General features: G+C 39.5%; 61 protein-coding genes and 1 other annotated feature (1 of these 62 cut by a window edge). Of the genes, 17 read left to right on the forward strand and 44 right to left on the reverse strand.

What is annotated here, in order from left to right; translation table 11 throughout:
- Positions 1-89 precede the first annotated feature (89 nt).
- Positions 90-560: a YhcN/YlaJ family sporulation lipoprotein gene (locus tag KHB02_RS06470; RefSeq protein WP_241113753.1), complete on the reverse strand. Its 471-nt coding sequence runs from the start codon at positions 558-560 to the stop codon at positions 90-92.
- 312 nt (positions 561-872) lie between these two features.
- Positions 873-1229, reverse strand: a complete 357-nt coding sequence (locus tag KHB02_RS06475; protein ID WP_213140985.1) for a DUF1360 domain-containing protein — start codon at positions 1227-1229, stop codon at positions 873-875.
- A gap of 147 nt (positions 1230-1376) precedes the next feature.
- Between KHB02_RS06475 and KHB02_RS06480 the strand changes: the two genes are divergently transcribed.
- Positions 1377-1889, forward strand: a complete 513-nt coding sequence (locus tag KHB02_RS06480; protein WP_213140986.1) for a CotY/CotZ family spore coat protein — start codon at positions 1377-1379, stop codon at positions 1887-1889.
- Positions 1890-1937: 48 nt separating this feature from the next.
- On the opposite strand, the gene KHB02_RS06485 is transcribed toward KHB02_RS06480, so the two are convergent.
- The 3 genes from KHB02_RS06485 to KHB02_RS06495 all read right to left on the reverse strand — a co-directional run bounded on the left by KHB02_RS06485 (position 1938) and on the right by KHB02_RS06495 (position 5277).
- On the reverse strand, positions 1938-2429 hold the full coding sequence (locus KHB02_RS06485) for a CotO family spore coat protein (protein WP_213140987.1): 492 nt from the start codon (positions 2427-2429) through the stop codon (positions 1938-1940).
- A gap of 115 nt (positions 2430-2544) precedes the next feature.
- On the reverse strand, positions 2545-3315 hold the full coding sequence (gene fabI / locus KHB02_RS06490; RefSeq protein ID WP_213140988.1) for an enoyl-ACP reductase FabI: 771 nt from the start codon (positions 3313-3315) through the stop codon (positions 2545-2547).
- 90 nt (positions 3316-3405) lie between these two features.
- A complete protein-coding gene (locus KHB02_RS06495; protein ID WP_213141320.1) occupies positions 3406-5277 on the reverse strand; it encodes a monovalent cation:proton antiporter family protein in 1872 nt (623 codons plus the stop codon).
- 75 nt (positions 5278-5352) lie between these two features.
- Between KHB02_RS06495 and prpE the strand changes: the two genes are divergently transcribed.
- Positions 5353-6093 carry a bis(5'-nucleosyl)-tetraphosphatase PrpE gene (gene prpE / locus KHB02_RS06500; protein WP_213140989.1) on the forward strand — a complete coding sequence of 247 codons (741 nt, stop codon included), beginning with the start codon at positions 5353-5355 and terminating at the stop codon, positions 6091-6093.
- A 34-nt stretch (positions 6094-6127) separates the two neighbouring features.
- Here prpE and KHB02_RS06505 read toward each other — a convergent pair whose 3' ends face one another.
- Genes KHB02_RS06505 through KHB02_RS06520 form a run of 4 tightly spaced genes read right to left on the reverse strand, consistent with a single transcriptional unit; the run spans position 6128 to position 8901 of the window.
- Entirely contained in the window at positions 6128-7024 is an 897-nt protein-coding gene (locus KHB02_RS06505; protein ID WP_213140990.1) for an RluA family pseudouridine synthase, read from the reverse strand.
- A gap of 17 nt (positions 7025-7041) precedes the next feature.
- Positions 7042-7836, reverse strand: coding sequence for an NAD kinase (locus KHB02_RS06510; RefSeq protein ID WP_213116596.1), 795 nt, complete (start codon positions 7834-7836; stop codon positions 7042-7044).
- A 43-nt stretch (positions 7837-7879) separates the two neighbouring features.
- A complete protein-coding gene (gene yjbM, locus KHB02_RS06515; protein ID WP_213140991.1) occupies positions 7880-8518 on the reverse strand; it encodes a GTP diphosphokinase in 639 nt (212 codons plus the stop codon).
- Positions 8519-8541: 23 nt separating this feature from the next.
- A complete protein-coding gene (locus tag KHB02_RS06520) occupies positions 8542-8901 on the reverse strand; it encodes a UPF0738 family protein (RefSeq protein ID WP_213140992.1) in 360 nt (119 codons plus the stop codon).
- A gap of 120 nt (positions 8902-9021) precedes the next feature.
- Here KHB02_RS06520 and KHB02_RS06525 point away from each other — a divergent pair, with 120 nt between their 5' ends.
- From KHB02_RS06525 to KHB02_RS06535, 3 genes are all read left to right on the forward strand, one after another.
- The gene (locus KHB02_RS06525) at positions 9022-9600 is read left to right on the forward strand and encodes a CYTH domain-containing protein (protein ID WP_213140993.1); all 579 of its coding nucleotides are present in this window, start codon (positions 9022-9024) and stop codon (positions 9598-9600) included.
- A gap of 137 nt (positions 9601-9737) precedes the next feature.
- Positions 9738-10142, forward strand: a complete 405-nt coding sequence (locus tag KHB02_RS06530) for a globin domain-containing protein (protein WP_213141321.1) — start codon at positions 9738-9740, stop codon at positions 10140-10142.
- Entirely contained in the window at positions 10139-11005 is an 867-nt protein-coding gene (locus KHB02_RS06535; protein ID WP_213140994.1) for a ClpXP adapter SpxH family protein, read from the forward strand. Before KHB02_RS06530 ends, KHB02_RS06535 begins: the two co-directional genes overlap by 4 nt.
- 550 nt (positions 11006-11555) lie before the next feature.
- Here the strand turns inward: KHB02_RS06535 and pepF are convergent.
- The 5 genes from pepF to spxA all read right to left on the reverse strand — a co-directional run bounded on the left by pepF (position 11556) and on the right by spxA (position 17800).
- The gene (gene pepF, locus KHB02_RS06540) at positions 11556-13379 is read right to left on the reverse strand and encodes an oligoendopeptidase F (protein WP_213140995.1); all 1824 of its coding nucleotides are present in this window, start codon (positions 13377-13379) and stop codon (positions 11556-11558) included.
- Positions 13380-13505: 126 nt separating this feature from the next.
- Positions 13506-14687: a competence protein CoiA gene (locus KHB02_RS06545; RefSeq protein WP_213140996.1), complete on the reverse strand. Its 1182-nt coding sequence runs from the start codon at positions 14685-14687 to the stop codon at positions 13506-13508.
- Between the two features lie 105 nt (positions 14688-14792).
- Positions 14793-16304, reverse strand: coding sequence for a cardiolipin synthase (gene cls / locus KHB02_RS06550; protein WP_213141322.1), 1512 nt, complete (start codon positions 16302-16304; stop codon positions 14793-14795).
- A gap of 80 nt (positions 16305-16384) precedes the next feature.
- Positions 16385-17056: an adaptor protein MecA gene (mecA, locus tag KHB02_RS06555; protein WP_213140997.1), complete on the reverse strand. Its 672-nt coding sequence runs from the start codon at positions 17054-17056 to the stop codon at positions 16385-16387.
- Positions 17057-17404: 348 nt separating this feature from the next.
- Positions 17405-17800 carry a transcriptional regulator SpxA gene (gene spxA / locus KHB02_RS06560; protein WP_042455300.1) on the reverse strand — a complete coding sequence of 132 codons (396 nt, stop codon included), beginning with the start codon at positions 17798-17800 and terminating at the stop codon, positions 17405-17407.
- Positions 17801-18366: 566 nt separating this feature from the next.
- Between spxA and KHB02_RS06565 the strand changes: the two genes are divergently transcribed.
- A complete protein-coding gene (locus tag KHB02_RS06565; RefSeq protein WP_213140998.1) occupies positions 18367-18552 on the forward strand; it encodes a hypothetical protein in 186 nt (61 codons plus the stop codon).
- Positions 18553-18595: 43 nt separating this feature from the next.
- On the opposite strand, the gene KHB02_RS06570 is transcribed toward KHB02_RS06565, so the two are convergent.
- The 5 genes from KHB02_RS06570 to KHB02_RS06590 form a co-directional block, all read right to left on the reverse strand.
- Positions 18596-19537 (reverse strand): ABC transporter ATP-binding protein, encoded by a 942-nt coding sequence (locus KHB02_RS06570; protein WP_213140999.1) that lies wholly within the window; start codon positions 19535-19537, stop codon positions 18596-18598.
- Complete coding sequence (locus tag KHB02_RS06575) at positions 19538-20581, reverse strand: ABC transporter ATP-binding protein (protein WP_213141000.1); 1044 nt, start codon at positions 20579-20581, stop codon at positions 19538-19540. It lies immediately after the preceding gene.
- A gap of 15 nt (positions 20582-20596) precedes the next feature.
- Positions 20597-21619: an oligopeptide ABC transporter permease gene (gene opp3C / locus KHB02_RS06580; RefSeq protein ID WP_213141001.1), complete on the reverse strand. Its 1023-nt coding sequence runs from the start codon at positions 21617-21619 to the stop codon at positions 20597-20599.
- Complete coding sequence (gene opp3b / locus KHB02_RS06585) at positions 21616-22548, reverse strand: oligopeptide ABC transporter permease (protein WP_213141002.1); 933 nt, start codon at positions 22546-22548, stop codon at positions 21616-21618. The genes opp3C and opp3b overlap by 4 nt, the downstream gene beginning before the upstream one ends.
- A 110-nt stretch (positions 22549-22658) precedes the next feature.
- Positions 22659-24365, reverse strand: a complete 1707-nt coding sequence (locus tag KHB02_RS06590) for a peptide ABC transporter substrate-binding protein (RefSeq protein ID WP_213141003.1) — start codon at positions 24363-24365, stop codon at positions 22659-22661.
- Between the two features lie 624 nt (positions 24366-24989).
- Positions 24990-25208 (forward strand) — a binding site (T-box leader).
- A 48-nt stretch (positions 25209-25256) separates the two neighbouring features.
- Between KHB02_RS06590 and trpS the strand changes: the two genes are divergently transcribed.
- A complete protein-coding gene (gene trpS / locus KHB02_RS06595) occupies positions 25257-26246 on the forward strand; it encodes a tryptophan--tRNA ligase (protein WP_213141005.1) in 990 nt (329 codons plus the stop codon).
- Positions 26247-26301: 55 nt separating this feature from the next.
- On the opposite strand, the gene KHB02_RS06600 is transcribed toward trpS, so the two are convergent.
- The 9 genes from KHB02_RS06600 to KHB02_RS06640 form a co-directional block, all read right to left on the reverse strand.
- Positions 26302-27048, reverse strand: coding sequence for a YjbA family protein (locus KHB02_RS06600; RefSeq protein ID WP_213141006.1), 747 nt, complete (start codon positions 27046-27048; stop codon positions 26302-26304).
- Positions 27049-27201: 153 nt separating this feature from the next.
- On the reverse strand, positions 27202-28113 hold the full coding sequence (opp4C, locus tag KHB02_RS06605) for an oligopeptide ABC transporter permease (RefSeq protein WP_213141007.1): 912 nt from the start codon (positions 28111-28113) through the stop codon (positions 27202-27204).
- Between the two features lie 13 nt (positions 28114-28126).
- Entirely contained in the window at positions 28127-29092 is a 966-nt protein-coding gene (opp4B, locus tag KHB02_RS06610; RefSeq protein WP_213141008.1) for an oligopeptide ABC transporter permease, read from the reverse strand.
- Between the two features lie 184 nt (positions 29093-29276).
- Positions 29277-30992: an oligopeptide ABC transporter substrate-binding protein gene (gene opp4A / locus KHB02_RS06615; protein ID WP_213141009.1), complete on the reverse strand. Its 1716-nt coding sequence runs from the start codon at positions 30990-30992 to the stop codon at positions 29277-29279.
- 33 nt (positions 30993-31025) lie between these two features.
- Positions 31026-32036: an ABC transporter ATP-binding protein gene (locus KHB02_RS06620; RefSeq protein WP_213141010.1), complete on the reverse strand. Its 1011-nt coding sequence runs from the start codon at positions 32034-32036 to the stop codon at positions 31026-31028.
- The gene (locus KHB02_RS06625) at positions 32036-33058 is read right to left on the reverse strand and encodes an ABC transporter ATP-binding protein (protein WP_213141011.1); all 1023 of its coding nucleotides are present in this window, start codon (positions 33056-33058) and stop codon (positions 32036-32038) included. Before KHB02_RS06625 ends, KHB02_RS06620 begins: the two co-directional genes overlap by 1 nt.
- Before the next feature lie 149 nt (positions 33059-33207).
- Positions 33208-34002: a DUF2268 domain-containing putative Zn-dependent protease gene (locus tag KHB02_RS06630; protein WP_213141012.1), complete on the reverse strand. Its 795-nt coding sequence runs from the start codon at positions 34000-34002 to the stop codon at positions 33208-33210.
- Between the two features lie 134 nt (positions 34003-34136).
- A complete protein-coding gene (gene fabF, locus KHB02_RS06635; RefSeq protein ID WP_213141013.1) occupies positions 34137-35375 on the reverse strand; it encodes a beta-ketoacyl-ACP synthase II in 1239 nt (412 codons plus the stop codon).
- A 73-nt stretch (positions 35376-35448) separates the two neighbouring features.
- Positions 35449-36381 (reverse strand): beta-ketoacyl-ACP synthase III, encoded by a 933-nt coding sequence (locus KHB02_RS06640; protein WP_213141014.1) that lies wholly within the window; start codon positions 36379-36381, stop codon positions 35449-35451.
- A 191-nt stretch (positions 36382-36572) separates the two neighbouring features.
- Here KHB02_RS06640 and KHB02_RS06645 point away from each other — a divergent pair, with 191 nt between their 5' ends.
- The gene (locus tag KHB02_RS06645) at positions 36573-36899 is read left to right on the forward strand and encodes a hypothetical protein (protein ID WP_213141015.1); all 327 of its coding nucleotides are present in this window, start codon (positions 36573-36575) and stop codon (positions 36897-36899) included.
- 33 nt (positions 36900-36932) lie between these two features.
- Here the strand turns inward: KHB02_RS06645 and KHB02_RS06650 are convergent, their stop codons facing one another.
- The 3 genes from KHB02_RS06650 to KHB02_RS06660 form a co-directional block, all read right to left on the reverse strand.
- Complete coding sequence (locus tag KHB02_RS06650; RefSeq protein WP_213141016.1) at positions 36933-37877, reverse strand: BMP family ABC transporter substrate-binding protein; 945 nt, start codon at positions 37875-37877, stop codon at positions 36933-36935.
- Between the two features lie 141 nt (positions 37878-38018).
- Positions 38019-38876 (reverse strand): NAD(P)-dependent oxidoreductase, encoded by an 858-nt coding sequence (locus KHB02_RS06655; RefSeq protein ID WP_213141017.1) that lies wholly within the window; start codon positions 38874-38876, stop codon positions 38019-38021.
- 77 nt (positions 38877-38953) lie between these two features.
- Positions 38954-39655 (reverse strand): alpha/beta fold hydrolase, encoded by a 702-nt coding sequence (locus KHB02_RS06660; RefSeq protein ID WP_338088267.1) that lies wholly within the window; start codon positions 39653-39655, stop codon positions 38954-38956.
- A 181-nt stretch (positions 39656-39836) separates the two neighbouring features.
- Here KHB02_RS06660 and KHB02_RS06665 point away from each other — a divergent pair, with 181 nt between their 5' ends.
- On the forward strand, positions 39837-40019 hold the full coding sequence (locus KHB02_RS06665) for a YjzD family protein (protein WP_213141324.1): 183 nt from the start codon (positions 39837-39839) through the stop codon (positions 40017-40019).
- 56 nt (positions 40020-40075) lie between these two features.
- Here KHB02_RS06665 and clpB read toward each other — a convergent pair whose 3' ends face one another.
- Together clpB and KHB02_RS06675 are read right to left on the reverse strand one after the other, a co-directional pair.
- Positions 40076-42673 carry an ATP-dependent chaperone ClpB gene (clpB, locus tag KHB02_RS06670; RefSeq protein WP_213141018.1) on the reverse strand — a complete coding sequence of 866 codons (2598 nt, stop codon included), beginning with the start codon at positions 42671-42673 and terminating at the stop codon, positions 40076-40078.
- A gap of 123 nt (positions 42674-42796) precedes the next feature.
- Positions 42797-42976 carry a YjzC family protein gene (locus KHB02_RS06675; protein WP_213116628.1) on the reverse strand — a complete coding sequence of 60 codons (180 nt, stop codon included), beginning with the start codon at positions 42974-42976 and terminating at the stop codon, positions 42797-42799.
- A 258-nt stretch (positions 42977-43234) separates the two neighbouring features.
- Here KHB02_RS06675 and KHB02_RS06680 point away from each other — a divergent pair, with 258 nt between their 5' ends.
- Positions 43235-43927 carry a Crp/Fnr family transcriptional regulator gene (locus KHB02_RS06680; protein ID WP_213141019.1) on the forward strand — a complete coding sequence of 231 codons (693 nt, stop codon included), beginning with the start codon at positions 43235-43237 and terminating at the stop codon, positions 43925-43927.
- 17 nt (positions 43928-43944) lie between these two features.
- On the opposite strand, the gene mobB is transcribed toward KHB02_RS06680, so the two are convergent.
- Together mobB and KHB02_RS06690 are read right to left on the reverse strand one after the other, a co-directional pair.
- A complete protein-coding gene (mobB, locus tag KHB02_RS06685) occupies positions 43945-44499 on the reverse strand; it encodes a molybdopterin-guanine dinucleotide biosynthesis protein B (RefSeq protein ID WP_213141020.1) in 555 nt (184 codons plus the stop codon).
- Positions 44487-45752, reverse strand: a complete 1266-nt coding sequence (locus KHB02_RS06690; RefSeq protein WP_213141021.1) for a molybdopterin molybdotransferase MoeA — start codon at positions 45750-45752, stop codon at positions 44487-44489. Before KHB02_RS06690 ends, mobB begins: the two co-directional genes overlap by 13 nt.
- A gap of 224 nt (positions 45753-45976) precedes the next feature.
- Here KHB02_RS06690 and ric point away from each other — a divergent pair, with 224 nt between their 5' ends.
- Entirely contained in the window at positions 45977-46672 is a 696-nt protein-coding gene (ric, locus tag KHB02_RS06695; protein WP_213141325.1) for an iron-sulfur cluster repair di-iron protein, read from the forward strand.
- A 53-nt stretch (positions 46673-46725) separates the two neighbouring features.
- On the opposite strand, the gene moaA is transcribed toward ric, so the two are convergent.
- Positions 46726-47742 carry a GTP 3',8-cyclase MoaA gene (moaA, locus tag KHB02_RS06700; RefSeq protein ID WP_213141022.1) on the reverse strand — a complete coding sequence of 339 codons (1017 nt, stop codon included), beginning with the start codon at positions 47740-47742 and terminating at the stop codon, positions 46726-46728.
- Positions 47743-47966: 224 nt separating this feature from the next.
- Here moaA and KHB02_RS06705 point away from each other — a divergent pair, with 224 nt between their 5' ends.
- On the forward strand, positions 47967-48665 hold the full coding sequence (locus tag KHB02_RS06705) for a Crp/Fnr family transcriptional regulator (RefSeq protein WP_213141023.1): 699 nt from the start codon (positions 47967-47969) through the stop codon (positions 48663-48665).
- Positions 48666-48707: 42 nt separating this feature from the next.
- Here KHB02_RS06705 and KHB02_RS06710 read toward each other — a convergent pair whose 3' ends face one another.
- The 3 genes from KHB02_RS06710 to KHB02_RS06720 form a co-directional block, all read right to left on the reverse strand.
- Positions 48708-49832, reverse strand: coding sequence for a TIGR04053 family radical SAM/SPASM domain-containing protein (locus KHB02_RS06710; RefSeq protein WP_213141024.1), 1125 nt, complete (start codon positions 49830-49832; stop codon positions 48708-48710).
- 165 nt (positions 49833-49997) lie between these two features.
- Complete coding sequence (locus KHB02_RS06715) at positions 49998-50336, reverse strand: DsrE family protein (RefSeq protein ID WP_213141025.1); 339 nt, start codon at positions 50334-50336, stop codon at positions 49998-50000.
- A 15-nt stretch (positions 50337-50351) separates the two neighbouring features.
- Positions 50352-50660 (reverse strand): metal-sulfur cluster assembly factor, encoded by a 309-nt coding sequence (locus tag KHB02_RS06720; RefSeq protein WP_213141026.1) that lies wholly within the window; start codon positions 50658-50660, stop codon positions 50352-50354.
- Between the two features lie 167 nt (positions 50661-50827).
- Between KHB02_RS06720 and KHB02_RS06725 the strand changes: the two genes are divergently transcribed.
- The 3 genes from KHB02_RS06725 to KHB02_RS06735 all read left to right on the forward strand — a co-directional run bounded on the left by KHB02_RS06725 (position 50828) and on the right by KHB02_RS06735 (position 52094).
- Positions 50828-51640: a Cof-type HAD-IIB family hydrolase gene (locus tag KHB02_RS06725; RefSeq protein ID WP_213141027.1), complete on the forward strand. Its 813-nt coding sequence runs from the start codon at positions 50828-50830 to the stop codon at positions 51638-51640.
- 113 nt (positions 51641-51753) lie between these two features.
- Positions 51754-51906 (forward strand): hypothetical protein, encoded by a 153-nt coding sequence (locus tag KHB02_RS06730; protein WP_213116639.1) that lies wholly within the window; start codon positions 51754-51756, stop codon positions 51904-51906.
- A 2-nt stretch (positions 51907-51908) separates the two neighbouring features.
- Positions 51909-52094, forward strand: coding sequence for a DUF3813 domain-containing protein (locus KHB02_RS06735; protein WP_213141028.1), 186 nt, complete (start codon positions 51909-51911; stop codon positions 52092-52094).
- A 173-nt stretch (positions 52095-52267) separates the two neighbouring features.
- Here the strand turns inward: KHB02_RS06735 and KHB02_RS06740 are convergent, their stop codons facing one another.
- A complete protein-coding gene (locus tag KHB02_RS06740; protein WP_213141029.1) occupies positions 52268-52957 on the reverse strand; it encodes a BsuPI-related putative proteinase inhibitor in 690 nt (229 codons plus the stop codon).
- A gap of 93 nt (positions 52958-53050) precedes the next feature.
- On the reverse strand, positions 53051-53893 hold the full coding sequence (locus KHB02_RS06745) for a YitT family protein (RefSeq protein WP_213141030.1): 843 nt from the start codon (positions 53891-53893) through the stop codon (positions 53051-53053).
- 111 nt (positions 53894-54004) lie between these two features.
- Between KHB02_RS06745 and KHB02_RS06750 the strand changes: the two genes are divergently transcribed.
- The gene (locus KHB02_RS06750) at positions 54005-54865 is read left to right on the forward strand and encodes a DegV family protein (protein WP_213141326.1); all 861 of its coding nucleotides are present in this window, start codon (positions 54005-54007) and stop codon (positions 54863-54865) included.
- Positions 54866-54895: 30 nt separating this feature from the next.
- On the opposite strand, the gene KHB02_RS06755 is transcribed toward KHB02_RS06750, so the two are convergent.
- The gene (locus KHB02_RS06755) at positions 54896-55027 is read right to left on the reverse strand and encodes a DUF3941 domain-containing protein (protein WP_213141031.1); all 132 of its coding nucleotides are present in this window, start codon (positions 55025-55027) and stop codon (positions 54896-54898) included.
- Positions 55028-55099: 72 nt separating this feature from the next.
- Positions 55100-55963, reverse strand: coding sequence for a CvfB family protein (locus tag KHB02_RS06760; protein ID WP_213141032.1), 864 nt, complete (start codon positions 55961-55963; stop codon positions 55100-55102).
- A 113-nt stretch (positions 55964-56076) separates the two neighbouring features.
- Between KHB02_RS06760 and KHB02_RS06765 the strand changes: the two genes are divergently transcribed.
- On the forward strand, positions 56077-56568 hold the full coding sequence (locus tag KHB02_RS06765; RefSeq protein WP_213141033.1) for a YajQ family cyclic di-GMP-binding protein: 492 nt from the start codon (positions 56077-56079) through the stop codon (positions 56566-56568).
- 31 nt (positions 56569-56599) lie between these two features.
- Here the strand turns inward: KHB02_RS06765 and KHB02_RS06770 are convergent, their stop codons facing one another.
- A protein-coding gene (locus KHB02_RS06770) for an alpha-amylase family glycosyl hydrolase (protein WP_213141034.1) crosses the window boundary here: on the reverse strand, positions 56600-57262 show its 3' portion. It continues 711 nt past the right edge of the window; 663 of the gene's 1374 nt are visible here — the last part of the coding sequence; the start codon falls outside the window, past its right edge — the gene reads right to left on this strand; its stop codon occupies positions 56600-56602.

The following is a 57262-nucleotide window of genomic DNA, read 5'->3' on the forward strand; positions in this document are numbered from 1 at the left end:
TCTTTTCGTGCTTTTGTTGAAGCTGCTGGTATTTTTGCTGCTCGGGTGTCATATTTTTCTGTTTGCTTGCCATCATTGCATCCCCTTTCCTACTTGATATCCTCTGTCATTTTAACGATTTCATTAAAACGTTTTTCTGCATCTCGATGGTTAAACTTAGACGAGGTCCTCATCTTTTCATCAAGCCGTACGACTTCCAGAAATATTTTATAGTCACTTGAGACGGTAAATTTCGCTTTTGGATATTTTTTCTCAAGCATTTTGGTAACATTTTTTTCAATCTTTTTCATGTTAAAGCGATGCAAATGCTTTACCTTATAGGCAACAAGGATTGCTTTTTTCCCTTTGACGACAGCGACATCATACAATTCTGGAAAAGAACTTACATCTCGTTTAATTTTCTCTACCTGGTCATTTCCTTTATGCCCATCAGTGACAACTGGTGGTGGATTTGTAGTTTTCACAAGCGCGAGCTGGCTGTCTTTTGCTTTTTGATCCTGATTGCAGGAAACCAGTAAGATTACACTCATCAATATAATGAATCGATATGTATTTCGCATAACGGTTTTCATCCCTTTTTTATAAATATGACTGTCATTAGTTTTTTCGACATTGACTAAAAATATGACTAAGTTAATGCCGATTAGAGAAAAAATAAAACTGCCAGTAACCCAGCAGTTTTTCACTTCTACTTATATGTCTTCTTCCCACAGCCACAGCCTTGTTTTTTTATAGCATTTGATGGCTGGTAAACCTTCGTTGTTTCAGTTTGCTTCTTTTTCTTTGTCACGTTTTTCCCTCCAATCAAATACAATTCATTAGTTACTAATCATCATATGAAAAAGCGTAAGTCTTGTCTCAGGCAAAAATCCTTATTTCCCAATAAAATATTGAATAATTGTTTCGATGATGGCCGCCATACCAGCAACAGCCAGGATAAGTATAATTGGCTCCGCCCAAACAGGGAAAAGGAAGGATATTCCTACCAAAATGGCAGAAGACCATATTCCTGTACACCAATAACAACTTAGCAATTCACCCATAAATCGCCTTATTCCAAACTTTTTTGGAATATAATAAATTTCCACTTCACCTTCTGCATTTACTTCCTCTACCTCATCAAAAAAGGGATTGCGTAAAAATTCAGTAATTTTATCAAAAACAATTAACCTCGTAAACCGAAAGCTTGCCAATGCTAAAAGGAGCAGTTGCATAAGACTTATCTTCATGTTAAAAAACCCTTTCATTTTTGGACTAATGACTGTGTATGAAAATAGCCTAATTTTGGTAAATAAGGCAATTGTCCGTAACCCATAAGGCTCTCGTTAAATATGTTAGTAATGTAAGATATATTACGGATTAAGGAGGAAAAATAAATGGGTTGTGGGAGCTTTAGAAATAATCACGACAACGGCAATTGCGTATGTCAAGTAGTTCGCGCGATTAAAGATATTCAAGATAATGCTGTTGAAGCTGCTGAATGTCAATCCTGTACCAGCTGCTTTAACGAGCCGCTTGGTTCATTAGTCTCACCTGTTAAGGAACATGTTGATACGCGCGTATTCGTTTTAAAAACAGCTGATGGTACACCATTCCACGCATTCTTCAATGACGATTACAATGCATGTGTCTCCATCTATTTCCGCGTAGAAGATGTGTTCGATAACTGCTGTGCTACACTTCGCGTATTAGTTCCTGGCAAAAAAGACGGCGGAAACTTTGTTCCAGTCAATTTCGTAAAGGGCGATGATAAATGCTGTATTAACCTATCTAAACATTGCCAAGTGACTTGCTTCAAAGCGAGCAACGATTGTGTAACGGTTGACTTAAGCTGCTTCTGTGCCATTCAATGTATTGCAGACGTAAACCTTGGAATTTGCAACAGTTAAATAAATTAGCCAGTCGGTGAATCGGCTGGCCTTTTTTTTATTTATTCATTATCGCTTTATTCCGATCATGATGACATTGGTGATATCATCAACTGGGAATGTTCTTTGAGTTTTATTATGGTATTCAATGGTTATTTGATTGTCCTCATAACTAATCAGGTAGCCCAAATGTTTCTCATCATCGATATTAAAGACACATGGAACAGGCGGAAGCACTTTTGGAAAGTTAATTAAATATTCCAGTCTTTCCTTTACCGTCATTTCCTTAAATGGTTTTACTCGATTAAAGGAAGATCGGTTATTCTCCACAGGTATTGAAGATGCTGCTTCTTTTATTTCCGTTCCCATCCCATTTGAATCTTTCTCCATCTTCGCATGAGGGACATTCTTTTTATTTTCATCTGCCCTTATATTCTCTTCCATTGCCGGCTCAGCTTCAAGCTTACTTCTGTAGATTTCCTGCATATGATAGTTTGCGGGATTCCTTGAAAATGGCTGTTTAATAAAGAAAAGTGGTCCCTGATCTTTTGTATTTGACATATAAGCACCTCCCTTACGGCATCCTACACTTTTATATATATGTGAATGGACTATAGGCGTTAACTGTTTTTTTCCATATAAAAAAGCCCGCAGTTCATTTTGCGGGCTTTTTATATTACATAATATGATATCCTGAGTCTACGTGAATATTTTCCCCTGTAATTCCACGGGAAAGATGGCTGAATAGGAAAACGGCAGTATCGCCTACTTCCTCAGGCGTTGTTGTTCTCCGTAATGGTGCTTTTTCTTCAATTTCCTTTAAAATCAAGTTAAATTCACCGATTCCTTTTGCGGATAGTGTTCGGATTGGACCGGCCGAAATGGAATTTACGCGAATATTATCTTTACCTAGGTCCGCAGCTAAATAGCGAACGCTTGCATCAAGGGAAGCTTTTGCAACACCCATAACATTGTAATTTTTGATGGCTCTTTCTCCCCCAAGGTATGTGAGAGTAACGATGCTGCCGCCTTCTGTCATGAGGCCGCGTGCTTCCTTCGCTACTGCCGTTAAGGAATAGGAGCTGATATTATGTGCCAGCAGGAAGCCGTCTCTTGTTGTATTCATATATTCGCCTGATAATTCTTCCTTATTGGCAAATGCAATACAGTGTGCTATTCCATGAATAGTCCCAACCGCTTCTTTTATTTCAGCAAAACACGCAGCAATTGCTTCGTCACTAGTCACATCACATGGCAGCACTAAAGTTCCCTCTGCATTTAAGGACTCCGCTAATTCCCGTACACTGCTCTCCAGTCTTTCCCCGGCAAACGTAAATACTAACCGTGCCCCAGCGTCATGAAGTGAGCGGGCAATCCCCCAAGCGATACTCCGCTTATTAGCAACACCCATTACGACAAATGTTTTTCCAGTTAAAGATAAATTCATTTTTAAAAAATCCTCCTACATGATAACTGATATTAGTACTTGGTACTAATTCTACACTAATTCTGAATAAATGAAAAGTACTTGCCTTTTCTAATAATAGCTTTTGCCTGTTTCTGAAAATTCAAGCTCCCTTTTCAGGTCATCCACATATTCCTTTGAGCCTGTGACAATCAGTCGGTCATGCATTTGCAGCTCCGTGTCACCATGAGGCACGATGGAATCCTTCCCTCTGAAAATTCTGACAAAAATAACATCCCCGGTAAACGGAAATCTTCTTAATGACATACCATCAAATAATTCATTATTCATGACAATTTCATATAACCCAGTTTCCTGATTCGTCAAAAGATTTATGACTGCAGGAGACTCAATCATCGCCCGAAGCAGCGCTTTTGTAGACATAAAGGAGGAGAACACCTCTACCCCATGCTCACGAAGCCTCAGCTCCAATTCAGGACTTTCAATTCTGGCAATGACCCTTGGAACTCCTTTTTCTTTCGCAGCTATAGCAAGATCTGCATTCACTTCCTGGTTTCCTGTTAAGATTACTACTATTTCAGACTCGAACACTTTTGTATTTTCAATGGCCTCCTGCGAATAATCCTGGATTTCCTTTATTTCAAATACCGAGTCAGCAAATGTTTTTTCGGCCTTTTCAATTTTTTGATGATACAAAACCGGATTATAGAGTCCGGACTTTAATTCTAGGGAAACAGGCAAAGTAATCTGGTTAGCACCTAAAAAGGCAATGGACACTTTCCTGCCCTCCGCTGCTTCTCGAGGGAACAGCTTTTTAAAAACAATTGGCGTAAAAATTGAGGTAATCACAGCGACAAGAATTAGTGTTCCTTTCATTTGCTCTGATATAACCCCAATCCGTTCTCCGATTGTCGCTGCAGCAATAACAAGTGACAATGTGGAGGTAAGCAGAAATCCCGAGGCAATTACGGTTTTCATATCGTACCAAATTTTCAAAAGGTACACAGGAATTAGCTTCGAAAATAATAGCCCAATTAATAAAAGCGGTATTAATAACAAAAGTTTCTTTTCACTTAATAACGACCAGATGTCCAGTTCTACACCTACCATTACAAAGAAGATAGGAATTAAAAATCCGTAGCCAAAGGAATCAAGCTTATGAACAAGCTCTTGGTTTGGTGCCAACAAAGAAACAAGGACACCTGCCAAAAATGCTCCCAGAATATTTTCAGCACCGACTGTTTCGGATAATCCTACCAGCACAATAATCAGCATAAATACAGCCCTTGTGCCGATTTGGACCGTCCCTGTTGAGAGTGTTTCAATAAAGCTGCGATTTTTAAATCTTTTACCAATGAAATAAAGGATAATTCCTGCTCCAAACAAAATCAGCAGAAGCCATGTATCCCCCTCTCCCCCTTCATTCAGGGAAACAAAGAGGGCCAGCAGAATCATGGTAGCCAAATCAGCAATAACTGCTACCAGTAAGATAATCTGCCCAATCACCGTTTTCATTAAGTGAGCTTCTTTTAAGGTGGGCACGACTACTCCCAATGAAATCGTCGAAATAATCAATGTCATCAGGAAAGCATTATCGATAAATCCTGCCAGAACAAAGAGATACGATAAACCGAGTGAAAGAATGAAGACACCGGCAAAGATAATGGATGAGACCAGAAAGGAGTTTGGTTCTTTTTTCCCGTTTGGAAGGGTCTCACGTTTTTTCCCGCGTGAAAAAGCCGTGAAGTCAATTTCAAGACCGCTTAGGAACATAAGAAAAATAAAGCCAAGTGTAGACAGGGTGGACAGCCACATATCCTCATGAACGATATTGAATCCACTCTTACCAATAATGAGGCCCATGATAATTTCCGCAACAACCACAGGAATAAAATTTAATTTAAATCGATGCAATAGAATTGGAGTTAAAAATGCCATTGTCACAACAATTAATAATGAAATAATGGAGACGTGTTGTTCCATCATACTCCTCCCTTACGGATAGTAATAAATGCTCGCAATCCGACAAAAAATAAGAATCGGAAAGGGGCAACAATTATGAAAATAGATATTATCGGAGATATCCATGGATGTTTCACAGAATTCTCGGAGTTAACTGCAAAATTAGGTTACGATTGGAAAAGTGGGATTCCCCTCCATCCGGAAAACAGAATACTCGGGTTTGTCGGTGATTTAACCGACAGAGGTCCAAATTCTCTCAAAGTGATTGAAATCGTTTGGAAGCTGGTCATCGAGCAGGAAAAAGCTTTCTATACACCTGGAAACCATTGCAATAAGTTGTATCGCTTTTTCCTTGGCAACAAAGTCCAAATTTCCCACGGACTTGAAACAACCGTGGCGGAGTATGAAACATTATATAAAAAAGACCAAGATTCCATTCGAAAAAAATTTATGGACCTTTATGAAAATGCTCCATTGTACTTAGTATTAGACCAGAAAAAGTTAATAATCGCCCATGCAGGAATTAAACAAGAATTGATTGGAAAGAAAAATAATCAAGTAAAGACATTTGTTCTCTACGGAGATATTACAGGTGAAAAGCACCCGGACGGATCCCCTGTCAGAAGAGACTGGGCTAAACAGTATCACGGGGAAGCTTATATTGTTTATGGACATACACCTGTGAAGGAGCCAAGAATTATTAATAAAACGTATAATATTGACACAGGGGCTGTTTTTGGCGGCAAACTTACTGCCTTAAGATATCCAGAAATGGAACTGGTCTCTATTCCCTCTACAATGCCATATATCAAAGAAAAATTTAAACAATTTGAATAAAAATAAAAATAAAAATAAAAGAAGGCTGGCCTTTTTAGTCATGACCAGCCTCTATTAATTTCTTCATATCATCCGGCAAAGGTGCCGTAAAGGTCATTTCCTCCCGGGTAAGGGGATGAATGAAGTGGACTTCTTTACAATGTAACGCCTGCCTATCAATTAACGAGGTGTCTCCCCCATACAAGTCATCACCGAGAAGAGGATGACCCAAGTAAGACATATGGACCCTGATTTGATGGGTCCGTCCGGTTTCCAGGTTCAGCTCAACCTGGGTAAATTCCCTATGCCTTGATATGACTCGGTAATGGGTACAGGCATATTGTCCATCCTCACGGACCTCCCTTTCGATGATGCTTTCCGCTTTACGTCCGATTGGGGCGTTTACCGTGCCTCTGTCCGCCGACAACAAACCGCCTGCAAATGCTTCATAGGTTCGTTTCACTTGAGATTTCCGCTGCATTAAACTAAACAAATGATGAACATGACGATGTTTAGCCACTAAAACAATCCCTGAAGTATCCCGATCCAGCCGGGTTACAATGTGGGCTGTAGCAGTTAGTCCTGTTTTTTGATAATATCCTACAAGGGCATTTGCCAGGCTCCCGGCAGGATGCTCCCGTGACGGAATTGTGCTCATACCGGCAGGTTTAACGACAACCAGCAAAAATTCATCCTCAAACAGAATCGTCATTGGAAGCTTCTCTCCCGGAAAACTAGGGCTCTCGGAAGGGAATATCACTGTCAGTACATCCCCTTCAACGAGCTTATACCTTACATTTACATCTTCACTGTTGACAAGGATTCTCCCGCCCTTGAATTTAATATCCGTCAAAGCAGTCCGAGAGATTTCTTCCCTCTTTAAAAACTCTTTAATGAGCAATCCGGCACTATTATCATGAATACTCCACTGAAGTTGAAAATTTTTTGTCATTCCGTGTTTTCCTTCATTTAGTCCGAAATAAATGAATCATGTACTCTTTTCCAGAAAGGAAACGGGCGGAACCTAGCAAAGCGGATTTTTTCCTCTGGAACCCGGAATTGGATTGACTTTACATCCTTATGAAGCAGGGTTAAATGATCAATTGTAATCTGGAAATCCGTCCGATTTACGGGCTTTAACATACATGTGTGGTGTGCTGGCAGAATAAGCGGCGAACCCACTGTTCTGAAAACCCTGTTGTTAATGGATGCCATTTCCGCCACTTGAAGGGCTTGGATGGACGGGTGAATAATGGCTCCGCCTAGTGCTTTATTATAGGCTGTACTTCCGGAAGGGGTAGAGATACAAAGACCATCACCACGAAATCTTTCAAAATGCTGGCCGCGTATTTCTACATCCATGACCAGCGTACCCTCCACACCCTTTACGGTAGATTCATTCAACGCTAGGTACCTGGATTCCTTACCCGCATGGGAATAACGAATAATGACCTCCAAAAGCGGATATTCAACAACCTGAAACGGTGTCTTTGCAATGGCAATGACCAGCTTTTCGATTTCCTCAGGGGTCCAATCCGCATAAAAACCGAGGTGCCCTGTATGGATCCCAACAAATGCTGTTTTATCCAAACGGCTGCTGTAACGGTGGAAAGCATACAGGAGCGTCCCGTCTCCCCCTACAGAGATGACGATATCCGGCTGGTCTTCATCGTACTTTAACTCAAAATCCAGCAAATAGGTCCTCATTTTATGCATAAGAATATTTGATTTTTGATCCCCTTTAGATGTTATCGCAAATTTCATCTTTTTTACCCCTTGTATTGGAATAATCTATATAAACAGCGGCTCATTTCTTTTCTTCTTGGGCTGTTTCCTTCTTTCTCGTAAAAAAAGCCTGTGCTTCTTTAATTTCCCCCCGGATAAGTGACATTTCCTCATCTAAACGGAAAGCCGCCTCTGCCGCACGCTGGAGTCGCATTTTTATATCAGTAGGAAAGGCACCTTTATACTTATAGTTTAAGGAATGTTCAATTGTTGCCCAAAAATTCATGGCCAATGTCCGAATTTGTATTTCGGCTAGAATTTTCTTTTCCCCGTGGATAGTTTGCACCGGGTATTGAATGACAACGTGATAGGAACGGTATCCACTGATTTTTTCATGAGAAATATAATCCCTTTCCTCCACTATTTCAAAATCATTGCGGTTTCGGAGCAGCGAAACGACCCGATAAATATCCTCCACAAACTGGCACATAATCCGAAGGCCGGCAATATCCTGCATTTCTTCTTCAAGTTTATCTAACGGTATTCCTTTTTGGTTTGCTTTATCTAAAATACTGGCAATTGGCTTTACCCTACCGGTAACAAATTCAATCGGTGAATGTGTCGAATCGAGTTCAAATTGACCTCTCATTCCCTTTAATTTTATCTTGAGCTCATTAATTGCCTGCTTATAAGGGGTTAAAAATTGGTCCCAATGCTTCATGACTCCACCTCGACAAGAACAAATTATGGATGAAAAACTGTTTCTGCTTTTTCAACCATTTCTTTACCGTAATTGCTATTTCCTTTTATGTTGTTAATAATAAAATCAAACTCTTCATTAAAACGCTGAAGTTCTATTTTTTCATTTCCGTCGGAAATCCAAACCGGAAGTTCTGCAGCCATTTTCATGTCGGGCCAGATTGGTTCTGGGAGCACGATGTATGTATAGTCATCTGAATCTTCCATTAGATAAATAAAGGAATAATGTTCAGAATCCACAAGGATTTGTTCGGCCGGAACTAAACCAGTTATTGTTTCCGATACTTCTAAAACAAGTGCATTTTCCATTACATTTGCCGCTTGGACTATTAGTTTTTTCCTCATTTTTTACCTCCATCTTCCATACCCACTATTTTAACATAATTCCTCATTTCTCCCAAGGATTGCAGTTTCCACTGAAGATGAGATAATGTAAATAATTTTTATCGGAAAGGAAGACAAACGATGCCGCAAAATATTGAAATAGAATTTAAAAACATGCTGACAAAAGAAGAATATTTAAGATTATTAAACGATTTTCAAATTGATGAAATAAACATTTTTTCTCAGGAGAACCATTACTTCGATACGGAGGATTTTGCCTTAAAGGATAGGCGTTCAGCTTTAAGAATTCGGTTAAAAAAGAATAGCTGGGAAATGACGTTAAAGCAGCCTGCAGAAATCGGACTTCTTGAAACAAATCAAATACTTAGCGAAAGGGAAGCTCTAGAAGCAATTCAATTTGGGAGACTTCCTTTGGGCCAAATAAAGGTGATCATAGAAGAAATGGGTATCCCCTTTAGTAAATTGGTTTATTTCGGATCTTTGGCAACAAGACGCGCTGAAGCAGCGTTTAAGAAAGGCGTGCTCGTTTTCGACCATAGTATTTACCTAAATCAAGAAGATTTTGAACTAGAATATGAGGCTGAAAACTTTCATGAGGGGCAGGAAGTCTTTTTGCAGCTGTTAAAAAATTATCAAATTCCTGTTAGAAAAACCGAAAACAAAATTCGCCGCTTTTACAGGCGGAAATACAACTTATAAATTAGTTTCGTAAGAAAATCCATATTGGACACATTAATAATATCCTTTTTTCTGGAGCAATTCATTTGAGATAAAAATTAGGCATTGTTAAAATGAATGTAAACTTGATAATGACGAGAGGAGGAGTTGTCAACATGATGAATAATCAGCAAACACCATTTGAGGTTATTGGAGAAGAAACGCTCCATCGTCTTGTGGACACTTTTTATGGCCTTGTTGCACAACATCCTGACCTTGCTCCTATATTCCCAAATGATTTTTCTGAAATTGCCCGTAAACAAAAGCAATTTTTAACCCAATATTTAGGCGGTCCTCCACTTTATACTGAGGAACATGGACACCCGATGATGCGCGCCCGCCATCTGCCTTTTCCGGTTACGCCAATACGTGCCAAAGCCTGGCTTTCATGCATGACCAAAGCAATGGATAAAACCGGCTTAGAAGGACCGATAAGGGATGAATTTTATTCCAGGCTTTTTCTAACTGCCCAGCACATGATAAATACACCTGACGATCAAGAAAATTCCGGTGAGCCATCGTGAATAATTTTGATTACTCAAATTCTTTGCAGCCAATCAATAGCAGCGATAAAAAACCGATAGAAATTTATTTATTTATTGATCCGCTTTGTCCCGAATGCTGGTCTCTTGAGCCTATCATGAAAAAGCTTCAGATTGAGTATGGACGTTACTTTTCTATCAAGCATGTGTTAAGTGGAAAATTAACAGATTTAAATGTAAGCCGTAAAAAAAATGTTGAAAACCTTGCGCAGGTTTGGGAGAAAACAACGAGCAGGTCAGTAATATCTTGTGAAGGAAATCATGGGTTTGAAGACCCTGTAGATGCTCCCTATAATGTATCGATTGCGTTAAAAGCAGCAGAACTTCAAGGGAGACGTGCAGGAATCCGCTTCCTCCGCTCAATCCAAGAGGTATTATTTTTGGAAAAAAGGAATATTTCAGATTTAGGAGTATTAAGAGAGTGTGCGGATAAAGCAGGACTTGAAATTCAAGAATTTCTTCAAGACATGCATTCAGAAAGTGCTGCAAAAGCTTTTCAGTGCGACCTGCAAATTACTTCCGAAATGGAAGTTCGCGAAATTCCTACTCTTGTCTTCTTTAATGAGAACGTTGAAGAAGAAGGAATAAAAATAACAGGAACATATCCATATGAGGTTTATGTTCAAATTCTGGAGGAAATGCTCGCAGAAAAACCGATTAAATCTCCACTGCCTCCACTGGAAACATTTTTAAAGAATTTTAAGTTTGTCGCCTCAAAGGAAATTGCACTTGTATATAATATGACCATTTCACAAATTGAACGGGAAATGAAAAAATTGCTCCTTAAGCAGGTGGTGCAGCAAATCCCTGCAAAGTTCGGGACCTTTTGGAAGTATATTGAGTAGCTTATGATTGATTATGTATAACAGAAATGCCCTGCAGCCATCAACTGCAGGGCATTTCTCTTAATACGAACAAAGGGGATGGGAGAAATTTTTCACGGTCAAACAAAGGGGTATATGTTTGTTGTGATCAACTTCACGTATTAAATATAGCATGGGCTGAAAGGGGTGACAATAAGTTTGTGCTTTATTTCACATTATTGTCAAAATATCATAAATTCATAGAGTAGACCATAAATATTAAGGAAGATATTTACTAAAAAAGGATGGATTAAGAATTGAAAAAGTTCTCCATTACACTGATGATTCTTTTCTTTATTTTTGCATTTTTTTTACAAGTACTGGCACTCTTAAAAATTTTCCCGATTATAATTAGCATCCCCGTCTTGTTTCTTTCTATCTTAATCCCCAGCATCTCCATCAATGACAGAAAAAAATTTAAGGGATTCTAAATGAAAACTCGCCGATTGGCGAGTCCGATAGGACGGTTCATGAGGCGTAGTTGAATTTATGCGTTAGGAAAGGGCTGGTGACTATCACCAGCCCTTTAAACTTACTTTTTAAGCAATAATTGTTCTAATTCACCTAGTTTTTCTTCAAACACCTTGCAGGCATCCTTGATTGGCTCAGAGCTTGTCATATCCACTCCGGCTTTCTTTAATACTTCAATTGGATAATCGGAGCTTCCCGCACTGAGGAATTCAATATACCGTTTTACGGCTGGCTCGCCTTCCTCTAAAATCTGCTTGCTTAAGGCAGTTGCCGCGCTGAAGCCTGTCGCATATTGGTAAACATAATAGTTGTAATAGAAATGTGGAATGCGGGTCCATTCAAGGCCGATTTCCTCATCAATGACAATATCCTCTTCACCGAAGTACTTTTTATTTAATTCATAGTAAGTTTTTGTTAATGACTCTGCCGTTAATGCCTCATTATTCTGCGCCATCTGATGGATTAAATGCTCGAATTCAGCAAACATCGTCTGACGGAATACCGTGCCTCTAAAGCCTTCCAAATAATGATTCAACAGATAAATCCGCTTTTGTTCATCATCAATTGTTTTTAACAAATAGTCGTTCAGCAGCGCCTCATTGCAGGTAGAAGCAACCTCAGCGACAAAAATCGAATAGTCCCCATATGGGAACGGCTGATTCTTCCTTGTGTAGTAGCTGTGAACAGAGTGACCAAATTCATGAGCCAAGGTAAATAAGTTGTTTACGTTATCCTGCCAGTTCATCAGGATATATGGATGCGTTCCGTATGCCCCTGATGAGTAAGCCCCGCTGCGCTTGCCCTTATTCTCATGGACATCGACCCAGCGGTTTTCAAAGCCCTCTTTTAGAATCTGGGCATACTCATCACCTAACGGGGCTAGTCCTTTTATAACAAGATCTTTTGCTTCTTCATACTTAATTTCCATTTTCACATCTTTAACTAGTGGTGTGTACAAATCATACATATGAAGCTCCTGAACCCCTAATACTTGTTTGCGGAGCTTTACATAACGATGCAGCAGATGCAGATTCTCATTAACGGTATTCACTAAGTTATCATAGACCGTTTCAGGAATATTATTAGCAGCAAGGGCAGAGTGTCTAGCTGAGTCATAGTTCCGGACCCGCGCATTAAAATTATCCTTTTTCACATTCCCGCTTAAAGTACTTGCGAATGTATTTTTAAACTGTCCATAGGTTTGATATACACCTTTAAAAGCGTCATGCCTTACCCTCTGGTCTTCGCTTTCAAGGAACCGGATATAACGCCCATGTGTAATTTCAACCTCGTTGCCATTTTCATCCTTAATGGATGGGAACTCCAAATCGGCATTATTCAGCATACCAAATGTATTACTAGACGCATTCATTACTTCACTCGCCTCAGCAAGCAGAGCTTCCTCTTCCGCACTCAATACATGCGGCCGTTGCAAATTAATTTCTTCAAGAGCATGTTCATATAGCTTTAATTCCGTTTTTTCATTTAAAAAGCCAGTTACTTTACTTTCGTCAATTGCAAGAATTTCTGGAACAATAAAGGCAAATTGGCTCGCCGCTTGAGAATAAAGATTTTTCATTCGATCATCCAAGCCCTGATAAAAAGAGTTTGTCGTATCTTGGTCGTATCTCATATGTGAATATGTATAGAGCTTGCCGATTCTTTTAAAAAGCTGGTCCTGAAATTGAAGGGCTTTATAAAGCGTCTCTGCACTTTCTCCCAATTTTCCTTCGAACTGCTTAATTCCCGGAATTTGTGCCTTCACCTCTTGGAATTCTTTTTCCCATTCCTCATCGCTTGCAAAAATATCCTCCAGCTTCCACGTATCTTCAACTGGGATTTCACTTCTTGCCGGGAGTGACTTTACAGCCGTTTCATTTGTCATGATTGATCCTCCATTTCCATTCGATAATCCAATATCACTTTATTATATTCCATTTTTTCTTTATTTTTCCTCCTTTACGCTTATAAGCAGTAAAGCCTCTCCTATATTATGCCCTGTCATCTATTTTCATTTATTATTTTGATAAAATATTGACTTTGCCTCATCCTTTTCTCGGTTTGATTGAGGAATCTTGATTTTTCTGTTTATTTCGCATATCCAATCCCCTTTTCGAATTAAAACGCCCAATTCAATCAGCTTCCGGAAATATTCTATGACCGGTATCATCGGATTAATAGTTTCTAGTAAAGGTAAAGTTCGGATCGTAATATCTTTTTTGGAGATTCTTTTCTGCACCTGGTAATGTATATCCTGATACGAGATCAATGCTCCGGGATTTTTATCAGCTAGACAATCAAGGAATAAGTAGGTTTGCCATACAACTGGAGGGGTTTGAATGTAAACTGCATGAGGAACTGGCAGGCCTATTTCTGCTGGCAATAAAAAGAGATTTAAATTTCGCTGATAAATTTCATGAAGAAAAGGATTTTTCAGGGCACCTGCATGAAGAACCCAACTAATTTGATAATTTTCTGCGGCTTCCTTCCACTTTATTAGGTTAATCTTCCATTTATCGGGCTTAGGATTGAGCAAATCCTCAAGTCGCAAACTGTAAAGGGAATTGAATGATTGCTCCGCAAAAGCATTTTTAATGGAATACGGAGTAATAGAACTAATTAATTGGAAGGCTTTCTTTTCAGGAGAATAGCAGGGTATATACAACTGACCTCTGATGCTCGTTCGTAAAAATAAGTAATGAAAATTTGAAAAAGGAATGATGTGGCGGCTTTTTTGATGAATGTGATGGCTGGAGATGATCCATAGAGGTGTATAGTGATGTTCAAGGTAGTTTTTTGTTCTTTTCCAAAATATTTCTTCTGATAGTGTGGAGCACTGAAACTCTAGGGCAAATCTCTGACCATTATGTTCAAACATGATATCGGGACGCTGTTGCATTTTCCGATCATAAAATTCGAGGATACAAGGAATTTTTTGCATGCTTAGCCAATGATATAACTGAAGCTTTCCTTCAATATGATTGACGGACTCTGCTTCGTATAGTTCGCAGCAGGTGCTTCCTTTTTTATGGGCAAAATGGAATATTCGCTGCTCACCAAGCTTTAATGAAACATTTTCCCCACAGACAGGACATATGAACTCCTCGGTTTTTCTAAGGCTTAAAAGTGCTTCTTTCGAGTAACCATTTCCAAGCGAAATTTGTTTACCTGTTTTCGTCTGGGCTGTTAACAATCGGAATCCTCCCCCTTCTTTTCTTCTCCAATTCGACTAAATGTGCCAAAATCCCTTTACAAAAAAATAAAAACCCGCCGGTATCGACGAGTTTTAACAAAATTTTCACAATAACGGTGAGAGCAGTCTTGCAGTAGATTCTAGCAACCGATACCCCAAATGCCGCTGTTGGAATGTTTTTAAATCTAATTGTATTGCAAATTCCAAATCGTTTAGGTATTCTGCAACAAGCTTTTGGGTACTTTTCGTACGGAAAAGGAACGCATTTACCTCAAAATTCAAATGAAAGCTTCGCATATCCATGTTAGAGGTTCCTATTGAGGCCAATTCCCCATCAACAATGACAATTTTGCTGTGCATAAACCCTATTTCGTATTCAAACACCTTTACTCCTGCCTCTAAAAGCTCAGGAAAATAGGATCTTGAAGCATGAAAGACAATCCGCTTATCCGGGCGGTTTGGAACTAGAAGCCGTACATCAATTCCACTTAAGGCGGCTACTTTAATGGCGGAGAAAATATCCTCATCTGGTATAAAGTATGGAGAAGCAATCCAGACTGATTTTCTTGCCGAGCCAATCATGGAGAAAAATATATTCTTGATGACACTCCATTCGTTATCCGGACCTCCTGCGATTAACTGAACACCACCGTGGCTTTTGTGGTCAATTTGTGGAGATAAGTATTCTGCCGTCAGAAAACTATGATTCGTCATATAATACCAATCCTGGAGAAAAATCAGCTGCAGAGTCCGCACTGCTTCGCCCCGAAGCATCAAATGGGTATCCCGCCAGAATCCGATATCCTTATTTCGTCCCAGATATTCATCGCCAATATTTAATCCGCCGACAAACCCAATATTCCCGTCTATGACAATTATTTTTCGGTGGTTGCGGAAATTAAACTTATTATTTAAAAAAGGCAATTTTACCGGCCCAAATGGAACAGTTTCTATTCCGGCATTCTTTAAATCATTGATATAAGCTTTTGAAAGCTGCCAGGACCCAACGGCATCAAACATAAAACGAACCTTTACACCCTGATTCGCTTTTTCAATTAAAATATTCTTTATTTCTTGGCCAATCTGATCATGCCTAATAATATAATATTCTAGATGAATATGGTGCCTCGCCCTTTTTAGCTCTTTCATTATATGACAAAAGGTTTCCTCACCGTTTGTTAAAACCTTGGTTGCTGTATCAAAGGATATTGGACTATTCCCCAGTTTTTGAGCAAGCATAAATAATTTACCTTGATGCTCCCCCATTAACTGCAGCTTTTCTTCACTCCTTGGGTCATTTTCGCCCTCAACCGTTAAGAATGCCTGTTTATCAAGAAAATACTTTTTTCTAAACATCCGTTCCTTTCGATAATTCCTGCCAAATAGAAGATAAAAAATAAACCCCACCAGCGGAAAGCTTCCAAGAACAACCAGCCATGTTATGGTTTGTGTAGGATGTCGGTTTTCCAAAAATATTACAAACCCGATAAAAATGACGGAAAGCGAAATCATTACACTTAGGAACCCTAAAATGCCACTCTCCAACTGATTTTTGAAAGCAAAAAGAAGAATTGAAAGAACCAACAAAAATATGACAACCCGAACCGTATTCTTCAGTGTCCTCACCTGCTTTGAAACACCCATATTTAAAGTCAGATAAAATAATACCGATTTCAACTGTGAAATCGGTACTTTTTTCAGCTAAAATAGTTTCGAATAACTTCAAAAACATTCTCAGCAATTATTTCTTTACCGTACTCCTGAATTCGGTGAATCGTTAACTGTGTTTCATACCCATATTCCAGCAATACGCTTAAAACATCATCAATCTCATCTTCCCCGAAAACATCTTCAGGAAATTCAGTATATAAGTAATACTTACCTTCAAAGTGATATAGCGTTGTGACTAAGTTATCAAGACCCGGTCTTTTTGCCAAACTGATCACATCTTCAAAATCTTTAAAAGCAAGAATAAACTCCAAACTATCTTCTTCAAGAAGGACTTCTTCTTCATCTGAATAATTTGGATTAAAATGCTGATCTAAAAGTTCTTCAATCTTATCATCAACAGGCAAATCCTTAATTTTATCATTAGGAATAGGAAGTTCAAATTTCTGGCCATCTTTGGAAAGCTGCGCTTTGGTCACAAGTACCTCTAACCCTTTATCCAAGGCTTGAACCTGAATCCATAACGGACCTTCAACCACAAACTCTTCCTCTCCATGGACTTCATCCATCATTTCCCAAAAGAGTTCTTCACTTCGTTCACGATTGTACCATATCTCTTCCCGATCAAAGCCTCTTTCTTCTATATCACCATAGGAAATATAAAATTTAACCGTATTTTCGTTAATACGTTCAATCTCCATTTTAACCTCTCCCTTCCATTGTTCATATTGAAGGGACTAAATACCCCCAAGCAGATAACTCCCTTAGCATTCACTCTTAAAAAAAGTTTATTCAATGAAACTTTAAATAAAAAAGCAAATACTCTTGTACTTTCATTTTATGATAAAAGAACAAATAAGGGAAATAAAAAAGCGCAATTTCACAAAATCCATAAATCCGCCTAATATCCAATACGAACAGTAGTCCAATCAACATTCAGAGGGAAAATTTCCAATATAGATATTCCTTTAATAATAACAAAATTCAATAAAAATTTCAAACAATAAAAACGAAAAAAAGACCTTCATAAAAAAGGTCTTTACTCTTAATTAATTTACCATCCGCTGTGCTTCTCGCAATTGATATGTTCTGACCTTTCTAGGCAGAAATCTGCGGATTTCATCTTCATTATATCCAACTTGCAAACGTTTTTCATCAATGATGATTGGGCGGCGAAGCAACCCAGGGTTTTCTTTAATTAATTTGAATAAATCCTGAAGAGGCATTGTATCCAAATTCACATCTAACTTTTGAAAGGTTTTAGATCTCGTTGAAATAATTTCATCCGTTCCATCTTCAGTCATACGTAGAATTTCTTTGATTTCTTCCATAGATAAAGGTTCTGAGAAAATATTTCTTTCCTTATATGGAATCTCATGCTCTTCTAACCATGACTTTGCTTTCCGACATGATGTACAGCTCGGTGAGGTGTATAGTGTTACCATCTGTGTTTCACACTCCTCTAATTATTTGCAAATCTATCATATATCAATCCGGAATTAGGGAAATTAACACAATTCCAATGTATTAGCAGTTTATAAAATTAAAATTATTATAAATAAGGAATTTATATCACTCATTATACACTACAATATCGAAAAAAGGTATCCCTTTTTCAAAAATAATCCCTATCAGAATACCCCCTAAATTTAAGATTCCTTATTATATTAGACGAATGATTTCTGAAAAAGTTTCAAAAATTTTTTTACTTTTTTATTTTTTATTACGTTTCATTGTTAATCATACTAAAATGTTCGTATCTTTATTTATGCTTTATGAGGGTAATGCATTGTGAATTAAATCTAGTTTTTAATAACAAATAACCTGCTAGGTTTTTTTCTGAAAAATCCATTCTCAATTAAAATCACAAAATGAAAACGATATCAGTATTTAAATATAGCTTTTCATTAGTTTTTTATTTTTCTCTTTTCTTAAAGGCAAAGTTCACTTACAATAAGTGTAGTGAATAAAATAAAATCAATTCTTTGATTCATCAAATGGAGGGACAATCATGGCTGGATACATAACTGATTTAACAGTTGTTGCACTGTTAGTGATCGGGATTACAGCTTTTATGGGAGTCATCACAAACGGTATTGGTGAAAAGGTATTTGGCGGAAAACGCCGCAGCGAATTTGTCGACCAAAGTGCCAGATTTCAAACTGGCTGGAAAACCGTTGGCGGAAAAAGAAAGTAAAATAATAAAAAAACGATCTCGATATCTGAGATCGTTTTTTTTATTATTGTTTGGATTGTGCTTGGTATTGTTTAAATTCTTTTTCCGAACAAAGGACAAAGTGTCCCGGCGTAACTTCACGGAACTCAACCTGCTCATTATCCTGATAATTATGGCTTGCTGGATCATATGTTTTACGTTTGCGAGCCCGCTCACTAATCGGATCTGGAGCAGGAATAGCTGATAATAGTGATTGCGTATATGGATGAAGTGGATTTCGGTAAAGTTCATCTGACGGTGCAAGCTCAACCATTTTACCAAAATACATAACACCAATACGGTCACTGATGTATTTAACCATTGACAAGTCATGTGCAATGAACAAATATGTTAATCCTTTTTCATGCTGAAGCTTTTTCATTAGATTTACGACCTGCGCTTGAATCGATACGTCCAATGCTGAAATAGGCTCATCGGCAATGATGAACTCCGGTTGAACTGCCAGTGCACGGGCAATCCCAATCCGCTGACGCTGACCACCGGAAAATTCATGAGGATAACGATTGGCATGTTCCTTGTTCAATCCAACAGTTTCGAGCAATTCATATACCTTTTCCATTCGCTCCTGTTTTGATTTAGCCAACCCATGAATATCGATTCCCTCGGCAATAACGTCTGCTATTTTTAATCGAGGATTTAATGATGCATATGGATCTTGGAAAATCATTTGCATCTTACGGTTGAATTGTTTAAGTTCTTTCTTGGATTTTTTCCCATGAACATTAACACCATCATAAAGGACTTCTCCACCTGTGGCTTCGTATAGACGGATAATTGTCCGGCCTGTTGTAGATTTACCGCAGCCTGATTCACCTACAAGCCCCATTACTTCTCCTTGATAAATACTAAAGGAGACATTATCAACCGCTTTTACCTCATTAGGTTTGCCTTCATTAAAATATTGTTTTAAATTCTTTATTTCTAATAATTTTTTTCTTTCACTCATTTATTTTCCCACCTTTACACCAGGGAATTGACCTTGACGCCTTTTTACAGCCTCAGGCGGTTCCACCTTAGGAGCATCCGGATGCAATAGCCAAGTGGCTGCATAATGAGTATCAGACACCTTGAAAAATGGCGGCTCCTGTTCTAGGTCGATTTTCATCACATAAGGGTTACGGGGTGCAAATGCATCTCCCTTTGGCGGATCTAATAAATCAGGTGGTGTCCCCGGGATTGAGTATAATTCCTCATCATCTGTTTCCATATCCGGCATGGAGCTGATCAATCCCCATGTATATGGGTGTTTCGGATTATAGAATATCTCATCAGCAGTCCCAATTTCTACGATTTTACCGCCATACATAACAGCGACTCGGTCAGCAACATTGGCTACAACGCCAAGGTCATGGGTAATAAAGATGATTGATGTATCAATCTTTTTTTGCAAATCCTTCATTAATTCCAGAATTTGAGCTTGGATTGTAACGTCTAAAGCCGTTGTCGGTTCATCAGCAATTAAAACTTTAGGATTACAAGCCAACGCAATAGCTATAACAACCCTTTGTCTCATCCCGCCCGAAAACTGATGCGGATATTGATCAATACGAATTTCCGGCTTAGGAATCCCAACTAGTCTTAATAGTTCAACTGCTCTTTCCCTAGCAGCACCTTTAGACATGTTTTGATGCTTAATCAGAGGTTCCATAATTTGATTTCCGATTTTCATTGTGGGATTCAATGATGTCATCGGATCCTGGAAGATCATCGAAATGTCCTTACCACGGATTTTTTGCATTTGCTTATCCGTTAATTTGGTTAAATCTTTGCCTTCAAAAAGAATTTCGCCGCTTTTTATCTCGGAATTATGTTCTGGGAGCAGGCGCATAATCGACTTTGTCGTGACTGATTTTCCCGAGCCCGATTCACCAACAATCGCTAATGTTTCCCCTTTGATTAAATCAAAATTAACGCCGCGAATGGCTTTGACTTCCCCGGAAAATGTATGGAACGAAATATTTAAATCTTTAACTTGTAAAATCTTCTCCAATTCGATTCACCTGCCTTAATCACGCATTTTTGGATCTAATGCATCTCGTAATCCATCTGCTACCAAGTTGAAGCAAACCATGATTAAAGCAATCATGATGGATGGAATAATCATTTGATATGGAAATGCAATCATCGATTTAAAGCCATCTTCAACTAATGTACCTAATGATGCATTAGGTTCCTGTAATCCTAAACCGATAAAGCTCAAGAATGCTTCGAAGAAAATGGCATTTGGGATAGAAAACATTGTGTTAATAATAATTACTCCGAACATGTTTGGAATCATATGTTTGAAAACAATTGAAGTATCGGATGCTCCCAATGTTTTGGCAGCTAAGACAAATTCTTGATTTTTAAATTTTAATACTTGAGCACGTACCACCCGGGCCATACTAGTCCATCCGGTAATCGTTAAAGCTACAATAATCGGAACAATACCCGGTTTTAATACAAGAATCATTAAAACAACAATGATTAGGTTCGGAATACCGACGATAACCTCTATAATCCTCTGCAAAACACTGTCTACTCGTCCGCCTAAATAACCTGATACCGCACCATAAGTTACACCAATCAGCATATCGATTAATGCTGCCATAAAAGCGATAAATAAGGAAACTTGCGTCCCTGTCCAAACACGGGCAAACAAATCTCGGCCAAGAGCGTCTGTACCAAACCAATAATAATTGTCAACCTTCCGCACCTCGTAGGCGTTATATTCTGTCCCGTTTCTACGAGTCAAGGTTCCATCGAAAGGAAGCCAGTGGACATTTTCAAGCCCTTGAATTCTTGGAGGCAGATTATTGTGTTTTGTATTCTGGGCATCGTATTCATACGGTGTAATCATCGGACCAACAAAAGCCATGATGATTAAAATACCAAGAATAACAATACTAACCACGGCGCCCTTATTTTTTCGTACGCGAAGCCAAGAATCCTGCCAAAAATTCAAGCTAGGTTTAGCAATTTTTTCACTTTTTGATGGGTCTATATGGGCGGGCGCAAACATATCTTTAGAAATTTCTTGATTTATCATTTTGCTTTCCCCCCAGAAATACGAATACGTGGATCAATGACTCCGTAAAGAATATCAACCACAAGTATTACGACAACAAATAATGCCGCAAATAAAAGATTTGTCCCCATAATGACAGGATAATCGTTGGTGGCAATCGATTTGACAAACTGCTCCCCTAGTCCAGGAATCGCAAAAATCTTTTCAATAACCAATGAACCTGTCATCAAGCTAACAGCTAAAGGTCCTAAAACTGTGACAACGGGTATTAAGGCATTTCTTATCGCATGCTTAATACTGATTTGCCAGTAGCTAGCCCCTTTTGCTTTTGCTAAAGTAATATAATCTGATCCTAATACCTCAATCATTTCTGTCCGCATAAACCGGGCCGCAATCGAAATTGGGAACATGGCTAAGGCGATAGTAGGAAGAACCGTATATTCAGGCCCCCGCCACAGCATGACCGGAAACCACCCCAATTTTACAGCCACGTAATATTGCAGCAAACCTGCAAATATAAAGGATGGGATAGATTTACCAACTACAGCAATAAAGGTTGAACCATAGTCAACCCAAGTATTTTGTTTTAATGCAGCAATGGCACCCAATAGAATGCCCAAAATGGACCCAACAATCATTGCTTGAAAACCTAAGACCGCAGATGGGCCAATACGGTTTGCAAGAAGTTCTGACACAGGGGTATTATTGAATTGGAAGGAAACTCCAAGGTCACCCTCAGCCAAGTTCTTTATATATTGAAAATATTGAACAGGCACGGGATCGTTTAAATTGTATTTTTCTAACAAGATTTCCTGTTGGACCTGCGAAAGCTTTTGGAAATTGTTAAATGGAGTTCCAGGAATTAGTTTCATGAGGAAAAACGTGACCGATGCAACAATGAATAGTGTGATAATCATATAAATGAAACGTTGCACTAAATATTTTGCCATGCCTACACCTCCTAATTGGTGAAATTTTCGTCTTTTTTCGACAATTCTGATACAGGTAAAAAGAGAGTATATTTGAAAATATACTCTCTTTTCTATTTGATTAGTGTTACTTATTTTGTAATTTTAATCCACTGATAGCTATAGTCAGGGCCAAAGGCATGGTGTGCAAAGCCTTTAACTTTTGGATTAATTAATAGGTTAACGGAACGTTGATACATAGGAGCAAGTGCTGCATCCTTTTCAAGTAATAGCTCTTCAGCTTTTTGAAGTGTTTTCCAGCGTTCTTCTGGCTTAGCAGATAGGTCTTCGTTAGCAGCCTTGATTAACTTATCGTATTCTGGGTTGCTATAATCCATTCTGTTGTGTTCGCCGCCAGTTAACCATAGGTCCATGAATGTCATTGGGTCAGCATAGTCTGGTCCCCAACCGCCGAATAACAAATCATATTCCTGTTTGTTTTCACGGTCGATACGAATCTTAAATGGTACAGCATTCATTTCAAGCTTTAATCCAGGAAGGTTTTTCTCTAACTCACCTTTTACGAACGCGTCAGTTAACTTCGAAGTCTCAGTGTCACCGCCAACGTATACAAAGCTGATTTCTTTAACTCCAAGTTCTTGTAAACCTTTTTCCCAATATTTCTTTGCTTCTTCTTTGTTAGTCTTCAAGTATTCCTTAGTTGTTGCACGGAAATCTTTGTTATCTAAGAAAGTAAATTCTTTTGGTACAAGGAAGTTTGCTGCAATAGAACCGTTAGCTAATACATCGTCTACCATTGCTTTTTTATCTACTGATAAAGCAATTGCTTTACGGATGTTTAAGTTTTTCAATGCTGGGTTCTTTTCGTTCATTTTAATCCAGAAAATAGATGGTTCTACGTAACGTACTAATTCGTCAGAACCTTCGAACTGCGAAATGATTGCAGCTTGTGCAAGCTTTGGTGAAATATCCGCTTCGCCAGCAGTAAAGGCGTTTGCAGAAGCCTGCGGATCTTTCGATACGTTAAAGTTAATCTTTGTTAATGTTACATTTTTAGCATTCCAATAAGTATCGTTCTTTTCATATACCCATTCAGTAGCAGTTGGGCCATCCCATTTAGTTAACTTGAATGGACCATTGTAAAGGATGTGAGCTGCATCTTTCGCATAGTCAGCGCCTTGTGCCTCAACAAACTTTTGGTTTTGCGGATAGAACATTGGGAATGTTAGATAAGACTCAATATATGGAACTGGTCTTACTAAGTCAATTTCCAAAGTATTGTCGTCTACAGCTTTAATTCCTAAAGTTTTGATATCTTCAGCAGTAGCTTTGTCTTTCTTGGCTACGATCTCTTCAGCGCCCTTGACTTTCCCAGCCATGAAGTACGGGCCGTATGTAGAAGCTGTTTTTGGATCGATAGCTCTCTGCCATGCATAAACGAAGTCGTTTGCAGTAACAGGGTCGCCGTTAGACCATTTTACATCCTTTTTTAATTTGATTGTTAAAACAGTTTTGTCATCATTATATTTAGGCATTTCCGCAGCAACTGCTGGGATAACCTTTTGATCAGCATCCAGACGGTATAAGCCTTCATTTACGTTGCTGATTGTTGTAAAGCTGACAGTATCTTCAGCAATTACACTATCCATAGATGGAATTTCAGATGATTCAAGAACATTCAGTTCCTGTTTATCAGCAAGCTGCTCTTCTTTAGGAGCATTCTTGGTACCTTCTTTTTCCTTACCAGTGTCTTTATTACCGCCGCCTGAACATGCTGCAAGAAACATGCTAAGTACTAGCGATAATACTAAAAGTAGTGAAAGTTTTGATTTCTTCACTAGTAGACCTCCCTTTTCTATTATTCTGAAAAATTACTACATTCTCTATTATACATATTTTCATTCTCTTGTACATTACTTTTTGAAAATTAATTTACATTTTCGAGACAATTCTTACGTATGAATTACAATTTACTATGTTATAATTTATATTTATAAAGGTTTTTTCTCGTTATAAAACCTTACAATACAACGTTTCGGAGGAATAAAAGTGAAATTTTTCCCAAATAAAAGTGTAATATTGGTAGCGTTTACACAGCTTTCCATTTTCATTTTATCCTTTATTTTTTATGGCGAAATTTCTATTGTTAGCTATATCAATATATCTTTTTATATCTCCTTTGCTCTTCTCCTTTCTTTTTTGCTCATTTTTACCATTCAAAGTGGTTTTTATGATGCGATTTTCAAGTCCTTCAACTTTGCACTATCGTTTAGGACTAATAAACGGAGATTCGAGGATGTTCCCGGTTTATCAGAACTTGTCACGATTAATAAAAACCCCTTCCTTTTTTATGCAATTATAAATGGCCTTTTTATGGTCATTGCCCTTGTTGTTTATTATGTTTTACTGACTTGAAATGAAATATGTAAATCATTTATAATGGGAAATAATTAAATAACAGTAAAAAAGCATTGAAAAAGAGTAGTACGTATGGTCCTTTGTTTTAGAGAGTTTGTGGGTGGTGGAAACAAACACAAAGAAATACGGAATGGACTTTGGAGCTTCTTTCTGAGCCTTTATAAGAGGAAAAGTAAGAGTAGACGTTCCCCGCGTTAAAGGGTTTTAAAGTGACTCATTTTTTTGAGTAATTAGGGTGGTACCGCGAGCCATTCGTCCCTATCTTTGGGGATGAATGGCTTTTTTTATCTATTTGTTTAGGAGGATTTTTTATGAAGACAATATTTTCGGGAATTCAGCCAAGTGGAACAATCACACTTGGTAACTATATTGGTGCACTTAAGCAATTCGTGGAGCTGCAGAATGAATATAATTGCTACTTCTGCATCGTCGACCAGCATGCAATAACTGTCCCGCAAGATCCCGCAACTTTGAGAAAGAACATCCGCAGCTTGGCTGCCTTGTATATTGCAGTAGGAATCGATCCGGAAAAAGCGACATTGTTTATCCAATCGGAAGTTCCCGCTCATGCTCAAGCCGGATGGTTAATGCAATGTGTGTCCTATATCGGAGAATTGGAGCGTATGACCCAATTTAAGGATAAATCAGCAGGAAAAGAGGCTGTATCTGCAAGTTTATTAACCTACCCTCCATTAATGGCCGCAGATATTTTATTGTATAATGCTGACCTTGTTCCAGTAGGAGAAGACCAAAAACAACATTTAGAGCTTACACGTGACCTTGCCGAAAGATTTAATAAAAAATATAGAGAAATACTCACGATACCAGAAGTGCGCATTCCGGAGGTCGGTGCCCGTATTATGTCCTTGCAGGACCCGACTAAGAAAATGAGCAAATCCGATCCGAACCAAAAAGCATTCCTTGCATTGCTTGATGACCCAAAACAAATTGAAAAGAAAATTAAAAGTGCTGTGACCGATTCAGAAGGAATTGTTAAGTATGACAAAGAAAATAAACCAGGTATTTCAAACCTTTTATCCATATACACTATCTTAGGAAATAAGACTATTGCTGAACTTGAAGAGATGTACCATGGAAAAGGGTATGGGGACTTTAAGGGTGATTTGGCCAATGTTGTTATTAATGCATTTAAACCAATCCAAGATAAATACTATGAATTAATGGAATCAAATGAATTAGATGAAATATTAGACCTTGGTGCAGAGAAAGCAAATAAAATTGCAAGCCTTACCTTAAAGAAGATGGAAAATGCAATGGGTCTTGGAAGAAAGCGCAAATAGTAAAAAAAGCCTGAACCGCAAAAGGAATGAAATATATTCCTTTTGGGTCAGGCTTTTAGTTTACCTTTGGACCGTGTTCCATTTCCCAAAGCTTCTCAAAAAATGGCTGTCCCTTTATTAAATTTTCACAAAAGATTTCGTGTTTTTTAGACCAGCCAAATTTGATTTCTTCATAAAGTTGTTCCCAGGCATCAGCAAAATTTAGTTCTTGGATTGTTTGGTAGCGTTCTGGGCACCACTCAGTAAACCAATAACGAATTTCCGCTTCATTATTTGATGAAAACAACTGATCTAAAGCCATAAACAGAAGCTGCTTAATCTGCCGTTCTTTTCTTGTCAAGCCCAGCATTAACGTAGGCTCTGGAGAAAGAATATGGAAGTCCTTTTTACTCGACTGATTATAAAATACAAATTCTTTTGGTTCATGATTGCTGATCATTTCGTACACAAGCTGTTCCTGTCTTGGTATTAACCGGCTTTTTCGAATCGGAATATTATAGCCAATCGTATCAACAGCAAGAATTCCAACCCCATCGGTTACCACAAAGCAGTAATCCAATTGGATCCGTTCATGGTTTTTTCTTAAATACGCTTTTTGAAAAATATCATCTAGAAGCTGTTGTGGCAATTCAGATAAATCATTTTCAATATAGTTAAAAAGAATTGGCTCCACTTTTAGCAGCGGTACTTGGTCAAGTAGTTCAACTCCGTCATCCTTGCGCCATTCGTGGAAGTGGCAGACATTATAACCGTTTTCTTCTCCTTCAAACCAATTCACCCATACATCATGAAGATATAACATTGTATAATCCCTCACTTCAAGAAACTGTTTGTCAATCAGTATGGGCAGGCTACAGTTAAATTATTCCTTTATATACATTTTGCTCCGGTTGTTTCCATATTATTGGGTACAAAGACTCATAAAAAAAATCTACCATGTCTTAATGGTAGATTTTTATCTTCTTGATTTAGGGTTGAAAGCGTCTTTTAGGCCTTCTCCGATAAAGTTGATGGACAGGATGGTCATGGTGATGATGAGTGCCGGCGGCATCCATATCCAGAGCTTAAATTGAAGCACATCAGGTTCATTTGCTGAATTCAGCATATTTCCCCAACTCGGCGTTTCTTGCGGAACACCAAATCCAAGGTAACTCAATGCTGATTCAATAACAATCATTGAGGCAAATGTGATGGTTGCCTGAACAATGATTGTTGACAAAACGTTAGGCAACAAATGTTTAACAATTACCTTTGCCGGTGAGCAGCCGATGGAAACTGCTGCAATGATATATTCGTTTTCTTTTTCGGCAAGAATTTTACTGCGGACAATCCGGGCAATACCTCCCCAATACAGAAGACTGATAACCGCAATTAACACCCATAGTCCACTTACTTTACCAAAGAAAATAGCATTAATAACAATAACAAAAACCAAGAACGGAAAGTTTAAGATAAAATCAGTAAATCTCATTAACAGATTATCAACTGCTCCGCCAAAATAACCTGCCACAGAGCCGACCAATGTCCCAATAAAAATAACAAAAAGCGTACAGCTTAATCCAACCAATAGCGAAATCCTTCCGCCATAAAGCAGTCTTGTAAACACATCCCGGCCTGATTTATCTGTTCCAAGCCAGTGTTTACTTGAAGGCTCTAACGACATTTCTCCAATATTTACCCTCGTTATATCCGCCGTCGTGATATAAGGGGCCAAAAAGGAGATAATCGCAACAATAACTAAAAAAATGAAACTAATCATTGCGAGTTTATTCTGAACGAACTTTTTTCTGGCGATTGCCCAAGGAGATAAGCTCTTATTCGGGGGTGGTGCTGATATATTGGTATCCTTTTGTGTAACAATTTGCATCTTTTCTCCCCCTTTAATCTAACCTGATTCTCGGGTCTACAACACCATATAAAACATCAGCAACCAGGTTTCCGATTAGTGTTAAGAATGAGAACAACATAGTCAATGTCATTAAAACTGGATAATCCCTTGTTCCAACTGATTGCAGGAATAGCTGTCCAAGACCCGGATATGTAAATATTGTTTCCGTAATGATGGCACCGCTAATAATCGCTACAAGGTCAAATCCCAAAAAGGTAATCAAAGGAATAATCGAATTCCTTAAAATGTGAACATTATAAATTTTTCTTTCAGGCGTCCCTTTAGCGCGTGCCGTACGAACAAAATCCTTACGACTGTTTTCGATAATATCGTTACGTAAAAATTGTGTATAACTTGCTGTACTTAATAAACCTAGTACAATGGCTGGCAACAATACATGATGGAGGCGGCTTAACCAATATTCCAATGTCCCATCGGTAACCCCGATATCAACTGATCCATTGGAAGGAAACCATCCTAAAGTAAAGGAAAATAAGTATATCGCAAATACACCGGCGATAAACGATGGAATGGATAAACCTAAATAGTTTAATCCTCCTATAAAGTTATCTCCAAATGTATACGGTTTTCGACCTGCATATGATCCCATAAAGAAAGCGAGAATATAAGTTATAAGTATGGATGTAATACCTAGCATAAGGGTATTAGGAAGGCGTTCGGATATAACATCTGCCACAGAAATTTTAAAGCGGGTTGACTTGCCAAAATCCCCTTGGACAAAATTTTCGATCCAGCGTAAATATTGCTGAGGCATCGGATCATTATAGCCCAATTTTTCCCTCATCTCAGCGATATATTGAGGATCAGTATTCCGTGGGTCGATTTCTCCACTGATGCCGTCACCCGGCATTAATTTTGCTAAAGTAAAAACGACGATGGAGATGAGGAATAACATTGGAATCATGCCCAAAATTCTTCGAAATGAGTACTTCAGCATGTGCATTCTCCTTGTCTATAACTATGTTAAATACATTGTTGCAATTACCTTTCTATTAACTGGGAGAGTAATCGGACGATTCTCTGGCCGTCTTCTGATGACTCATCCCAGTAAAAATCAAAAGGCTTTCGTTTTCAAAAGGTTAAGGCTTTTAGCATAGTTTAATGCTGTTAATCTGCTGCTATTATTGCTTAATCCACCATTCATTTGGACGGTTCATACCAGATACATCGAATTTAACGCCATTTACACGCTTGCTGACTGCCATTGTTTCTTCAAGTTCAGCAATCGGTAAAACTGGAAGGTCCTTCATGAATAGCTTTTGCCATTGGACATATAGATCTTTACGTTTGTTGTTATCAGTACCAACAACATTAATGTCAAGAGCTTCATCTAATAGCTTATCGCTTTCTGGATTTACCCAGCGAGGATAGTTCCAAAGAGCCTTAGATCCCCAAAGTGGAGTTGGGTCTGGATCGGCACCAGTTGACCAGCCGCCGAAGAATACTTCCATGGACTTATCCGCTTTTTCAAGCTGATCGTAGTAAAGGTTGAAGTCAACCATAGAAACCTTTGTCTTTAAGCCAACTGCTTCCCAATATTGTGCCATTGCTTTCGCACGTGCTTCAAATGTTGGGTTTTGTGTTGCATAGTGAGAGAAGTTCACAACAAATTCCTTACCATTTGGATCTTCACGGAAGCCATCGCCGTTTACATCCTTATATCCTGCTTCATCTAACAATGATTTTGCTTTCTTCGGATCATATTTGTATTGCTCTAATTGATCATTTGGTGCTGCAATCCAGTGGTTAGTTGGAATTGGCCGGTTAACTGGCTTACCTACGCCGAAGAAGAACGCTTTAACCCACTCTTCACGGTTAATTGCGTAGTACATCGCTTCACGAAGCTTCTTTTCTTGGTATTTCGGTTCGTTCATGACGTTCTTTTCGCCATCCCAAGTACCTAAGCGGAAACCAACATAGTAGAAGCTTACACCTGGGTAAGTGATGGTATTTACATTATCAAGCGCTTTTACTTGATCGATAATGCTTGGGTGGAATGAAGTCATGTCAAGTGTACCGTTTTTAAGTTCGCCGACAGATAGAGATGGATCAATTACTTTTACAACTAACTTTTCAATATGCGGTTTGCCGCCAAAGTAATCATCGAAGCGTTCCATTTCAACGGACTCACCTGGAACGATTTTTGTTACTTTAAATGGTCCAAGACCTACTGGCTTGGTGCGGACTGTTTCAGCGCTCATCATATCTTTAACAGCTACACCTTTAAAAGCAGTACGGTTCATTGGGTATGTCCAAAGATTATCCAGGTTGTTTACGCGTGCTTTGTCAAAAGTGATTTGGATATGATAATCGTCAGTAACTTTAATACCTTCGATTTTGTCAGTTTTTCCATCATGGAAATCCTGGGCGCCTACGATGTTTCTTACGTTATCGAAACGAGGGCCTTCATAATCTTTGTCAGCGATCGTGTATAGTGCGAATTCCCAGTCCTTCACTGAAAGTTCGTCACCATTGTGCCATTTAACACCTTTTTTGATTTCAAAATCAAATACTTTATTATCGGAAGTTTTCCAGGAAGCAATATGCGGCTGTGCTTTTAATTGCGCATCATAGTCAATTAAATTTTCGTCAAAAAGATCGATTACTTGAGCATCAACTGCATCACCATAGAAGGAATAGTTAAATACTCCTTTTGGAGAAGAATCAAGCGCATATACTAATGTACCGCCATCTTGAGGTTTATCTGCAGTTTCGCCAGATTTCCCTCCATTTTCTTCTTTCTTAGTACCGGCTTTTTCGCCGCCGGAGCATGCTGCTAAAAATGCTGATAATATGAGCATTAAAGCTGCAAGCCAGAGCATACTTCTCTTCTTCATTTGTTTCCCCCCTAAATAAATTTAAATTTTGTTTTAATAAAGGTGGCAAGCTACTCGGTGAGAAGGCTTCACCTCCTTTAAAACAGGTTTGCTTTTAGAACATTCCTCCATTGCCATTGGGCAGCGAGGATGGAATGGGCAGCCCGCAGGAGGATTGATTGGGCTTGGCACATCTCCGGTTAAAATGATCCGCTCCTTCTTATGCCGTGGATCAGGATTTGGTATCGCGGAAATTAATGCCTGGGTATAAGGGTGCAAGGGTTCGGCATAAAGGCTATTTTTATCGGAAATCTCTACCATATTCCCTAAATACATAACCCCAATGCGATCACTCATATGTTTGACAACACTTAAATCGTGAGCAATAAAAAGAAAAGTCAGGTCAAATTCTTCCTGTAAATCCTTTAATAGATTTAATACTTGAGATTGCACCGATACGTCTAAAGCAGACACCGGTTCATCCGCTATTATCAATTTCGGGCGCAGCGCAAGGGCTCGGGCAATTCCAATCCGCTGGCGCTGCCCGCCAGAAAATTCATGCGCATATTTATAATAGGCATCTGGCGGCAAGCCTACCTTTTCTAACAAATCCATTACTTCATTTTTTAATTCAGATTTGCTTTTTTTGTGAAAGTTATAGATTGGTTCGGCAATAATATCCCCTACCATTTGCATCGGGTTCAAAGAAGCATAGGGGTCCTGGAATACCATCTGCATATCTTGACGGATTTCCCGTAAATGTTTTCCGGAAATTTTCGTAATGTCTTTTCCGTCAAACAGAATACTGCCTTCGGTTGGTTTTAGCAGTCTTAAAATGGTCCTGCCCGCCGTGGATTTTCCGCAGCCGGATTCCCCTACAAGCCCTAGCGTTTCCCCCTTTTTAATCTCAAAGGATATATTATCAACCGCTTTGACATGGCCGACAGTCCGCTTAAAAAAGCCACCTTTAACAGGATAATAGGTTTTTAGATTTTGAATTTGTAATAGTGTTTCAGATTGAGAGGAAATTGCTTCTTGGTTGTTATGTACAGAAGTAGTTCTCATTACCTCACCCCTTCTCTTGGTTTACTTGTTTCATAGAGCAGGCAGGCAACTTCGTGGCCAAAATCGGTTTCAGCGAGAATTGGGGTTGTTGTCAGACATTCTGACATCGCCTTTGGACAGCGGTTCGCAAACCGGCAGCCGACCTTAGGCATATTCGTTAAAGAAGGTACGATTCCTTGAATGGAGCTAAGTCTTTCTTCCTCTTGTTCCATTTTTGGAACCGCTCCCAAAAGTAAAGTCGTATAAGGATGCTTCGGATTATAGAACAATGTTTCAACATCAGTTCGTTCCACGATTTTGCCGGCATACATAACGATGACTTCGTCACACATCTCGGCAACCACACCCAAATCGTGGGTAATTAAAATGACGGACATATCATTTACTTCCTGAATGCTTTTCAATAATTCGAGAATTTGTGCCTGAACCGTCACATCAAGGGCTGTAGTCGGCTCATCAGCAATTAACAATTTTGGCTGACAAGCAATCGCGATTGCAATCATAACCCGTTGTCTCATACCGCCTGAAAGCTGATGCGGATATTCATCAACGATTTTTTCCGGGCGGGAGATTCCTACGCTTTTCAACAAAGCAATTGATTTCTGCCTAGCTTCTTTTTTTGATATTTTCGTATGGTTAAAAAGAACCTCTTCAAGCTGATATCCTATTGTAAAAACAGGGTTTAGAGAGGTCATTGGTTCTTGGAAGATCATTGAAATATCTTTTCCGCGAATTTTATTGATTTGTGCTTCAGTCATTTTTTCAAGATTTATGCCATCAAAAACGATTTCACCGGCATTGATTTTCCCTATCCCTTTAGGAAGCAGCTGCATGACCGACAAACTCATGACAGATTTACCGCAGCCAGATTCACCGACAACTCCGACAATTTGCCTTGGTTTAACCTTAAATGAAACATTATCGACAGCATTATAGAAAGTCCCGTCAATATCGAAGGCTGTTTCTAAATTTTTTACTTCTAGCAATGGTGCCTCTTTGAGTGATGATTTATTTGCGCTCATGCTACACCTTCTTACTTTTTTGTATTATTCTGTTAATTAGTTATATTTAAATAGAATTTTATTACAGAATTATTGCAATTGCAAGACTTTTTTGTTTAATTAGTCAATTCAAAATTAACTGAAATAGGAAAAGCCTGAAAAATCAGGCTCTACTTGGAAAAATCAACATTCTCTTTTAAATATTTTGAAGCAGATTGAGTAAAACTTAGTTTTGTAGAATAATTTTGCTTCTCGTAGAATTTTCGGATAATATTATATCCCGCAGCATATCCGAGCAGCAGCGGAAATCTTCCCCCGCCATATAGAAGTTCATCATGGAGTTTTTGACTTTTACTTATATCTAGCTGTTTTTTTATATAACGATCCCAAAAATAAGAGATTTCCCTATCTGTATACATACGGCACCAGTTTGCTAAATATTCCTTGCCACAATGTTTATAAACAGCATACTCTGCAAGGCCCTCAATGATAAGGGAGTCTAAAAGGGTGTATTCTTTAAAATCCTTATTAAGTGCACGCAGCCGGCAGACATGATGATATTCATGTACAAATAGAGCTTCAACTTCTTTTAAATCTTCGTAGCCGGAAAGAAACAGGAACATCTTATCAGGGAAAGATACCCCTGCCTTCCTCCTCTCATCTCTCCTAATAAATAACCCTCCCCTTTCATTTAACGGGAAAAGGAAAATGGGTATATTCGGTCCTGACCATTTCTTTACATAGATATTGAACAATTCTTCCACCCTGTCCCAGGCGTTGTATTCCTTCATTTCACTTAAATTATTTCGGGATTTCCAGGATGGCCGGTACATTCCAAAGTTTTGCAGCTGGTTATATATTTCATTGGCTTTTTGCCCCTTAAAATATGGGAGCAGCCGTTCACAGATTTTTATTGGACGATCAAAATCTTTTTCAAGCCATTGATCGGTTCTGATGATCCCCATTATTGCACCCCATTTAAGTGTTCATTCTAATTTATAGTTTATGATGGCTTTTTAGGGGTGGTTCTCGGTTGTCAAGGCGCTGTAGCATAAAAAGAAAAGAGACCAAGATAGATATTCTCGGTCCCGAATTCTTATTATTGATATTTTTTAAAGACAATGGTTGCGTTGTGCCCGCCGAATCCTAATGAGTTGCTCATGGCAGCGTTGATTTCTTTCGGTCGTGCTGCATTGGCAACATAATCCAAGTCACATTCCGGATCTGGTGTCTCATAATTCATTGTTGGCGGAAGAATGCTCTCCTGAATAGCCCTAACGGTAATAATGGCTTCTACCGCCCCTGCAGCGCCAAGTAAATGTCCCGTCATCGATTTTGTTGAACTCATGGCTACCTTATAGGCATGTTCTCCAAAAACATCTTTAACAGCCATTGTTTCAAATTTATCGTTATATTCAGTACTTGTTCCGTGAGCGTTGATATAGTCGATATCCTCCGGTCTTAACCCGGCATCTTCGATTGCCATTTTCATTGCCCGGGCACCGCCTTCTCCTCCTGGCGCCGGTGCAGTGATATGATAGGCATCTCCGGTTGCTCCGTAACCGACAATCTCTGCATATATTTTTGCTCCGCGGGAGAGCGCATGCTCTAACTCTTCCAGAATCACGATTCCGGCACCCTCACCAATAACGAAGCCATCACGGTTTTTATCAAATGGACGGCTTGCCGTTTTTGGATCCGGGTTTGTCGATAAAGCTGTATTCGCACAGAAGCCTGCTACCGCCATTCTCGTAATCGGAGCCTCTGCACCGCCTGTTACCATGACATCGGCATCCCCGCGTTGAATGACTTTAAATGCATCCCCAATGGAATTTGTCCCTGTCGCACAAGCGGTAACGGTACACGAATTAAAACCTCTGGCGCCAAGTGTGATGGAGACCTGGCCTGTGGCCATGTCAGGAATCATCATCGGCACAAAGAACGGGCTGACCCGCTTGTAGCCTCTTTTTTGGAACATCTCAAATTGATTTTCAAAAGTTTCCATACCGCCGATACCGGAACCAATCCAGACGCCGACACGGTGAGAGTTTTCTTCATTTATTGTTAAGTTTGCATCCTTTACAGCCATTAATGCACTGGCTACTGCATAATGCGTAAAACGATCCATTTTTCTTGCATCTTTTTTGTCAATAAAAGTTTCCGCATTAAAATCCTTGACCTCTGCCGCTACCTTGGCCGGATATTCATCAGCATTTAAGCGGGTAAGCGGCCCGACCCCTGATTTGCCTTCAATTATACCTTTCCAAGTTGTTTCAGCATCATTCCCGAGTGGTGTTACCGCTCCAATGCCTGTCACAACTACCCTGCGTCTATTCATTTTTACAGCTCCTTTTTTAGGATTTCATTTTCCCTATAAATAAACCTTGTTCTATTATTAGCTAAACTTACGATTATTTGCCCCAGCGGATGGCAATGGCTCCCCATGTTAGGCCGCCGCCAAATCCAACCATCACGATTAGATCATCGTCTTTTAATTTTCCTGCTTCCAACTCTTCAACTATCGAAATTGGAATCGAAGCCGCTGAAGTATTTCCGTATTTATGAACCGTTTTGGACATTTTTTCAACAGGCAGCTCCAATCTTTGTCTAGAGGCCTCCATAATCCTGATGTTCGCTTGGTGTGGAATCAGAAAATCTACGTCTTCTTTGCTTAAACCTGCTTTTTCAAGGACATTTATACAGCTTTCTCCCATTTGCCTTACCGCAAATTTAAATACTTCACGGCCATTCATAATGATATATTCGTCCTGGTACAAGTGCTTCGCTCCTGTACCATCTGCTCCAAGCTCAAAAGAAAGGATTCCCCTGTTTTCTGATACTGGTCCAATGATTGCAGCACCGGCCCCATCTCCAAAAAGAACTGCCGTATTACGGTCATTCCAGTCGGTAATTTTTGAAAGCTTTTCGACTCCTACAACAAGGACATTTTTATAAACTTCAGACTCAATAAATTGTTTGGCTGTCACAATTCCATACATAAAACCTGCACATGCAGCGCTGACATCCATTGCAGCGGCTTTATGAGCACCTAATCTTTCTTGGATTTTACATGCGACTGACGGGAAAGGTGTATCCGGAGTTACTGTTGCTACTAAAATTAAATCTAGATCCTCCGCACGTATTCCTGCATCACTAATCGCTTTTTCAGCTGCAAAAAAGGCCATATCAGACGTATTTACATCATCTGCTGCGATTCTCCGCTCTTCAATACCTGTTCTTGTGCGAATCCATTCATCAGAGGTATCCATCATTTTCTCTAAATCAAAGTTGGTAACCACTTTTTCCGGTAAATATCTTCCAATACCAACAATGCCTGCTCGCATAATTCCATCTCCTTTGGATTATCCAAATACATTTAATATCAATTATTATGACTTGGTACTAATTTTATCAAATTAGAGCTTTGTTTAGCAATAGTTTCTTCCGGGATCTCTCCGCTAATGTACATTCCATTTATTGGTTTATTCATAAGGTAATACTAAACGAATTATTTTTGAAGGGAGTCAAATATGCTGTGGACGATCGGGAACTTAATGAACTGAGGGATTTTGGTAATGAAGAGGCGGAAGACTTTGACGGTTTAGCCAACCATGATGGAACAGAGGAGAAGTGGGAGGAGGATCCATTCACGGCATTAATGTTCGGACATGGACGGGGGCGTCAGGGCCAGGGGACGGTCCAACATGATCCTCTTTTCCAGCACCCGCAATATCAGCCGCCGAATATTGATTACACGGAGATTATGGGGCATGTTGATACTTTAATGGAATCTGCCCGGGGATTAAAGCCCCTGTTTCAGAAAATTTATCCGTTTGTCGAACAGCTTTGGAAAAAAAAATAAAGCTGCCTTCCAAAAGGGCAGCTTTATCCATAATTAAGGCAGATTGCCGGAATTTTTATAGGTCTCGATATAACTATCCATTTTATGGATAAAGCCCTTGTCTACTAAAGGGCTGTATTTGCCTAATGAAATGACATCGTCTTGAAAATCAAAGGAAAGATTCCCCGACTTTAGTTTCTGGTTATTAAACTGGTCGGCCACCTTAACGTACAATTTATCGACCTGTTGAATCGTGCTAGTTAAGACCGTTGATTCTCCAAAATCCGATTGTTCAGAAACATAACCAATCACATATTGCCCTCGGTCTTTTACTCTTTCTATCACGGGTACGTTAAACCCATCCCCGGCAGGATAAACGACATCCACACCGGTATCAAGCATTCGATCAACTAATTGGATGGCTTTATTATCATCATCCCAATTGCCGACATACTCAATACTTACATGGGTATTTTTATCCTCCGCCATAGCTCCTTGGTAAAACCCTTCGATTTCCGGCTGCCATTCATAGGCGGCCAGGACACCGACTTTATGCTGCTTTGACATATGGGCTGCAACCATCCCCCCAAAAAAGCCCATCGCATGCCCCTTGAAGTTCAGGCTGGTGGAGTTGGGTGTTTTGGCATCACCATTAAAACTGACAAAGTGAATATTAGGATAATCCTTTGAAATTTGATTAAAATATTCGGCGTATTCCGACCCGTGCCCGAAAATAAGATTGACCCCTTTTTGATCAAACTCTTTTACGGCCTTTTCCACTTTGTCCTCAGAATTCATGCCCTCTTTATAAAATACATCGATATTAAATTTGGATTGAATTTTTAACAGTCCATTAAATCCTTTCGTGGCCCACACTTGATCATTTACGGTATCGGGCACTAATAAGCCAGCCTTTTGCAGGTGGCCTTGTGCTTTTGTTTCCCCGCAAGCACTTAGTAAAAAAAGGCATAAAAAAATGATGCCGAAGCGGCTAAGCATTGAATGCAACTCCTTCGTACGGCGGCCTAGCTCTCAAACCTAAACTAAACTAACCTTTTAGTAAATCTTGTTAATTATTATTCTACCTGTTCAATAAATAATTGAAAAGTAAATTTCTTCGCTTCCCCCGTACAAAGGAGCCTATCGGCCATCATTTTCAAAATAATCGAGATACAGCATCCGAGTATGCTGCTTTTGTCTGTTCAGTGATACAGTTAAATCAGTTATCTTTTTAACCGGCACTCTTACGGCATTATGGTCAGAGAGATGCGGCACTATCCGACTTTTGAGCTGTTCCAACTGTTCCGTAATATTTAAATATGTGACACATTTATCCCAATAATTCTCCTGACCGCTTTCCACAATAAATGACCCTGATTCCTCTCCTTCAATCAGTTCAAGTATAGATTCAGCAGCATCTTCAACATATACTGCATCTTCAGTCCATTCCCTATCATTAATTGAAATGGCTATATCTGTAATGGCCGCAACAATGGCTTGTTGTATAAAAAAAGCGTTCGGCTGCCAAGGTCCATAAGCAGAAGGCAGGTATATAATTTTGAAGTCTTCCACCAGGTTTTTTATCTGCCTTTGAAAATCTAAAACAGCAGTTTCCTCGTTCGTTTCCAACATTTGCATAGGCAAAATAAAAAGTACCTCTATATTCCCATTATATTTTTTAAGATAATCCAATATTGTTTCTCTAACCTGCACATTTAATAAGAGATGTTCTTGACGGAGCATGTAAAGATCATAAATAGAAAAAATAAACAGTTGGTTTTCAGCTGATCGGTTCTGTATTTTTTTTCTCCATTGTGAGAAGGAGTACTCGGCAAAATTAGCATTTCTTCCCACTTCAAGCCTTTTTTCATCTAAATAAGGGATTTTGCTTGTATCCTCTAAATGGATACCGTCAACCTCAATGCCTTTATTTAATAACGTTTTACAGACGTGAAAATTGACAAAGTCGAAAACGCCCCAAATGACAGCCTTGTCCATTTCATCACCCTCCCCAAACTACCCTTACTGAATCCTATGCTCTTCAATAAGGAATTATTTCAGTTGAGGAGGGATGGTCACAAGACCGATTCGTGGCTGCTTAGAAATTTAACACATATTTTACCTAGCTGTTGCTTTTTTTCCAGAAGAATAAACGTTGGATTTATATTTGAGGGTCCGAGGATCTGTTGATATTGTTTCGATTGGTTATAGGATCTGCCGCCTGCCAAAATGTGGATGATTTGAATAGGGCAGTCGTAATTAAGATTTACCGTATCGTCCATTTTAGAAATGGCGCTTTCAAGGTCCTGCTGATTTGTTTGATAGGCTGCAACTAATTCCCTGATTAACTTTTTATAAAAAAATTTATGTTCCTTTTCTTGCTGGAGATGATGTTTTAACGAAAGCACAGGATTTAGGAGGATAACCGATCTGATGTTGTCTTTCATTTTCTCCATTAATTTTAGAGCAACTAGCGCGCCCATGCCCTCTGCCAAAATATGAATTTTTTGATTAAGAATTTCACTTCGAATGACATGCTGATACAAGCTTTGTGCAAGCTCAACCGCATGATCACTGCCCCAGTTCCGCCCATAAAGATTTGAGGAAAAAATGGTGTACCCTTTTTCTTTTAAATCGTTGATTATGATTTGCTTTCCTTCATTTTGAGTCCAAAAGCTTTTACTCTCGTCCACAAAATGCCGTTCATCTCCGATTACTAAGACCCCAAACCCGGTTGGCTTTTCAGGATAATAAATAATATTCCATTGGGAATCCATTTGAAAACACCGACATTCCATAGATAAAACTCCTTTTTCCATATTTCCTCATGATAATGTATGTCATTTCACAAAAGATGAATGGGGCATTGCCTATTTTTTATTTGTAAAAGAAACCCTTTCATTAATTTCATATCATGTGGTAATATAAGATAGGATGTAAAATAGGCAGGTGAAAAATATGCGTTTCTTTTGGACTTTTTTCTGGGCTTTTCTTTTAACAGAAATGCTTACATATGTAGTCAGCTCGATGTCCGGTGCGGCATTTGATTTCAAGCTTGGTGCCATTTTATCTGTAGGAATTACCATTTTAATTTTCGTTATTTCGACAGTTATTCCAAATGAGCCTGTTGAAAAACACTAAGACTTTTTAAAAAAGGTCCTCCCCCAATTGGAGGACCTTTTTTAATTCCATGGCTTTTATGAAAATATTTTTAAAGCCACTACCCCGTCTTCAACTGTAATCTCGACGTTTGTCCCATCATGAATTTTTCCTGCAATAATATCACGGGCAAGCTTTGTTTCAAGATTTCGCTGAATATAACGTTTCAGCGGTCTTGCCCCGTATACAGGATCAAAGCCATGTGCGGCAATGAATTCCTTCGCTTGTTCATCAATCGTAATATCGATTTGTTTCTCTTTTAACCTTGCCTTAAGCTCTTTTAAAAGCTTGACGACAATATTCTTAATATCGGCCATAGACAACGGCTTAAAGAGAATCGTTTCGTCTATACGATTTAAAAATTCCGGCCGGAAGTGTGCTCTCAGAAGATTCAACACTTTTTCTCTCGTTCCTTCTGAGATTTCTTGTTCATTTTCATTTCGTTCGAGTAAAATGTGTGACCCAATATTGGATGTCATAATAATGACTGTATTTTTAAAGTCAACAACCCGGCCTTGGGAATCTGTAATTCGTCCATCATCAAGTGCCTGCAGGAGGATATTGAATACTTCAGGATGCGCCTTTTCAATTTCATCCATCAATATAACCGAATACGGTTTTCGACGGACTGCTTCCGTTAATTGGCCGCCTTCCTCGTAACCTACGTAGCCGGGAGGTGCACCAATAAGACGTGAAACAGCATGCTTCTCCATATACTCCGACATATCAATCCGGATCATATGTTCTTCACTGTCGAATAAGCTTTCTGCCAGCGCCTTCGCAAGTTCTGTTTTACCAACTCCAGTCGGGCCTAAAAACAAAAATGAACCAATTGGTCTGTTCGGGTCTTTAATCCCCGCACGTGCCCTTAAAACAGCGTCAGCAGTTAAACCTACTGCTTCATCCTGTCCGATGACCCTTTCGTGCAGGATTGATTCCAGTCTTAAAAGCTTTTCCCGCTCACCTTCGACAAGCTTGGAAAGCGGAATTCCTGTCCATCTTGAAACAATATTGGAAATCTCTTCTGCAGTCACTTCTTCACGTAGAAGCCGGTCGTCACTTTCAGCTTTTTCTTCAAGTGCCAATAGCTCTTTCTCCGCAGCTGGGATGAGACCGTGACGAAGCTCTGCTGCCTTGTTTAAATCATATTTATCTTCTGCCTGCTCGAGTTCGCGGCGAAGTCTTTCAATTTGCTCCCGTTTTTCCTGTAATTTATTAATGGTTTGTTTTTCCTCAAGCCACTTCGCCTTCATAGCATTTGTCTGTTCCTTCAAATCTGCCAACTCTTTTTGCAAGGCGCGGAGTCTTTGTTTACTAACCTCATCCTGCTCTTTTGTTAACGCCGCTTCTTCTATTTCCAATTGCATTACCCGGCGGGTCACTTCATCCAGCTCAGTTGGCATGGAGTCAATTTCGGTCCGAATCATCGCACACGCTTCATCGACAAGGTCGATTGCTTTATCCGGCAAAAAGCGATCCGTAATATAGCGGTCAGAAAGGACAGTAGCAGCGACCAAGGCCTGGTCGTGAATTTTGACCCCATGATGGACTTCAAACCGTTCCTTTAACCCCCGCAAGATGGAGATTGTGTCTTCGACATCCGGTTCTTGAACAAGGACCTGCTGAAATCTCCGTTCAAGTGCAGGGTCTTTTTCGATATATTTACGGTGCTCATCAAGTGTGGTTGCCCCGATACAATGCAGCTCACCCCGGGCCAGCATTGGTTTTAACATATTTCCGGCATCCATCGCTCCATCAGTTCTTCCCGCACCTACAATCGTGTGGATTTCATCGATAAATAGCAATATTTGCCCTTCACTTTTTTTAATTTCATTCAAAACTGCCTTTAATCTTTCTTCGAATTCACCTCTAAATTTCGCACCAGCAATCAGTGAACTCATATCCAAGGCAAAAATAGTCTTATCCTTCAAGCCTTCTGGTACATCTTTTCTAACAATCCTTTGGGCCAATCCTTCAACAATGGCGGTTTTCCCTACACCAGGCTCACCAATTAGAACGGGATTATTTTTGGTTTTCCTTGAAAGAATGCGGATAACATTTCTTATTTCTGTATCTCTGCCAATGACAGGGTCCATTTTCCCAGCTCTTACTTCTGCTACAAGATCCCGCCCGTATTTTTTTAAAGCATCATATCCCGCTTCAGGATGTTGTGTTGTCACCCTTTGATTCCCCCTTATTTCTTTTATAACTTTTAAAAGATCTTCCGAGGTGCGGCCAAATGAATGAATAATTGTTTTCAATTCCGTATCGTTCGCGTTTGCTGCGGCAAGCAGAATATGCTCGATGGATAGATATTCATCAGCGAATTTTGCCGCGTATTCTTCAGCACTTACCAATAACTTTTGCAGTTTGGCTGTGATATAAAGCTTTCCCTGTTCAATTCCACTGCCGGTTACCTGCGGTTTCTTGGCAAGAGCCTTAAGCAAACTGTCTTCAGCTTTTTTAGCGGAAATCCCGGCCCTTTCCAAAACGGATGCAGCAAGACTATCATCTTGGTTTAAAAGCGCTAATAACAAATGGGGCTCGTCTATTTCTTGATGGCTATATTTAATGGCGATACTTTGAGCATCCATTAAACCATTCTGCATACGCTCCGTCATTCGGTTTAAATCCATGAGTTTTCACACCCTTTGACCTTTTTTGACCTATTACTTATATTATAATTCATCCTTCATTTAAAAGTAAAATTTGAAAGAGCCATCCGGTTCCGGACAGCTCTTTCAACAAATTTATATTAATCATGGCTTTCTCTGGTAAGTCCATACACGGTCATCATTTGAGTTCTCCGGAAATCTGTCGCCGGCTTTCAACTTTATTTTTTTTGGATTGACTACGTTATCGCCTGTATCCCCAACTTCAATATAAACACCATTATTCGGTGCTTTTTTTCCCGGCCCGAATTGACGGCTTTGTCCCATGTTTTTCCCTCCTTATCTATTTCGATTTTATTATTCCCTTTAAGCATTGGTTCATTAAAGGAAGTTCCTTCAATTTTACAAGGTTCGACAATATTTCCTAAGAAATATTGCTTTGTACCCAAATTTTGACGATTATATGAACTTATCCATCCATTTATTGCGATTGATTCATTATTAACAATATAATTACAGTAATATCTAGTAAATTTTTACTGAGCGATTCATCGCTTTTAAGTTCCCATAAAAGGGGGTATCGGCATGCAGTCCATTAAAGAAATGCCTGTCACATTGTCGCGTCTTTTCGAAACAGTACAACATACAAAGAAAATGGAGAAAGGCTCCTTTCTGTTTCAAGAGGGAATGCCAGCAAATGAGCTATATATTGTTAAAAGCGGGATTCTTCATGTTAGTAAGATTATTCCTGATGGTAGAGAGCTTACCTTAAGGATGTGTTCAAGCGGAGATTTTGTGGGGGAATTACATTTATTCTCCCCTCAGCCAAAATATCTGTTAAGCGGACGAATTATTGAAAGCGGTGAAGCTGCGGTAATAAAGAGAGAGTTTCTGGAGGAAAAATTATCGCAAAATCTTCCTCTTTCATTTGAATTCATTCAATGGATGAGCCTTCAATACCGTAAAACTCAAACAAAATTTCGCGACTTGGTTTTACATGGAAAAAAAGGCGCCTTATATTCAACCTTAATTCGAATCAGCAACAGTTTTGGTGTCAAAACGAACAAGGGCATCCTGATTGAATTGCCTTTAACCAATCAGGAACTGGCTAATTTCTGTGGAACCTCCAGGGAGGTTGTCAATCGACTATTGGCTGACTTAAGGAAGACAGGGGTTATTTCCATAAATAAAGGCACGATCACCATTCATGACATGGATTATTTAAAAAATGAAATTGATTGCGAAGATTGCCCTGAGGATATTTGCAGGGTAGATTGAAATCATTAGCGGCTGACTCAGTTTTTCGAGTCAGCCGTTTCCTTATCATGCATCTGTTTTAATAATCGAACAATCTGTTGCTCAGCTTTTGCATCGCCAATATGAAAGCATGGAACTTCCAAAACCTCACTTATTGCCCCCTCCAGCCCTTCCTCCCAATAAACAACCGCTGCAATATTTTTTAGCTTTCTTATTAGCGAAAGGTCACGCTTATCCCGCAGGAGGACCATCTTTGGAAAACTTTCTTGTTTATGGCCTTCAACCAAGATAATATCCAAATTAAATAAACCAAGCAGGTTTATTTGTTTATCCAATTTGAACTCTAACTGTTCGGTTTGCAGGAGCAGCCTTCCCTCTCCTTCGACAATCGAAGCAATCGCACCCGCTGCAAGATGTCTGGTTGAGTCCTTTTTAGGCAAAACATCTGGTTTACCGCCATGACCATGGTGTTTAATAACAGCCGTCATTAATCCCTCTGCCTTCAATCCATGAAGAAGCTTTTCAATAAATGTTGTTTTCCCGCTATCCTGGTAACCGGTAACTTGAAATATGACCGGTCTTACCAAGGCCATTCACTGCCAAACTGATCTTCAAGCAAAAGAACATCTACCTCAGTTCCGGCAGCGAACCCACGTGTGCCACCCGGGAGGATGGTTAATGAGTTTGCACCGGCAAGACTCATGATAATGTTGGATTTATCCAGACCGCTTGGCGTCACCTTTAACCGGCCGTTCTCGATAAAAACAGAGCTGCGCACAAATCTTGTAAATGGATTAGCTTTTAGAAAATCCACCTCAAGGATTGCTTGCTCCTTCCTTAAATGAGGTTTTTCAGAAAAAAGCATTCTGCGTAAGATTGGCCTTGCAAACAATTCAAATCCAACATAGCAAGCAGACGGATTACCGGATAAACCAAAAAGGAGCTTTCCGTTATGGCTGGCCACTGTTGTAACACTTCCAGGCCGCATTGCCACTTTATTAAATAAAACCTCGGCACCAAGCTTTTCGTAAATCTCTGGCAGATAATCAAAATCACCAACTGAAACCCCGCCAGTCGTAATCAACAAATCAACCTTGTTTACGGCATTTTTCACAGCCTCGAAGCAGGTATCAAATTCATCTGGAAGCTTTCCAAAATAGTGAACGATACCACCAACCCTCTCAATCTGGGCGGCAATCATATGAGAATTGCTATTGCGGATTTTGCCAGGAACTAAAGGGTCGCCAACATCCAATAATTCCGTACCAGTTGCAAACAGGCCAACAATCGGTTTTTTGGCTGCGGGAACATCCTTATAGCCAAAAGTGGCAAGCATTGCTTGAATTCCAGGGTTAATTAGTGTCCCTTTTTTAACTAATACCTCGCCCTCTTTCGCATCCTCCCCACGAAAGGAAACGTTATCCCCCTTTTTGAAACTGCGCTTAATGGCCATAAACGGCTTCCCATCTTTTTCGTAGGTTTTCGCTACTTCGAACATAACAACAGCATCAGTTCCTTCAGGCATAATCGCACCAGTCATAATTCTGACTGCCTGATTTTCTGTTACGGTCATGTTGGAAACCATCCCCGCCCCAATATGGTCAATTACCTCAAATTCCACCGGATTAGCTTGGGATGCATCTTGTGTATCTATTGCTCTAACAGCAAAACCATCATAGGGTGCCCTGTCAAAGTGAGGGACATCGCAGGTGGCAACTAAATCCTTAGATAAAAATCGGCCAAAGCTTTCTTCAATGTTGATATATTCCGTTTCACCGGACAATTGGTATTGCATTATTTTTTGAACTGCTTCTCCGATTGGAATGGGTTGTCGTCTTTCAAACAAAATTCATCGGCTCCTATCATTTTTGAACGTTATGTATTTTAACTGTATCCATTATAAGCTTACAAAAAACTAATAGACATATCAAAAGTCACAAATCCGAAACTTTCTCACAGAAGAATATAAAAATTCACGCTTGCAGTGTGATTTTAGTCACCTAGTTAAATTTGATTTTCCATTATGCTTAGTTTAGAAACCAAACCTTTTATCAAGGAGGAAGATTCATGTTGACATTCCCATTTTCCGCAAATTCTTTAGTTAAAGATATTGTAAACGAATTACCAAAAACAAGTGATGTATTTAAATCTTATCGAATCGATTTCTGCTGCGGCGGTAATATCCCGCTTTCCGAAGCTGCAGCCCAAGGCAATCTTAATATCGATTCTATTTTAGAGGATTTAAAAGCTGTTTATGAAAAAAATGAGTCCAAAGAGACCGATTTAGAAGTTTGGACTAACTCTGATTCCAACACCATCATTGACCATGTGATCGCTAACTATCACCGGGCAACGGAAGAAGAATTTAAAATGCTTAGTCCTTATGTGACAAAGGTTTCCCGCGTCCATGGGGATAATCATCCAGAATTGCTAAAGGTTTATGAGCTTTACCATGAATTTAAAAAGGAAATGTTAGAACATATGGCAAAGGAAGAAGAAATTGTCTTCCCAATCATTAGAAAACTAGCAGACGGGACAATTGAAAACCGCGACGAAGCGATTAACATGATTGTGGAACTCGAAAAAGAACATGACCATGCCGGTGCCATATTGAAAGAGCTTCGGGAGATTACCGGCGACTTTACACCGCCGCTTGATGCCTGCGGTACGTACCGGCTAGTCTATAGCCGTTTAGAAGAACTGGAAGGATTAACCTTTATGCATGTTCATTTGGAAAATAACATTCTATTCCCTAGATATATCTAAGAAGAACAAAACAGCCTGTGATTGCAGGCTGTTTTCTTTCGTTTGCGGTTTGTTTACCCGCCGATATAGGACATTTCGATTTTTTTACGATTTTTGTTTGTTTCGGCCGTTCTTTCATCCGAATATCGATCATTTCGACCGTTCCAAATCTCCGCAATTCTTCCAAAAAGTTGTTCATCAGATGCGCCGTTTCTCATGAAATTACGAAGATCATGGCCATTACCGTTAAATAAGCAAGTAAAAATCTGGCCATTCGCTGAAAGACGGGCCCGGGTACAGCTGGAACAGAACGATTCCGAGACGGAGGTAATAAAACCAACATTGACATCGGTACCTTTATAGCGATAATGCTTAGCAACCTCACCAAAGTAAGCAGGGTCAACTGGTTCCAATTCAAATTCCGCCTTTAGCATTTCGTAAATTTCCTTTTTTGTCACAACATCATCCATTTTCCAGCCATTGGTGGAGCCAACATCCATATATTCAATATACCGGAGCTCCAGCCCTTTTTCTTTACAGAATTTAGCCATTGGAATAATGTCTTGGTCGTTTAAACCCTTTTTGACAACCATATTTAATTTAACGCCTAATCCTGCATCTTTAGCGGCTTGAATTCCTTCTAGAACAGGACCGGTCCCAATTCCCCTGCCATTGATTTTGCCAAATAATTCATCATCTAGACTATCCAGACTGATATTCACTCGCTTCAAGCCTGCTTCCTTCAATTTCGCAGCCAATTTAGGAAGAAGAACGCCATTTGTTGTTAAGCCAATATCACTAAGGCCTTCAATCGCGGCTAGCTTTTCAATGAGAATCGGTAAATCCCTTCTTAACAGCGGCTCACCGCCTGTCAAGCGGATTTTTTTCACGCCTAACTGCACGAAGATTTTTCCTAACCGTTCAATTTCCTCATAGGTCAGGAGGGCACTCCTTGGCAGAAATTCAAAATCCGGCCCAAATTGATCGGCAGGCATACAGTATTGACAACGAAAATTACATCTATCAATAACGGAAATTCTTAAATCCCTTAATGGTCTATTAAATTTATCTGTAATGATTGTTTTTTCCATTTAATCAACTCCAATAAATAAAGAAGCTCATTTTATACCATTGTAACAGATGAATTTAAAAAATACTGTTACTTTCTTCACTATCCATATTTCCCTAAAAAAAAATTGTCCAGTTTTCACTATATTGTCATTGTTTACTACTTCTACGTGGCTAATCTTGATATAAAATGTTACTAACGAATCCAAGTTATTTATATAGAAATATAGTACAGGGGTGGAGAAAAATGATTACGACAATGAAACCAACTCATTCAATTGAAATAAAAGAACTGCTTAAATTTGCTGATCGGAAGTTTAAAAGCGAACGGGGAAGATTTCTATTTCAGGAAGGGATGCTCGCTGATGAATTATATGTCATCATTTCCGGTAAAATTCAAATCAGCAAAATTACAGCAGACGGGCGGGAGCTGTCACTAAGAATTTGCGGAGAAAACGATATTTGCGGAGAATTAACCCTTTTCACTGATAGTCCAAAATATTTATTAAGTGCTAAGGTTCTTGAAGAAGGTGAAATCGCGGCAATAAAAAAAGAAGTACTTGAAAGTGAAATTTTCCAAAACAGTAAGCTAGCCTTTGAATTTATGAAGTGGATGAGCGATCACTTCCGCAAAACGCAGACAAAATTCCGCGACCTTGTCCTAAACGGAAAGCGCGGCGCTTTATTTTCAACCTTAATCCGGATGACCAATAGCTATGGGGTACCAAAAAGTGATGGAATATTAATCGACCTGCCGTTGACCAATCAAGAGCTGGCAAATTTCTGCGGCACTTCACGGGAAAGTACAAATCGGATCTTAAGTGAGCTAAAACGTGATAATATCATTTCCATTAAACGAGGTAAAATTACCGTCCTGGATTTGCAATACTTAAAAGATGAAATTGGCTGTGAAAATTGTTCCACTGTTTATTGCAGCATTGAATAGTTATTAAGAGGAGGCAATCGAAAATCGATTGCCTCTATAAATTTATTGTGTTTGTTTTTCTCTTAGTGCCTTAGGAATATAAACGCAGAATGGTTCACTTTCTAAATAATCCCCAGTCATGGCGTATGCTCTTGATCTTGAGCCGCCGCAAACATATCGGAATTCGCAGACACCGCATTTCCCTTTAAATCCATCTGGGTTTCTAAGTGCCTTAAAGATTGGCGACTCCCGGTAAATTTCAGCCAGAGGGGTTTCCCTAATATTTCCGGCCTTAACCGGAAGCAGGCCGCTCGGATAGACATCCCCAATATGGGATATAAACACAAAGCCATTGCCGTCATTTACACCCTTTGGTGCACGGCCCAGACCATCGATTGAGCCCGTTAAGCCTTTTTCTGTCAACGCAGATAAATAGCTGATTTCCTCTGTCTTTTCTTTGGCTTCACGCATTTTTTGCTGGATTACCACACGGCGGTAATGCATCGCCTCCGTGGTTTTAATATCAAAAGGAACCCGCTTGCTTAGATCATAGAGCCATCTTAGCACCTTTTCATGCTCCACAGGCGATATCATATCAGATGCCTGTCCCCTTCCGGTCGGAACAAGGAAAAAGACACTCCACAGAACACACTTTAATTCTTCAACCAATTTCGCCATTTCATCAAGATGTCCGTAATTATATCTGGATACTACGGTATTAATCTGAATCGGCATTTCCAGTTCATGTAAATATTTAATTCGTTCCATTGTTAAGTCAAAAGAACCCGCTGTCCCGCGAAAATGGTCATGAATCTCAGCAGTAGGACCATCAAGGCTGAACGCCCAACGAGAAAGTCCGACTTCTTTAGCCTTACGCATCGCATCAATTGTTACGTTAGGAGTAGCGCTTGGTGTCATCGAAACACGTACCCCTTTTGAGACTGCGTATTTGGTAATTTCAAAAATATCCTCTCTCATAAGCGGATCTCCGCCGGTAAATACAAGAAGCGGATTATTCATTTCATATATCTGATCAATCAAATGCTTGCCTTCTTCAAGCGTAAGTTCTCGAGGGTCCCTCGTATACTGGGCATCTGCGCGGCAGTGCAAACATTTTAATTGACAAGCTCGAGTTAGTTCCCATATCACAATAAACGGATCTTTATTAAAGTCTCGGCTAAAATCCATCTTGAAACGCCTCCTATAAAACGGCTAGTTCAAACTAAATAGCCCTATTACTTCGTATTATAAAGGTGTTTATGTTTGAAAAAAGTGAACTTCCTCACAATCCTTTTTCATTATATGGACGATTTGTGAATGAAAAAAAACAGCAGAGCGGAAAGCTCTGCTGTTTTATGAGATGGTTAAAACTTCGTATTTGGAGGCAAGCTCAACAAAGTCAGCCATTCCGCTTATTTTGCCAACTGTCAATTTTTCGCTAACACCGTAGTGGTCGGCACAGGTTTTACACGCAAAAATGTTAACACCCTTATCCTCCAACTCTTTTAAATGAACGGATACAAAGGAATCCTCAGTCAACGTGAATACCCCACTGTTCATGCAAAAAACAGCTGCTGGGAGTTCCTCTCTTTGTTTTAAAACAGTAAAGAAAGTCTCTAAAACATTCTCTCCTAAAACCTGGTCGCCTTTGCCCAACTGATTTGAACTAACTAAAATGACTTTATTTTTCATGCTGCGGATGGTCCCTTAACGAATTCCCAGTGCAATTTTTGCATAACGGGACATCATGTCCTTATTCCAAGGAGGATTCCAGACGATATTGACATCGACATCCTTGACTTCCGGAATATCAGACAATGCTCTTTTCACCTGATCAACAATTGTTCCGGCTAGTGGGCAGCCCATTGCTGTTAATGTCATTGTAACCGTCAGTTTTCCCTCGTCGTCCATTTCAGTATTATATATTAAACCTAAGTTGACGATATCGACGCCAAGCTCAGGGTCAATAACAAGCTCAAGGGCGCCCATTATATTTTCTTTTAAATCTTCATTCATTTTATCTTCACTCCTGTTCAGTTTTATTGTAACCATTATAACAAAAGGTATTTCGAAAACCAGTATAGCGCGTTTCAGAAACATTTGAAGTGAATTTTTTTACAGTTTAAATATAAATTGATAACATATTGATAATAGAAACAAATACTTCCAAAGAGAGGTTTCAAATGACAGAAAGACATTTAATCGCATTGGACTTAGACGGAACTTTATTAAAAGATGATAAAACGATTTCGGAAAAAACGAAGGAAGTTTTAAGAAAAGCAAGAGAAGATGGCCATATCGTGATGATCGCCACTGGGAGGCCATATCGTTCCAGCGAAATGTATTATCGAGAGTTGAATTTAGATACCCCGATCGTTAATTTCAATGGGGCTTTCATGCATCATCCCCGGAACCCGAAATGGGGCTTTTTCCATGAGCCGCTTGATATCCATGTTGCAAAAGATATTGTCGAGGCCTGCCGCAGCTTTCATTTTCATAATATCATCGCTGAAGTAATGGATGATGTCTATTTTCATTATCATGACCAAAAGCTGATTGAAATTTTTAATTTTGGCCATCCCAATATTACTACGGGCAATTTAAGTAATTATTTGAAGGATTCACCAACTAGCCTGCTCATCCATACAGAGGAGGACCAATTAAAGAAGATCCGCGACCATCTATCTGATGCACATGCCGAAGTCATCGATCACCGCAGCTGGGCTGCCCCATGGCATGTTATCGAAATCATTAAGTCAGGCTTAAATAAGGCAGTAGGGTTAAAAAAAGCGGCGGATTATTATGGTATCTCCAAGCAAAGAGTGATTGCCTTTGGCGATGAAGATAATGACTTGGAAATGCTTGAATACGCCGGTTATGGAATTGCGATGGGAAATGGCATTGACCAAGTAAAAAATATCGCTAATGATGTTACTCTTACCAATGAAGAAGATGGAGTCGCAGAATATTTGACGGATTTGTTACGGTTAAAATAATTACACCTATTCACCATTGTTTACCTATATGAACCCCTCAATGTTGGAGCATACTATGGATGAAGCAGCGAAGCTGTTTCAATCCGAGCTTTTAGCATATTGGAGGGATTCGAATGGGTAGATCAAACAAATCAAAACGCTTTGTCCAGCAAGGAAAGGATTCGGTCAACAAGCATTCAGAACGGATTCCTTATCACATGACCTACGCTGAAGCAGAAGCTCAGAAAATGGCCAATGTGCAAGAATCCTCGCTTGGAGGAATTTAACGATGGGTAACCGTTTATTCCAGGAAGCACGTAGATTTGTTGAATCGGCAAAAACTGCCGGCCCAGGTGAACGCGACACGGCAGTGGCCAAAGCCAAGAATGCCTTAAGTTCAGCTTATGCCAACACGACGGTCGCTGAGCAAAGACAGCTCCAAGAAATGCAACAAGAGCTTGACCAGATCCAATGATAAGAAAAGCGGAAGCGCCTTGAACAGGGGCGACAGGCATAAGACGAGCCGGCTAGAAGGCTGCCTTTTAGCCTTCTTGATGGATTGGCTGTAGACCTGCGAGCCCCTAAGCGCTGAAGCTGGACAGTAAATGAGGAAAGCGGAAGTACCTTGGGAGGCGACTTCCGCTTTTTTCATTCAAATCTTTCTAATAATGCAGGGTAAGGATTACTCCTTCCGCCCTCAGCATTTTTTTCGTAAAAATTCAGAAAGACACCGCCATGGTTTGGAAGCTTTTCAGCTGGAATCTGAATATCTACTTTAAAGGGTCTCCACTGGTCACCTTTTCCAGCAACATCAAGCTTTTGCTCCCTCAGGAATTCTCTATGCCCATCCTCCACCGAATAATAAACCACCCTGCTTGGTGACTTTACTTCTCCGCTGACTCGGTAGTTTCCTTTTGTTCCTGATACCTTTATATTTCGGAAAACAGCATTTTCCTCAGGTACATATGTTTTATGCGTTATGGTCAGTTTCGAGCGGTCAGTTATTGGCTTGCCGTTCAAGCTTGCTGCCCTTAAAACGGCTTGGATAGTATATTCCCCCGCTGGAACTCTTTTTCCCATAAAATGATAGTCCCATGTCTCAAGCCACTTCTTGCTGCCATGGGCTTTAAGACTGATGGTTTGAAACGCCTGAAGGAAAAACCGTCCTTTTGAGTAGTCATATACTTCACGGCCTGCAGTATCGAAAATTTTAATTTCATAAAATTGTGAAGTGGGAAATTCAAAATGGAGCGGGAAATCCTCCTCATTTTTTAAAAACATTTCGATCGTTAATTGCTCAGGCATGCTTGTTGGGATTACATAAAATTTGTATGCCAATTGGTCCACCCCATTTGCATCTGCTTTTATTACCATCGGAAAGAAAAGTAACATTATACAACATAATATACGCATATTGAGCTCCTTTTTCCTTTAGTCTCTGCGAAAAAAACCGTAAACTCCGGTTGTTTGAATTATATTTGTAAACGCATGGGGGTCCACTTCTTTAATTACTCTCTCTAAATCAAATAATTCATAGCGCGTAATGACGATCATTAACATTTCTTTTGTTTCGTTAGAAAAAGCACCCTTCGCCGGAAGCATGGTGATTCCTCTGACCAGTTTCTTATGAATCGCTTTCTTAAGCTCATCCGCATTTTTCGTAATAATAAACGCGGTAAGCTTAGCATGCCTCGTATGAATCGCATCGATCACCCTTGTTGAAGTGTATAAAAAAACAAGCGTGTACAAAGCTTTTTCCCAGCCATACAGGAAACCTGCCGTAATAATAATAATGCCATTTAAGAGAAGCATATATGGACCAATCGGTTTATCCTTCATTCTTGAAAGCACCATCGCAATAATATCAAGCCCTCCGGTAGAGGCGCCCCATTTTAAGGTGATCCCGACGCCCGACGCAATAATGACGCCGCCAAAGACAGCATTAAGCAAAATATCATGAGACATACGATGGATTGGAATAAGCTCCAGAAATAATGATGAAAGAACAACACTAAGAAAACTATAAATGGTAAAGGACTTCCCTACCTTTTTCCATCCCAGAAACGCAACTGGAATATTTAATAACAACAGCAAGACCCCCATTGAAATGTTCAACGGAGTATATTCGGTCAATACTTTAGAAAGCAGCTGAGCAATTCCTGTAAAACCGCTTGAATAGACATTTGCGGGAATAAGAAATAAATTCATTCCAAGGGCAGTCAAAAAAGCACCCACAATAACGATGACGATTTTTTTTGTTTCCTGCCAAACCATTGATAAATCCCCCTTTATTTTTACTTCAACCTTAACAATTTAATTGTTTTTTCCATATGAAACCGATACACTTAAAACGAGTATGATATGATTTTGAATGAGGTGAGCTTCATGCAGGTAAAAATACTAGCTGACAGCGCATGCGATTTACCTAAAAGTTTTTATGAAGAAAACAACGTCACATTACTTCCCTTAAAGGTCCTCATTAACGGTGAAGAATATGAAGATGTCAAAAGCATAGACCCGAAAGCGGTTTATGATTCTATCCGGACTGGATCAGTACCGAAAACTTCTCAGGTTTCACCACTTCTGTTTGAGGAAGTATTCACAAAAATGGCGGAAAATAATGAAGACGGAATTTACATAGCCTTTTCATCCGAACTATCCGGAACATATTCAACCGCTGTTATGATTCTTGACCAAGTCAAGGAAAAATATCCAAATTTCAATTTAACCATTGTCGATACCAAATGTGCCTCTCTTGGCCAAGGCATAATTGTGATGGAAGCAGCGAAACTGGCAGCACAAAATGCAGCAAAGGATGAAATCTTAAGGGATGTTCAGTTTAGAGCAAACCATATGGAGCATCTTTTTACGGTTGAAGATTTGGATTATTTAGCTAAAGGCGGCCGTGTCTCAAAAGCTTCGGCATTTCTTGGGGGCTTATTAAATATTAAGCCGGTTTTAAATGTGGAAGACGGCAAACTGGTTCCAATTGAAAAGATTCGCGGTAAGAAAAAGGTTCTCCGGCGCCTAATTGAACTGGCATATGAACGTGGCGAGAACCTGTCAAACCAGATTATTGGCATCAGCCATGCGGATAATGAAGAGACGGCACTAGAAGTAAAAGCGATGCTTGAGGAGGAATTCCAGCCAAGAGAAGTTTATATTTCCTCCATCGGCTCAGCAATTGGGGCCCATACTGGAGCAGGGACCATCTCCATTTTCTTCTTAAATAAAATTCCTTCGTAAAAAAACAGAGCTTAAAGCTCTGTTTTTTTGTTATTTATGATCTGTTTTCTTTGAGTACTGATTTTTTCCTGCTTGGCGATTTTTTTCTCGCATCATATTTTTTTCATGGTGCATTGCATTATTGTCTTGTGCCTTTTTATCATTATCGGATGTGTGTGGCATTTCCTTACCCCTTTCCATCTGCTTTCGCTTAATAGTGTCTGTCAATTTGGAAAAGAGTATGTACGCCAAAATCTACTCCTTCTTGACGTAGGTCCAAAAGTCTTCCTGGTATACCTTTCCTTCTTTGATGAGCTTACCCAGAGCTCGTTTAAAGGCGGCTTTACTTAAGCCAAAACGCTCTTGAATGTCTTCTGGCATGCTTTTGTCACTGTACGGCATGGCACCATTTCTGCTCATCAGATATTCATATAGTTTGGCTGCATCAGAATCCTGGGACTCCTGTTTTCTGGCAAGTAAGGAAACGTTTATCGTTCCGTCCTCCTTAACATCAATGACTCGCCCCTCAACCTTCTCACCCAGGCGCGGTTCAATCCGACGCTGCGACTCATGAATGAACCCTTTGAAGCCTTCAATAGTGTAAAGCCAACTGCCGACTTTGGCCGTTCGGTAAATATACCCTTGCACATTTTTATTAAATTCTTGTCTCGATGCTTTCACCGCAATTGATTGGATAACCTGGTCACTGGCAAGCTTGGCGTATAAAAGATTATTCCGGTTGACCCTTAGGGTTATATAAACCATATCCCCTTCCCTGGGCCAAACCGATTTATGCACTGGTAAATCTTCGGCACCAAGGAGAATGTCTTTTTTTAACCCGATATTTAAAAAGACACCAATCTCCTCTTTTACATCTGTCACCTTTATCCAGGCGTAGCGGCCGACGGCCACTTCAGGTATCGTTGTGGAGGCCGCGGGACGTCCCTGAGAATCCACATAGATAAACACTTCTATCTCGTCACCTTCCGCAACCTCTCGATTCACTTCATTATTATGAAGCAATACATCTTCTTCTCCATCTGTTAAAAAGTAGCCGAATTCAGCTTGACGGGCTACCGTTAAAGTTGTTGTTTGTCCTATAAGTTCTTTTATTGCCATTATCTTATACTCCCCTTTTCCATCTTGGAGTTTTCCTTTAGGTTGTTTGAACTGCTATATTTTACTATAATGTAGACATAAAGGGAAACTTTAGCAAATTCGGAGGTTTTGTCATGTCAAAAGATAGCTCATTTGATATTGTATCCAAAGTTGAATTTTCAGAAGTCACTAATGCCATAACACAAACGATGAAGGAAATTAGTACGCGCTACGATTTTAAAGGAAGTAAAAGTGAAGTTTCATTAGATAAAGAAGAATTGGTACTTATTTCTGACGATGAATATAAAATGGACCAGCTTAAAGATGTTTTGCTCAGCAAATTAATTAAAAGGGGCGTCCCGATTAAAAATCTTGATTATAGTAAAATCGAAAAGGCCTCAGGCGGTACGGTCCGTCAAAGAGCCAAACTTGTCCAGGGCATTGATAAGGAAAATGCAAAAAAAATTAACACTATTATTAAAAATAGCGGGGTGAAGGTCAAAAGCCAGGTCCAGGATGACCAAGTCCGGGTCAGTGGCAAAAACCGAGATGATTTGCAAAAAATCATTTCCCTTGTTCGTGAAGCAGATCTCACCATCGATGTTCAATTTATAAATTATCGGTAATAATAAAAGAGGCTGTCCTTAGGCAGCCTCTTTATTCTACAATATTCGTTTTACTCCGTCTAAAAACTAGCAGTAGAAACCAAATGGCCAGTATCCCCGGTATCACTGCCGCAGCGATAAATTTCAGGTTAAGCCCTGTTTTTTCCGCCAATACATATATTTCAGAATTGTCCCTGTCAAGAATTAGAATATATTGATTATCCCTGCTGCGGACAATGTCCCCGCCCAGGAGGCCGCGAAGCTCTTTGCCGCCTTCCACTTGATCGCCAGTTAAGGTAACCTTTTGGGATTTGTTTGTATTATTGATGGCAATTATCGATGTTTCCCCTTTATAGACACGCTTATAAACCGCCATTCCGGACTTTTCATAGAGCATTTCCATCGTTCCTCTAGTTAAGGAAGGCAGTTGATTTCTTAATTCACCAAGCTTTGTTATATAGTCGATTAGATCCTTTTCCGTCCGGAAATTCATCAGCCTGCGGTTATCCGGAATATCTCCGCCCGTCAAGGCAATTTCCGTCCCATAATACATAACGGGAATACCTGGCGTCGTATAAAGATAGGTTAAGGCAGTTTTCCACCTGGCTCCAGGGAATTGTCTTTCATCTACTATATCTGTAGTAAATCTTTTGGTAAATTCATTATCAAAAAAATGAGCATCTAGATTTTGCTTGTCCCCTGCAGGACGAATCGA

It is taken from the genome of Neobacillus citreus (assembly GCF_018343545.2).
Taxonomy (GTDB): domain Bacteria; phylum Bacillota; class Bacilli; order Bacillales; family Cytobacillaceae; genus Neobacillus; species Neobacillus citreus.

Bases quoted from the DNA above. Each gene is read 5' to 3' on its own strand.
- KHB02_RS06665 (WP_213141324.1), top strand. From the start codon at position 39,837: ATGCGTTTCTTTTGGACTTTTTTCTGGGCTTTTCTTTTAACAGAAATG.
- opp3b (WP_213141002.1), bottom strand. From the start codon at position 22,548: ATGGCAAAATATTTAGTGCAACGTTTCATTTATATGATTATCACACTA.
- KHB02_RS06630 (WP_213141012.1), bottom strand. From the start codon at position 34,002: ATGGGGATCATCAGAACCGATCAATGGCTTGAAAAAGATTTTGATCGT.
- KHB02_RS06470 (WP_241113753.1), bottom strand. From the start codon at position 560: ATGCGAAATACATATCGATTCATTATATTGATGAGTGTAATCTTACTG.
- yjbM (WP_213140991.1), bottom strand. From the start codon at position 8,518: ATGAAGCATTGGGACCAATTTTTAACCCCTTATAAGCAGGCAATTAAT.
- KHB02_RS06625 (WP_213141011.1), bottom strand. From the start codon at position 33,058: ATGAGCGCAAATAAATCATCACTCAAAGAGGCACCATTGCTAGAAGTA.
- mecA (WP_213140997.1), bottom strand. From the start codon at position 17,056: ATGGAGATTGAACGTATTAACGAAAATACGGTTAAATTTTATATTTCC.
- KHB02_RS06520 (WP_213140992.1), bottom strand. From the start codon at position 8,901: ATGAGGAAAAAACTAATAGTCCAAGCGGCAAATGTAATGGAAAATGCA.
- KHB02_RS06530 (WP_213141321.1), top strand. From the start codon at position 9,738: ATGAATAATCAGCAAACACCATTTGAGGTTATTGGAGAAGAAACGCTC.
- KHB02_RS06715 (WP_213141025.1), bottom strand. From the start codon at position 50,336: ATGAAAAATAAAGTCATTTTAGTTAGTTCAAATCAGTTGGGCAAAGGC.
- KHB02_RS06600 (WP_213141006.1), bottom strand. From the start codon at position 27,048: ATGTTATATCTTCATGATGTATGGGTGAATTGGTTTGAAGGAGAAGAA.
- KHB02_RS06680 (WP_213141019.1), top strand. From the start codon at position 43,235: ATGCAGTCCATTAAAGAAATGCCTGTCACATTGTCGCGTCTTTTCGAA.
- clpB (WP_213141018.1), bottom strand. From the start codon at position 42,673: ATGGATTTAAACCGAATGACGGAGCGTATGCAGAATGGTTTAATGGAT.
- KHB02_RS06510 (WP_213116596.1), bottom strand. From the start codon at position 7,836: ATGAAATTTGCGATAACATCTAAAGGGGATCAAAAATCAAATATTCTT.
- KHB02_RS06730 (WP_213116639.1), top strand. From the start codon at position 51,754: ATGGGTAGATCAAACAAATCAAAACGCTTTGTCCAGCAAGGAAAGGAT.
- KHB02_RS06480 (WP_213140986.1), top strand. From the start codon at position 1,377: ATGGGTTGTGGGAGCTTTAGAAATAATCACGACAACGGCAATTGCGTA.
- KHB02_RS06725 (WP_213141027.1), top strand. From the start codon at position 50,828: ATGACAGAAAGACATTTAATCGCATTGGACTTAGACGGAACTTTATTA.
- KHB02_RS06765 (WP_213141033.1), top strand. From the start codon at position 56,077: ATGTCAAAAGATAGCTCATTTGATATTGTATCCAAAGTTGAATTTTCA.
- opp4C (WP_213141007.1), bottom strand. From the start codon at position 28,113: ATGCAAATTGTTACACAAAAGGATACCAATATATCAGCACCACCCCCG.
- KHB02_RS06760 (WP_213141032.1), bottom strand. From the start codon at position 55,963: ATGGCAATAAAAGAACTTATAGGACAAACAACAACTTTAACGGTAGCC.
- fabI (WP_213140988.1), bottom strand. From the start codon at position 3,315: ATGAATTTATCTTTAACTGGAAAAACATTTGTCGTAATGGGTGTTGCT.
- KHB02_RS06735 (WP_213141028.1), top strand. From the start codon at position 51,909: ATGGGTAACCGTTTATTCCAGGAAGCACGTAGATTTGTTGAATCGGCA.
- KHB02_RS06485 (WP_213140987.1), bottom strand. From the start codon at position 2,429: ATGTCAAATACAAAAGATCAGGGACCACTTTTCTTTATTAAACAGCCA.
- KHB02_RS06650 (WP_213141016.1), bottom strand. From the start codon at position 37,877: ATGCTTAGCCGCTTCGGCATCATTTTTTTATGCCTTTTTTTACTAAGT.
- pepF (WP_213140995.1), bottom strand. From the start codon at position 13,379: ATGACAAATGAAACGGCTGTAAAGTCACTCCCGGCAAGAAGTGAAATC.
- KHB02_RS06710 (WP_213141024.1), bottom strand. From the start codon at position 49,832: ATGGATTTTAGCCGAGACTTTAATAAAGATCCGTTTATTGTGATATGG.
- KHB02_RS06705 (WP_213141023.1), top strand. From the start codon at position 47,967: ATGATTACGACAATGAAACCAACTCATTCAATTGAAATAAAAGAACTG.
- KHB02_RS06505 (WP_213140990.1), bottom strand. From the start codon at position 7,024: ATGACAAAAAATTTTCAACTTCAGTGGAGTATTCATGATAATAGTGCC.
- fabF (WP_213141013.1), bottom strand. From the start codon at position 35,375: ATGAATAGACGCAGGGTAGTTGTGACAGGCATTGGAGCGGTAACACCA.
- KHB02_RS06720 (WP_213141026.1), bottom strand. From the start codon at position 50,660: ATGAATGAAGATTTAAAAGAAAATATAATGGGCGCCCTTGAGCTTGTT.
- KHB02_RS06745 (WP_213141030.1), bottom strand. From the start codon at position 53,893: ATGGTTTGGCAGGAAACAAAAAAAATCGTCATCGTTATTGTGGGTGCT.
- KHB02_RS06660 (WP_338088267.1), bottom strand. From the start codon at position 39,655: ATGGATTCCCAATGGAATATTATTTATTATCCTGAAAAGCCAACCGGG.
- opp4A (WP_213141009.1), bottom strand. From the start codon at position 30,992: ATGAAGAAGAGAAGTATGCTCTGGCTTGCAGCTTTAATGCTCATATTA.
- opp4B (WP_213141008.1), bottom strand. From the start codon at position 29,092: ATGCTGAAGTACTCATTTCGAAGAATTTTGGGCATGATTCCAATGTTA.
- KHB02_RS06755 (WP_213141031.1), bottom strand. From the start codon at position 55,027: ATGCCACACACATCCGATAATGATAAAAAGGCACAAGACAATAATGCA.
- KHB02_RS06750 (WP_213141326.1), top strand. From the start codon at position 54,005: ATGCAGGTAAAAATACTAGCTGACAGCGCATGCGATTTACCTAAAAGT.
- KHB02_RS06640 (WP_213141014.1), bottom strand. From the start codon at position 36,381: ATGCGAGCAGGCATTGTTGGTATTGGAAGATATTTACCGGAAAAAGTG.
- KHB02_RS06570 (WP_213140999.1), bottom strand. From the start codon at position 19,537: ATGAGTGAAAGAAAAAAATTATTAGAAATAAAGAATTTAAAACAATAT.
- spxA (WP_042455300.1), bottom strand. From the start codon at position 17,800: ATGGTAACACTATACACCTCACCGAGCTGTACATCATGTCGGAAAGCA.
- opp3C (WP_213141001.1), bottom strand. From the start codon at position 21,619: ATGATAAATCAAGAAATTTCTAAAGATATGTTTGCGCCCGCCCATATA.
- KHB02_RS06675 (WP_213116628.1), bottom strand. From the start codon at position 42,976: ATGGGACAAAGCCGTCAATTCGGGCCGGGAAAAAAAGCACCGAATAAT.
- KHB02_RS06525 (WP_213140993.1), top strand. From the start codon at position 9,022: ATGCCGCAAAATATTGAAATAGAATTTAAAAACATGCTGACAAAAGAA.
- prpE (WP_213140989.1), top strand. From the start codon at position 5,353: ATGAAAATAGATATTATCGGAGATATCCATGGATGTTTCACAGAATTC.
- trpS (WP_213141005.1), top strand. From the start codon at position 25,257: ATGAAGACAATATTTTCGGGAATTCAGCCAAGTGGAACAATCACACTT.
- KHB02_RS06620 (WP_213141010.1), bottom strand. From the start codon at position 32,036: ATGAGAACTACTTCTGTACATAACAACCAAGAAGCAATTTCCTCTCAA.
- KHB02_RS06565 (WP_213140998.1), top strand. From the start codon at position 18,367: ATGGCTGGATACATAACTGATTTAACAGTTGTTGCACTGTTAGTGATC.
- mobB (WP_213141020.1), bottom strand. From the start codon at position 44,499: ATGGCCTTGGTAAGACCGGTCATATTTCAAGTTACCGGTTACCAGGAT.
- KHB02_RS06475 (WP_213140985.1), bottom strand. From the start codon at position 1,229: ATGAAGATAAGTCTTATGCAACTGCTCCTTTTAGCATTGGCAAGCTTT.
- KHB02_RS06495 (WP_213141320.1), bottom strand. From the start codon at position 5,277: ATGGAACAACACGTCTCCATTATTTCATTATTAATTGTTGTGACAATG.
- KHB02_RS06655 (WP_213141017.1), bottom strand. From the start codon at position 38,876: ATGGACAAGGCTGTCATTTGGGGCGTTTTCGACTTTGTCAATTTTCAC.
- moaA (WP_213141022.1), bottom strand. From the start codon at position 47,742: ATGGAAAAAACAATCATTACAGATAAATTTAATAGACCATTAAGGGAT.